Annotated in this window: 47 protein-coding genes and 2 tRNA genes (2 of these 49 cut by a window edge); 29 read left to right on the forward strand and 20 right to left on the reverse strand. The window is 32.6% G+C overall.

Going from position 1 to position 57,671, the window contains the following annotated elements:
• From AWE51_RS19610 to mutS, 4 genes are all read right to left on the reverse strand, one after another.
• Nucleotides 1-45 carry the beginning of a hypothetical protein gene (locus tag AWE51_RS19610; RefSeq protein WP_066317110.1) on the reverse strand. 243 nt of this gene lie to the left of the window's left edge, so 45 of the gene's 288 nt are visible here — the first part of the coding sequence; its start codon is at nt 43-45; the stop codon falls past the left edge of the window.
• A gap of 706 nt (nt 46-751) precedes the next feature.
• Nucleotides 752-836: transfer RNA gene (locus AWE51_RS19615), tRNA-Leu, on the reverse strand.
• A 19-nt stretch (nt 837-855) separates the two neighbouring features.
• Nucleotides 856-927: transfer RNA gene (locus tag AWE51_RS19620), tRNA-Gly, on the reverse strand.
• Nucleotides 928-1,022: 95 nt separating this feature from the next.
• Nucleotides 1,023-3,650 (reverse strand): DNA mismatch repair protein MutS, encoded by a 2,628-nt coding sequence (gene mutS / locus AWE51_RS19625; RefSeq protein ID WP_066317112.1) that lies wholly within the window; start codon nt 3,648-3,650, stop codon nt 1,023-1,025.
• Between the two features lie 134 nt (nt 3,651-3,784).
• Between mutS and AWE51_RS19630 the strand changes: the two genes are divergently transcribed.
• The 5 genes from AWE51_RS19630 (at nt 3,785) to AWE51_RS19650 (ending at nt 14,800) form a co-directional block, all read left to right on the forward strand.
• Nucleotides 3,785-4,318, forward strand: coding sequence for an RNA methyltransferase (locus AWE51_RS19630; RefSeq protein WP_066317115.1), 534 nt, complete (start codon nt 3,785-3,787; stop codon nt 4,316-4,318).
• Nucleotides 4,319-5,140: 822 nt separating this feature from the next.
• Nucleotides 5,141-11,104: a fibronectin type III domain-containing protein gene (locus AWE51_RS19635; RefSeq protein ID WP_066317118.1), complete on the forward strand. Its 5,964-nt coding sequence runs from the start codon at nt 5,141-5,143 to the stop codon at nt 11,102-11,104.
• Between the two features lie 199 nt (nt 11,105-11,303).
• The gene (locus AWE51_RS19640; protein ID WP_066317120.1) at nt 11,304-12,212 is read left to right on the forward strand and encodes a hypothetical protein; all 909 of its coding nucleotides are present in this window, start codon (nt 11,304-11,306) and stop codon (nt 12,210-12,212) included.
• Between the two features lie 83 nt (nt 12,213-12,295).
• Nucleotides 12,296-13,612 carry a dipeptidase gene (locus AWE51_RS19645; RefSeq protein ID WP_066317122.1) on the forward strand — a complete coding sequence of 439 codons (1,317 nt, stop codon included), beginning with the start codon at nt 12,296-12,298 and terminating at the stop codon, nt 13,610-13,612.
• A 141-nt stretch (nt 13,613-13,753) separates the two neighbouring features.
• Nucleotides 13,754-14,800: an alpha/beta hydrolase gene (locus AWE51_RS19650; protein WP_066317126.1), complete on the forward strand. Its 1,047-nt coding sequence runs from the start codon at nt 13,754-13,756 to the stop codon at nt 14,798-14,800.
• On the opposite strand, the gene folK is transcribed toward AWE51_RS19650, so the two are convergent.
• A complete protein-coding gene (gene folK / locus AWE51_RS19655) occupies nt 14,797-15,954 on the reverse strand; it encodes a 2-amino-4-hydroxy-6-hydroxymethyldihydropteridine diphosphokinase (RefSeq protein WP_262482907.1) in 1,158 nt (385 codons plus the stop codon). The genes AWE51_RS19650 and folK overlap by 4 nt on opposite strands.
• 83 nt (nt 15,955-16,037) lie before the next feature.
• On the opposite strand from folK, the gene AWE51_RS19660 reads away from it, so the two are divergent.
• The 9 genes from AWE51_RS19660 to AWE51_RS19700 all read left to right on the forward strand — a co-directional run bounded on the left by AWE51_RS19660 (nt 16,038) and on the right by AWE51_RS19700 (nt 26,385).
• A complete protein-coding gene (locus tag AWE51_RS19660) occupies nt 16,038-16,745 on the forward strand; it encodes a queuosine precursor transporter (RefSeq protein ID WP_066317128.1) in 708 nt (235 codons plus the stop codon).
• A gap of 92 nt (nt 16,746-16,837) precedes the next feature.
• Nucleotides 16,838-19,483 (forward strand): AsmA-like C-terminal region-containing protein, encoded by a 2,646-nt coding sequence (locus tag AWE51_RS19665; protein ID WP_066317130.1) that lies wholly within the window; start codon nt 16,838-16,840, stop codon nt 19,481-19,483.
• Nucleotides 19,484-19,647: 164 nt separating this feature from the next.
• Nucleotides 19,648-20,916: a hypothetical protein gene (locus AWE51_RS19670; RefSeq protein WP_066317136.1), complete on the forward strand. Its 1,269-nt coding sequence runs from the start codon at nt 19,648-19,650 to the stop codon at nt 20,914-20,916.
• Between the two features lie 37 nt (nt 20,917-20,953).
• On the forward strand, nt 20,954-21,391 hold the full coding sequence (locus AWE51_RS19675; RefSeq protein WP_066317138.1) for a hypothetical protein: 438 nt from the start codon (nt 20,954-20,956) through the stop codon (nt 21,389-21,391).
• A 241-nt stretch (nt 21,392-21,632) separates the two neighbouring features.
• Complete coding sequence (locus AWE51_RS19680) at nt 21,633-22,889, forward strand: hypothetical protein (RefSeq protein WP_066317140.1); 1,257 nt, start codon at nt 21,633-21,635, stop codon at nt 22,887-22,889.
• A gap of 36 nt (nt 22,890-22,925) precedes the next feature.
• The gene (locus tag AWE51_RS19685; protein WP_066317142.1) at nt 22,926-23,357 is read left to right on the forward strand and encodes a hypothetical protein; all 432 of its coding nucleotides are present in this window, start codon (nt 22,926-22,928) and stop codon (nt 23,355-23,357) included.
• 509 nt (nt 23,358-23,866) lie between these two features.
• The gene (locus AWE51_RS19690) at nt 23,867-25,144 is read left to right on the forward strand and encodes a hypothetical protein (RefSeq protein ID WP_066317144.1); all 1,278 of its coding nucleotides are present in this window, start codon (nt 23,867-23,869) and stop codon (nt 25,142-25,144) included.
• Between the two features lie 41 nt (nt 25,145-25,185).
• Nucleotides 25,186-25,626 carry a hypothetical protein gene (locus AWE51_RS19695; RefSeq protein WP_066317146.1) on the forward strand — a complete coding sequence of 147 codons (441 nt, stop codon included), beginning with the start codon at nt 25,186-25,188 and terminating at the stop codon, nt 25,624-25,626.
• A 126-nt stretch (nt 25,627-25,752) separates the two neighbouring features.
• On the forward strand, nt 25,753-26,385 hold the full coding sequence (locus tag AWE51_RS19700) for a LysE family transporter (RefSeq protein WP_066317150.1): 633 nt from the start codon (nt 25,753-25,755) through the stop codon (nt 26,383-26,385).
• A 5-nt stretch (nt 26,386-26,390) separates the two neighbouring features.
• Here AWE51_RS19700 and AWE51_RS19705 read toward each other — a convergent pair whose 3' ends face one another.
• Nucleotides 26,391-27,185: a DUF2797 domain-containing protein gene (locus AWE51_RS19705; RefSeq protein WP_066317152.1), complete on the reverse strand. Its 795-nt coding sequence runs from the start codon at nt 27,183-27,185 to the stop codon at nt 26,391-26,393.
• Nucleotides 27,186-27,297: 112 nt separating this feature from the next.
• Here AWE51_RS19705 and AWE51_RS19710 point away from each other — a divergent pair, with 112 nt between their 5' ends.
• Together AWE51_RS19710 and AWE51_RS19715 are read left to right on the forward strand one after the other, a co-directional pair.
• Entirely contained in the window at nt 27,298-28,830 is a 1,533-nt protein-coding gene (locus AWE51_RS19710) for a GH3 auxin-responsive promoter family protein (RefSeq protein ID WP_066317155.1), read from the forward strand.
• A gap of 248 nt (nt 28,831-29,078) precedes the next feature.
• Nucleotides 29,079-29,411, forward strand: coding sequence for a hypothetical protein (locus tag AWE51_RS19715; protein WP_066317156.1), 333 nt, complete (start codon nt 29,079-29,081; stop codon nt 29,409-29,411).
• A gap of 154 nt (nt 29,412-29,565) precedes the next feature.
• Here the strand turns inward: AWE51_RS19715 and clpX are convergent, their stop codons facing one another.
• The 12 genes from clpX to AWE51_RS19775 all read right to left on the reverse strand — a co-directional run bounded on the left by clpX (nt 29,566) and on the right by AWE51_RS19775 (nt 42,175).
• A complete protein-coding gene (clpX, locus tag AWE51_RS19720; protein ID WP_066317158.1) occupies nt 29,566-30,798 on the reverse strand; it encodes an ATP-dependent Clp protease ATP-binding subunit ClpX in 1,233 nt (410 codons plus the stop codon).
• Nucleotides 30,799-30,891: 93 nt separating this feature from the next.
• The gene (clpP, locus tag AWE51_RS19725) at nt 30,892-31,566 is read right to left on the reverse strand and encodes an ATP-dependent Clp endopeptidase proteolytic subunit ClpP (RefSeq protein ID WP_066317160.1); all 675 of its coding nucleotides are present in this window, start codon (nt 31,564-31,566) and stop codon (nt 30,892-30,894) included.
• 103 nt (nt 31,567-31,669) lie between these two features.
• Entirely contained in the window at nt 31,670-32,992 is a 1,323-nt protein-coding gene (tig, locus tag AWE51_RS19730) for a trigger factor (RefSeq protein WP_066317162.1), read from the reverse strand.
• Between the two features lie 97 nt (nt 32,993-33,089).
• The gene (locus tag AWE51_RS19735) at nt 33,090-33,437 is read right to left on the reverse strand and encodes a phage holin family protein (protein WP_066317171.1); all 348 of its coding nucleotides are present in this window, start codon (nt 33,435-33,437) and stop codon (nt 33,090-33,092) included.
• A 55-nt stretch (nt 33,438-33,492) separates the two neighbouring features.
• Nucleotides 33,493-34,995 carry a hypothetical protein gene (locus AWE51_RS19740; protein ID WP_262482908.1) on the reverse strand — a complete coding sequence of 501 codons (1,503 nt, stop codon included), beginning with the start codon at nt 34,993-34,995 and terminating at the stop codon, nt 33,493-33,495.
• Nucleotides 34,996-35,003: 8 nt separating this feature from the next.
• On the reverse strand, nt 35,004-35,771 hold the full coding sequence (locus tag AWE51_RS19745; protein WP_157766181.1) for a hypothetical protein: 768 nt from the start codon (nt 35,769-35,771) through the stop codon (nt 35,004-35,006).
• Nucleotides 35,772-35,793: 22 nt separating this feature from the next.
• On the reverse strand, nt 35,794-36,447 hold the full coding sequence (locus AWE51_RS19750; RefSeq protein WP_066317185.1) for a hypothetical protein: 654 nt from the start codon (nt 36,445-36,447) through the stop codon (nt 35,794-35,796).
• 266 nt (nt 36,448-36,713) lie between these two features.
• Complete coding sequence (locus AWE51_RS19755) at nt 36,714-37,571, reverse strand: hypothetical protein (RefSeq protein WP_232517416.1); 858 nt, start codon at nt 37,569-37,571, stop codon at nt 36,714-36,716.
• A gap of 148 nt (nt 37,572-37,719) precedes the next feature.
• The gene (locus tag AWE51_RS19760; RefSeq protein ID WP_066317187.1) at nt 37,720-39,294 is read right to left on the reverse strand and encodes an SGNH/GDSL hydrolase family protein; all 1,575 of its coding nucleotides are present in this window, start codon (nt 39,292-39,294) and stop codon (nt 37,720-37,722) included.
• Between the two features lie 21 nt (nt 39,295-39,315).
• Nucleotides 39,316-40,566: an OmpP1/FadL family transporter gene (locus AWE51_RS19765; protein ID WP_066317189.1), complete on the reverse strand. Its 1,251-nt coding sequence runs from the start codon at nt 40,564-40,566 to the stop codon at nt 39,316-39,318.
• Between the two features lie 120 nt (nt 40,567-40,686).
• Nucleotides 40,687-41,454, reverse strand: a complete 768-nt coding sequence (locus tag AWE51_RS19770; RefSeq protein WP_066317190.1) for an alpha/beta fold hydrolase — start codon at nt 41,452-41,454, stop codon at nt 40,687-40,689.
• Nucleotides 41,455-41,461: 7 nt separating this feature from the next.
• The gene (locus AWE51_RS19775) at nt 41,462-42,175 is read right to left on the reverse strand and encodes a pyridoxine 5'-phosphate synthase (protein WP_066317810.1); all 714 of its coding nucleotides are present in this window, start codon (nt 42,173-42,175) and stop codon (nt 41,462-41,464) included.
• 119 nt (nt 42,176-42,294) lie between these two features.
• On the opposite strand from AWE51_RS19775, the gene AWE51_RS19780 reads away from it, so the two are divergent.
• The 8 genes from AWE51_RS19780 (at nt 42,295) to murI (ending at nt 50,353) form a co-directional block, all read left to right on the forward strand.
• The gene (locus AWE51_RS19780) at nt 42,295-42,951 is read left to right on the forward strand and encodes a CBS domain-containing protein (protein WP_066317200.1); all 657 of its coding nucleotides are present in this window, start codon (nt 42,295-42,297) and stop codon (nt 42,949-42,951) included.
• 37 nt (nt 42,952-42,988) lie between these two features.
• Nucleotides 42,989-43,873, forward strand: a complete 885-nt coding sequence (locus tag AWE51_RS19785; protein WP_066317203.1) for an NAD kinase — start codon at nt 42,989-42,991, stop codon at nt 43,871-43,873.
• A gap of 100 nt (nt 43,874-43,973) precedes the next feature.
• Entirely contained in the window at nt 43,974-44,654 is a 681-nt protein-coding gene (porG, locus tag AWE51_RS19790; RefSeq protein WP_066317206.1) for a type IX secretion system protein PorG, read from the forward strand.
• Nucleotides 44,655-44,657: 3 nt separating this feature from the next.
• Complete coding sequence (locus AWE51_RS19795) at nt 44,658-45,395, forward strand: isoprenyl transferase (protein ID WP_066317207.1); 738 nt, start codon at nt 44,658-44,660, stop codon at nt 45,393-45,395.
• A 4-nt stretch (nt 45,396-45,399) separates the two neighbouring features.
• A complete protein-coding gene (locus AWE51_RS19800) occupies nt 45,400-48,024 on the forward strand; it encodes a BamA/OMP85 family outer membrane protein (RefSeq protein WP_082832521.1) in 2,625 nt (874 codons plus the stop codon).
• A 36-nt stretch (nt 48,025-48,060) separates the two neighbouring features.
• Complete coding sequence (locus AWE51_RS19805) at nt 48,061-48,915, forward strand: OmpH family outer membrane protein (protein WP_066317211.1); 855 nt, start codon at nt 48,061-48,063, stop codon at nt 48,913-48,915.
• 52 nt (nt 48,916-48,967) lie between these two features.
• Complete coding sequence (locus AWE51_RS19810; RefSeq protein ID WP_066317214.1) at nt 48,968-49,477, forward strand: OmpH family outer membrane protein; 510 nt, start codon at nt 48,968-48,970, stop codon at nt 49,475-49,477.
• Between the two features lie 84 nt (nt 49,478-49,561).
• A complete protein-coding gene (gene murI / locus AWE51_RS19815; RefSeq protein ID WP_066317217.1) occupies nt 49,562-50,353 on the forward strand; it encodes a glutamate racemase in 792 nt (263 codons plus the stop codon).
• 4 nt (nt 50,354-50,357) lie between these two features.
• Here murI and AWE51_RS19820 read toward each other — a convergent pair whose 3' ends face one another.
• A complete protein-coding gene (locus tag AWE51_RS19820) occupies nt 50,358-51,089 on the reverse strand; it encodes a LytR/AlgR family response regulator transcription factor (protein WP_066317220.1) in 732 nt (243 codons plus the stop codon).
• Nucleotides 51,090-51,110: 21 nt separating this feature from the next.
• Entirely contained in the window at nt 51,111-53,324 is a 2,214-nt protein-coding gene (locus tag AWE51_RS19825; protein ID WP_066317222.1) for a tetratricopeptide repeat-containing sensor histidine kinase, read from the reverse strand.
• Between the two features lie 220 nt (nt 53,325-53,544).
• Between AWE51_RS19825 and AWE51_RS19830 the strand changes: the two genes are divergently transcribed.
• From AWE51_RS19830 to AWE51_RS19850, 5 genes are all read left to right on the forward strand, one after another.
• Nucleotides 53,545-54,717 (forward strand): VWA domain-containing protein, encoded by a 1,173-nt coding sequence (locus AWE51_RS19830; protein WP_066317811.1) that lies wholly within the window; start codon nt 53,545-53,547, stop codon nt 54,715-54,717.
• Between the two features lie 201 nt (nt 54,718-54,918).
• On the forward strand, nt 54,919-56,139 hold the full coding sequence (locus AWE51_RS19835) for a hypothetical protein (RefSeq protein WP_066317225.1): 1,221 nt from the start codon (nt 54,919-54,921) through the stop codon (nt 56,137-56,139).
• A gap of 14 nt (nt 56,140-56,153) precedes the next feature.
• Nucleotides 56,154-56,942 carry an alpha-ketoglutarate-dependent dioxygenase AlkB gene (locus AWE51_RS19840; RefSeq protein ID WP_066317226.1) on the forward strand — a complete coding sequence of 263 codons (789 nt, stop codon included), beginning with the start codon at nt 56,154-56,156 and terminating at the stop codon, nt 56,940-56,942.
• Nucleotides 56,939-57,454, forward strand: a complete 516-nt coding sequence (locus AWE51_RS19845; RefSeq protein WP_066317228.1) for a hypothetical protein — start codon at nt 56,939-56,941, stop codon at nt 57,452-57,454. Before AWE51_RS19840 ends, AWE51_RS19845 begins: the two co-directional genes overlap by 4 nt.
• A gap of 131 nt (nt 57,455-57,585) precedes the next feature.
• Nucleotides 57,586-57,671 carry the start of a DinB family protein gene (locus tag AWE51_RS19850; RefSeq protein WP_066317231.1) on the forward strand. It continues 385 nt past the right edge of the window, so 86 of the gene's 471 nt are visible here — the first part of the coding sequence; it begins with the start codon at nt 57,586-57,588; its stop codon lies off the right edge, out of view.

Below are 57,671 nucleotides of genomic sequence, written 5' to 3' on the forward strand. Positions count from 1 at the left end.
AGGAAAATTAAACCAATGATTGTTTAAAAATTCTTCTTTTGTCATAATTAATCATTTAATAGCGCAATCGATCATGGAAATTTTATAGAACTACAATATCAGTAAATTATCAATGTGGAAATTGTGGTTTTCCATAATGATTGATTTAATAAACAACCCCATATTTGAAGAAATCTTTAGATACAGGGTTGTTTCGAAGTTAGTAAAAAATAAAAGATTACTTTTTTTCTCAATTTTTTGTAATCCATTTTTTGCACGCCAAATTCTGATAAGGATGTTAAAGTGAAAATATTCAAATAACACACTGGTTCATTTAAGTGTTAATTGATAAACTTAGGAATTGAACCGCTTTATTGAACTTGATAGTTTGTATTCCTCGGTTTCTATACAAAAGTTCAATAAAACCACCAATTAAACAAAGCCAGGTATTAAAAATGAAGTATAATAAAATTGTCAGTTCAATGAGCTTCGTTTTCTAATCTACTTTTGTAATTAATATTTAAAATACTGTATGATGATGAGTACAAAACAGTTATTTAGCTATAATTATAAATTTTCTACAACTCAAGTGTAGAATCCAAGTGAAAAAAACTTTTAGTGTCAAATACTATTTTAGGCAAAAAAATAAATATACAATATTAGAGTTTGTTGAAACCATGTTGAAACCGTAAGAAAAAGAAGGAGTTAAAATATCAACGAAGAAAAGTTCAAAAACAAAGAAACCTCTTGATAAATCAAGAGGTTTCGTATGTACTGAAGGCGGGACTTGAACCCGCACGGCCTTACAGGCCATTGGATTTTAAGTCCAACGTGTCTACCAATTCCACCACTTCAGCTTGGTATATATTATCTCAGAGCGAAAGACGGGATTTGAACCCGCGACCCTCACCTTGGCAAGGTGATGCTCTACCCCTGAGCTACTTTCGCAGTTTGTTTATGAACTTTGCAATCGTTATTGCGGATGCAAATTTAAAACAATTCTAGTAATACCAAAGTCTTTTTTAAAAAAAGAATAAAAAAATTTACACTTGTGATGCTTTCTTCCTGGTTAACATGCGTTTAATCTCATTAAGTTTCATTAAAGCTTCGACCGGAGTTAACGTATCAATATCAATATCTAAGATTTCGTCCTTGATTTCTTCTAATAATGGATCATCCAAATTAAAGAAACTTAATTGTAACTCATCATCTTCTTGAATTCCTTTTATTTTATCGGTAAGCTCTTCACTACTATGAGACTTTTCAAGCTTTTTAAGCATCTTATTAGCTCTATGCAATACTTGTTGAGGCATTCCTGCCATTTTAGCTACATGAATCCCAAAACTATGTTCACTACCACCAGGAACAAGCTTACGCAAAAATAGTACTGTATCTTTAAGTTCTTTTACCGAAACATTATAATTTTTGATTCTTCCAAAAGTTTCGCACATCTCATTCAATTCATGATAATGTGTTGCAAATAACGTTTTTGGTCTTGCCGGGTGTTCATGCAAAAATTCACTAATCGCCCAAGCAATAGAAATACCATCATAGGTGCTGGTACCTCGTCCAATTTCATCTAATAGCACTAAGCTTCGATCTGATATATTATTAAGAATACTGGCGGTCTCATTCATTTCTACCATAAATGTAGATTCTCCCATAGAGATATTATCACTTGCACCTACTCTTGTAAATATCTTATCAACTATACCTATTCTTGCTTCTTCTGCTGGTACAAAGCACCCCATCTGAGCAAGTAAAACAATCAAAGCGGTTTGACGTAAAATGGCAGATTTACCACTCATATTAGGTCCCGTGATCATAATAATTTGTTGTTGATCTCTGTCTAAAACCACATCATTAGCAATATAGGGTTCTCCCGGGGGCAATTGTTTTTCGATGACAGGGTGTCGACCATTTTTAATTTCTAAATCATACGATTCTTCCATCAAAGGGCGAACGTATTGATTTTCCTGAGCCAATTGAGCAAAAGAACACAAACAATCTAACTGACCTATTAATGTAGCATTTAACTGCACAGGTTTGATATATTCGTTCATCCAAATAACCAAATCATTAAATAGCTGCTGCTCTAGTCCTAGAATTTTTTCTTCGGCACCAAGAATTTTGGCTTCATACTCTTTTAACTCCTCTGTAATATATCGTTCTGCATTTACCAGAGTTTGTTTTCTAATCCAAGTATCCGGAACTTTATCCTTGTGTGTATTTCGAACTTCGATATAATATCCAAATACATTATTTGAAGCGATTTTAAGAGATGTAATACCCGTAGCCTCAGTTTCTCTCTCTAACATTTTATCCAGATAATCTTTTCCTGAGAATGCTATAGATCGCAATTCATCTAATTCGTCCAAATATCCATTGGCAATGGTGTTTCCTTTTAAAATATTAACAGGAGCCTCTTCATTTAATGTTTCTTTTATTTTTTCTCGCAACAACTCACAATCATGAAGTGTATCTCCTATAACTTTTAATGCTTCATTATCACTATTTGTAGCTTGTGCCTTTATAGGAACAATAGCTTCTAGGGAGTTCTTAAGGTGAATCACTTCTCTAGGAGTTACTTTTCCTGTAGCGACTTTAGATATTAATCGTTCAATATCTCCTATTTGCTTGATTTGATGCTGGTTTTTCTGAAGCAAAGTAGTATTATCCAAAAAGTATTGAACAACTTCATGACGTTTTTGTATTGCTGAACTATTATTGAGTGGAAGTGCCAACCATCTTTTTAAGGTACGACCTCCCATTGGAGAAATAGTTTTATCAATTACATCTAAAAGTGTAACTGCATTGGCAGCATTTGGGTTGTATAATTCTAAATTACGAATGGTAAAGCGATCCATCCAAATGTACTGATCCTCGGCAATACGATGAATAGCTGTGATATGTTTTAACTTATGGTGCTGCGTCTCTCTTAGATAATGCAAAATAGCAGCAGCTGCAATGATTCCTTCTTGCAAATGATCTACACCAAACCCTTTTAAAGAAGCGGTACCAAAATGATCATTTAATGTCTCATTAGCATAATCAGTTTTAAAAACCCAATCTTCTAAAAAGAAAGCATGAAAATCTTGACCAAAATCTTTATAAAAGGTTTGTTTTTTTGGCTTTGTCACTAACACTTCACTTGGGCTAAAATTTTGCATTAGCTTATCCATATGTGCAGTATCTCCTTGCGCCGTTAAAAACTCACCAGTAGAAACATCTAAAAAAGCAATACCTACAGCCTTTTTACCATAATGTAATGCGCATAAAAAATTATTTGTCTTACTCTGTAAAACTTCATCGTTTAATGCAACTCCAGGAGTTACTAGTTCAGTCACTCCTCTTTTGACAATGGTTTTGGTCTGCTTAGGGTCTTCTAGCTGATCGCAAATAGCAACACGTTCACCAGCTTTTACCAATTTTGGTAAATATGTGTTTAGTGAATGGTGTGGAAATCCTGCCAAGGCAGTTTCTTGCTCACTTCCATTTCCTCTCTTTGTGAGCACTATATTTAAAATAGCTGCCGCTTTAATAGCATCTTCTCCAAAAGTTTCATAAAAATCCCCTACTCTAAACAATAACATAGCATCAGGGTATTTCACCTTAATTGCATTATATTGTTTCATCAAAGGAGTTACCTTTTTAACATTTTTTCCTGCCATTCAACACATAATTTTATGAAAGAAGCTAAAATAACTATTATGCCCTTTTTTCTATAACCTCAACCTTATGAGTTATTCAATTTTATTCACAATCTTATTTCAACTCAAAAGGAATAAATGATATTTTTGTAGCGATGAAAAACAACAGGAAATTAAAAAACAGCGAGCTTGACCGTAAAACGGTAGAAGAATTCAAAGCTTCCAAAAAAACACCTTTACTAATCATTCTAGATAATATTAGAAGTTTAAATAATATTGGTTCAGTGTTTAGAACAGCAGATGCCTTTTTAATTGAAAAAATTTACCTCTGTGGTATTACAGCCGTTCCTCCTCATAAAGATATCCAGAAGACCGCATTAGGAGCTACAGCAACAGTAAATTGGGAGCATCATGAAGATACTCTAACCTTAATTCAAAAGCTAAAAACCGAAAGCATAAAAATCCTGTCTATTGAGCAAGCCGAAAACGCTATTATGCTCGACAAATTTCTACCACAACCTAATCAAACTTATGCCGTTATTTTTGGCAATGAAGTAAAAGGAGTCCAGCAAGATGTAGTTTCAGCAAGTGATGAAGTATTAGAAATTCCACAGTTTGGAAGTAAGCATTCACTAAATATTTCTGTAAGCGCGGGTATCGTTATATGGGATCTTTTCTCTAAAATTTAAATGCAGTTAATTAACAAAATCAATATAGCCGTCTTTTTTTCAGACTTAATCATACTTACCATATTTCTACAGATCACCTATAGCGTCTTCTCATATATTAGTCAAAACTTACTGCATAAAACACCGTTCAAATAATATCAATCTAACAGTGAATTTTGTAAGAAAGTTCTTAATTGAATAGCAACAATAAAAAAATTGATTTTTATCAATAAATTGGTTGATCAATATCATATACCTCTTTGATAAAAGTCGTAAAACAAATGACATTAAGTAACTAATTTTGAACCAAATATTAACGCAAACCACAAATCGACTCATGAAACCACAAACTTTATCAAACCGACTAGAACATTAAAGGCATTATTAGATATATTGATCTATTAAATCAGCGACCTTTATTGTTTTTCTAATTAGCTCCTACATATAAAAATTGATAGTTACGCCTACACCTTATACAGAAACAAAAGTGTTTAACTATCATACTATGCATGTAAAGCTCCAAAATCTTGTTGTAACAATTTAGTATTGCTTTTTTAGACACTCTTTATCTATAAAAACTACAAAAGCCTACAATCCGTAGGATCGTTAACATGCCGTAAATCAAACAAATCGTTGCTGATCTCAACATTGTAAAACCGAAATATTTCTTCACAAATAACATGTAGAACTCGCAAAAAACATGCACCCCAATAATCACTCTTAAAGTATCGCTTGTGAAATCAAAAACTACCGAATACCCTTTCTATTAATAAATCATGTAAAACATATTAATTAAAATAATACATCAATTACATAATCAATTTTAATTTAAACACACTGGTCATGAAACTAAAAAAGAGTACAACTTTACTCCTTGTCTTTTTCTTGTTTTCAATATTCATTAATGCACAAAGTAGTAGTGATAGAAATTACATCAAAAGACAAACCAATACCCAAGCATTACAAAAGATTATTACAGATGCTTCTTATTTAAACAAAACTATTAATGCAAAATCTTCAAGACAAAAAACACCATTAACAAAAATCAAAAAAGATGGTCGAATCGGCGTATTATATTCGTTTGATCAAAAAGGACAACCAGTCTATGCATATGATGATAACATAGAAGCTGCTATTAGTGGCCGTACAGATAAAATCTGGACAGGCGGTTCATCTGGTCTGAATCTTAATGGAGCAGGCATTGAAATAGGTGTGTGGGAACGAGGCAAGGCAAGAGCCAGTCATCAAGAATTTGAAGGACGCGCCTCTGCTGGAGACGACGCAAGTGTAACTAGTCACGGCACCCATACTGGCGGTACTTTAATTGCTGCCGGCATTGATCCCAAAGCGAGAGGGATGGCATCTGCGGCTCGCATAAAAAATTACAGCGCATCCGGAATGGTCGGTGAAGCTGCCGCTTTTGCCGCTGCTGGTGGTATCCTTGCTAACAATTCAAATACACCTAATGGGTCTGATGGTGTATATGATGCTAATGCACGTGATATGGATAATGTAACCTACAATGCCCCTTTCTATCTACATTGTAAATCTGCCGGAAATGAAGGGAACGGAAGTAAGTATGGAGTTATATTCACCAATCAACTAGCAAAAAACCTATTAGTTGTTGCTAACTCAGAGGATGTATCAAATTATACTGGTCCATCTTCAGTTACACTATCAAAGTCAAGTTCTTTTGGTCCTTCGAATGACTGGAGAATTAAACCTGATATAACAAATAATGGGCGCAAAGTATACTCTTCTGACTCGGGCAGTAATTCTGATTATGGAGTCAAAAGTGGTACTTCTATGTCTACACCTGCAACTGCTGGAACCATCGCGTTGTTACAACAACATTATAAAAACCTTAACGGAGTATACATGAGAGCGGCTACAGCAAAAGGTCTAATCATAGATGCTGTAGACGAAATAGGTGCAAATGATGGTCCTGACTTTTCTGGAGGATGGGGATTGGTGAATGCTGAAAGAGCTGCACAGATAATTTCAAACAATGGTAATACATCTATAATGGATGAATTAACCTTAAATAATGGAGATACATACACCAGAACTATTAATTCTGATGGCTCAACCCCGTTAGCATTAACCATTGTGTGGAATGACCCCGCGGGGCAAATTAGTTCTGGAACTAATCCCGTGTTAGTTAATGACCTTGATGTTCGCGTAACAGGCAATAACAAGACCTACTCACCATGGGTAATGGTTCCTAATTCGGCGTTTAACAATTATACAGCTCCAGCACAAAAAGGAGATAACTTTAGAGACAATGTAGAAAAAATAGATGCTGTACTATCTGCGGGCAGTTATACAGTTACAGTAACTCATAAAGGAACATTAACTAATGGTTCACAAGAATTCTCATTAATCGTTAATGGCGTAATTGTAAATTCTGATACAGAAACACCTAGTGTTCCTACTTCTATTACAGCTACTAACACAACTACCAACAGCACTGACTTATCATGGACAGCCTCTACCGATAATGTAGGAGTAACCGCTTATGAAATATTTCAAAATGGCTCTAGTATAGCAACAGTAGCTACTACGAATTTAAGTATAACAGGTCTTACTCCATCTACTAGTTATAGCTTTACTATCAAAGCCAAAGATGCAGCAGGTAATTCATCTGCAAGCAGCAGCCCTATATCTGTTACTACTTCTGCTCCTATTCCTGATAATGAAGCACCTTCTGCTCCCAATGGACTTTCTGCTTCAAATAGTACTCAAACCAGTACTGGTCTTTCATGGACAGCTTCAACCGATAACATAGGTGTGACCGAATATGAAGTATTTCAAAATGGTATGAGCGTAGGAACAACATCGACTACCAGTTTTAACATTACTGGCTTAGTTGCCAATACTACGTACAATTTTACCGTTAAAGCTAAAGATGCTGCAGGTAACGTATCCAATAGTAGTAATACTCTCAATGTTACAACATCACCTATACCATCCTGTACTGGAATAACTAATTTTCCTTATAATGAAAGTTTTGAAAGCAATCTTGGTTTATGGACCCAAGGATCTAATGACGATATCAATTGGACAATAGACAGCAATGGCACTCCTTCTTCAAGAACAGGACCTTCTAACGCTTCAGATGGTAATAATTATATTTATACCGAAGCTAGTGGAAATGGAAATGGATTCCCTAATAAAATTGCCATCTTAACTAGTCCATGCATTGACCTTTCTGGTCAATCAAACTCAGAACTTAGCTTTGATTATCACATGTATGGTTCGAATATGGGAACCTTAGAAATACTTGTATCAACAGACAATGGTGCTACATGGACAAACATCTGGACAAAGAGCGGTAATCAAGGAAATAACTGGAACTCACAATCAATTTCGCTATCAACTTATAGCAATTCTGTAATCCAATTACAATTAAAAGGAACTACTGGATCAGGTTTTAGAAGTGATATAGCTATTGATAATTTAAAAATAGCATCATTCATAATTGATACAGAGGCTCCTTCTGTTCCTTTGAGTTTGACTGCCTCAAATATAGGTTCAACTACACTTGACATATCTTGGACAGCAGCAAGTGACAATGTTGGTGTTCTAGAATACGAAGTATTTCGTAATGATGTTAGCATAGGTACAACCAACTCTACGAATTTTAATGTTACTGGTCTTACCGCAGAAACGACTTATAGTTTTACAATAAAAGCTAAGGATGCAGCGGGTAATGCCTCTGAAAATAGTACTACAATAAATGTTACTACAAACCAAATAGTGGTCGTTACCGAACAGACTCTTGTAGAAAATACTTCTGGTGGAGATAAAATAGAAGTAAACGATGGTCAAAGTGGTGCACAATCTTTTAAATATACTACTTCTGATTATTTCATTAATAAAGTAGTTGTATACTTATCCAAAGATAAGGATGCTCCTAATGCCGATCTAGAATTTAACGTTGGTACTGCAGTTAATAATGGATCCATATCAGGAAGTATTAAAAATATTAAAGCTTCAGAAATCAATAACACCTCAGAAGGAAGTAGTTTTACAAAATATGAAATCGCTTTTGCTTCACCAGTGGGGCCTTTAGTAGCGGGAACTACTTATTACCTGAATTTTGAAAATAATGGATCTAATGGTAACAAGTACTATTTAGAGTATTCTGGAGGTAATACCTATCCTGATGGCACATATTACAAATCAGGTGACAATGATGGTAAGGACATAAAATTTCAAATTATAGGATCAGAAATTGTTGTTCCAGATACAGAGGCACCTAGTGTTCCTGTGGATTTAATCGCTTCTAACACTACAGTAACAACAACAGATCTTTCCTGGACTGCAGCAACAGACAATGTTGGAGTAACTGGATATGAGGTTTTCCAAAATGGAACAAGTATCGGCACAAACACTACTCCAAACTTTAGTGTTACTGGACTTGTTGCTAATACCGTATACAATTTTACGATTACAGCAAAAGATGAGGCTGGAAATGTTTCTGCAGCTAGTAGTGCTTTATCGGTAACTACATTGCCACCCCCAGACACACAAGCACCAACTGCGCCAACAACATTAGTTGCTTCTAATGTAACCGATGTAAATCTGGACTTATCGTGGACAGCAGCTACAGACAATGTAGCAGTAACTGGATATGATATTTTTAGAGGCTCTACTAAAATTGGAACCAGTGCAACAACAGCTTATACTGTTAATGGACTTACTGCTGAGACTGTATACAACTTCACAGTAAAAGCCAAAGACGCTGCTGGAAATATTTCTGTAGATAGTAATATTGTTACAGTAACTACGGCAGCTCCTGCACCTGACACGCAAGTACCTACTACGCCAACCGGGCTTACTTCTTCTAACATCACACAAACCAGTCTCAAGTTGAGCTGGACTGCTGCCACAGATAATGCTGGTGTCACAGGGTATGATATTTTTCAAGAAGGTATACTTATTGATTCGGCAGTGAATACTAACTATACAGTAACTGGACTTACTGCAGAAACTAGATATAGTTTCACAGTTAAAGCTAAAGATGCAGCTGGAAATGTTTCTGGCAACAGTAATACTCTTAGCGTTACAACAAGTGCATTACGTTATACATTAACGACAAATACGATAGGTCAAGGATCTATAAGTGGTTCAGGAACATACGATTCAGGAGAAGTAGTTAATGTTCAGGCAATCGCTGCAACTGGTTGGGAATTTACAGGATGGACCGGAGATCTTTCTGGAAGTATTAACCCACAGTCTTTAACCATAAATACTAATAAAACCGTAACAGCAACTTTTACTGAAGTAATCCAGATAAGTACTTCGACAGAGAAATACCGATTAACCTGGAGAGAAGATCCATCAACTACTATGGTTATAGGTTGGAATCAAGTTAGAGGAACTAATCCTGTAGTACACTATGGACCAACTGATTTTGGAACGAGCTATAGCTCTTATCCTTCTATTAAGGTCGTAGACAGAAGTGTCTCAAGCAAAGGAATGAATAATCGATACGCAAGAATAACTGGATTACTTCCTGACACTGCATACTATTTTGTGATTAAAGATAGTGAAGGGGTATCTAAACGATACTGGTTTAAAACAGCTCCTAATAATCCTAATACCAGATTATCCATTGTAGCTGGAGGAGATTCAAGAAATAATCGTACTCCAAGGCAAAATGCAAATAAGCTAGTTGCCAAGATCAGACCTCATGCCGTGTTTTTTGGAGGAGATATGACGAGTTCTTCTTCTAGTTCTCAGTGGAAAAACTGGATGAATGACTGGCAATTAACTATTGGCACCGACGGAAGAATGATACCTGTAGTTGCTGCCCGAGGTAATCATGAAAGTTCAAATGACATTAGAGACTTATTTGATATCCCTACTGCAGCTGGAGGAGAATTCTATGCCTTAAGTTTTGGAGGTAATTTAATGCGAACATACACACTAAATACAGAGGTAACTCCAGGAGGAACACAAGGTACTTGGCTTGCTAATGATCTAGCGGCACAATCTGCCAATCACACTTGGGCTGTAGCACAGTACCATAGAGCAACAAGACCTCATCAATCTGGCAAATCAGAACAAAATGATCAATACGAAGCATGGTCTAAACCTTTTTATGCCAATGCCGTTCAATTAGTTATGGAAAGCGATTCACATGTTGTTAAACGTACATGGCCAATCAAACCATCTACCGGAAGCGGTAGTGATGAAGGGTTCACAAGAGCTGATACAGATCCTAAGCGAGCAATATATGTTGGTGAAGGTTGTTGGGGTGCACCATTAAGGAGTGCTAATGATAGTAAAAGTTGGACTAAAGCAGCGGGATCATTTAACCAATTTAAATGGTTATGGATTGATCAAAATAAGATCGAACTTAGAACTGTTAAAGTCGATAACGCAAATTCAGTAGGTCAATTAAGTGATGTAAATCAATTTACATTACCAACAAACATTGATATCTGGAACCCTACTGGGGGGAGTGTTGTTACCATTAATAATCCACATACGATAAGAACATCATTAACTCAAGCAAACAACATTGCATCAGCCAAAAATCAAACTATCACTGAAAAATCTCTGATAATCCATCCAAATCCAATAAAATATGGAGTATTGCATCTAACGTATCCAAATTACAACAAAGCACAAAAAGCAGAAGCTGTGATTAAAGATATGTCTGGACATATAGTGGATCGTATTATTTTCACAGCTGAAACCGCAGCATACAATGTTGATGAGCTAAGCTCGGGAATATATTTTATTGTAATCAAAACCGGTAAAGGAGAAATTACCGAAAAAATACTTAAAAAGTAAAACAAGTAATTTTTAGTCTTTTTTTTAAAACTGTCTGGAGAATATTTTCCAGGCAGTTTTCTAAATAAATAATCTTAAACAATTTTGACTATTGCAAGCCTAAGTGTTAAGCAATTGTTTTTTATTCAATAGCGCAATAGTCAACGCCAATTTTTTATTTATTTTTAGTATCTCTTAATCAACTTTAGTATAACACGTCATGAATAATTCAAATACTATTGATCCCAGACTCATTTCTATTTTAAGAATTTCGACTTTTCTAATTTTTTTAGGAAGAGCATATCAACATTTGGTATGGGATCCACCATACAGAACATTGTTATGGGATGAAGCTATCTTAAAAGGTATTGTAGAAAATGTTTTCAATACTTCTTGGCACGAATATGTCACTAGCCTAGCTGCAGATACCGGAATAGGTCTTTTTACAAAAACTGTAGGCGTATTGTATTTATTATGTGCTATAGTAGCATTATTTATAAAACCAAATATGAAAAGACTAGGAAAAGCATTTCTATTAGGTGGTAGTTTCGGACTCCTTATATTGGCTATTTTATATTGCAAGGAAAAATTTCTTCATGTAGGTCAATTTTTTGAATATATGATTCAATTTATGTCCCCTGTACTTTTTTATATGGTTTTATTTACAACCATAGAGTTTAAAAAAATACGCTTAATAGCTCTCATCGCAATTGCTCTAACCTTTAGTTGTCATGGGTTGTACGCTGTAGGATATTACCCAAGACCTGGAACGTTTATTGACATGACTTTAAACACATTACCAATTAGCGAACCAAGTGCACATGCTATGCTAAAAATAGCAGGAATTCTTGATTTTGTAATTGCAATAGCTATTTTTATTCCGCGAATTTCATATCCTGCATTAATCTACGCCTTTATTTGGGGTGGTTTAACAGCGATCGCGCGTTTAGTAGGACATTTTCATATTGAATTTTTATGGAATTCTTTTAATCAATGGACTTGGGAAGTACTTATTAGACTGCCACATGCATTGATACCTTTATTTGTAATGATTGTAGATAAACCTGAAGTTTCTTTTTTCAAACGAAAAATATCTAAAAATAATCCTCAAATAGAAACCTTGTCTTGAAAATTTAAGAGTCGCTCAGCATTTTGATTTAAGATTTGTTTTGTATGTTTAATGTGTACAACATTCACACAAGCTCAATTACTATGAAGAATATTTTCCTGTTTTTTACCTATTCTGTTATTTTTTTATTTTCATGTAAACAAGAAAGCAAAACTAAAATTCAACAAACAGTTTCTAAGGATCAGATCCTTATTGATAAAGGAAAAGCTATACATAACAAAGTGATTACACTAGACACGCATTGCGATATCAATATTAAAAACTTTACAGATTCGATTAATTATACTCAGGACCTAGGCACACAGATCACATTACCAAAAATGAAAAAAGGAGGTTTAGATGTTGCCTGGTTTATCGTTTATACCGGTCAAGATTCATTAACCACAAAAGGATTTGCTAAAGCACATGAAGTTGCTTTATCAAAATTTAATGCAATCCATAAGCTTGTAGAAGATATAGCTCCTAATGAAATAGAATTAGCCTTAACATCTGATGATGTAAAAAGAATTCATAGTAAAAACAAAAAAGTTGCTATGATTGGTATTGAAAATGGGTATCCTGTAGGTACCGATATTTCTAATGTGAAAAAATTTCATGAATTAGGTGCGAGATACATGTCCTTATCACATAATGGACATAGTCAACTTTGTGATTCAAATACGGGAGAAGCTGACGGGGTCTGGTTACATAACGGATTAAGCGAATTAGGTAAAGAGGTTATTGTTGAAATGAATAAATGGGGGATTATGATCGACGTATCCCACCCTTCAAAAGAATCTATGCGCCAGATGATTCAACTATCAAAAGCACCTATCATAGCTTCACATTCTTCTGCTCGAGCTTTATGTAATCATAGTAGAAATTTAGACGATGAACAATTACAATGGCTTAAAGAAAATGGAGGTGTGGTACAAACAGTTGCTTTTACCTCATATCTAAATACCGAGAAATTCGAAAAAAGAGTTGTAGAAGAAGTAGCTATTGCAAAACAAATAGCCGACTCTATGGGAGTCACTTGGTTGGAACGCGAAGAAATCATCAAACTTAATACAGAGCAAAAAGAAACGTATTATGATTTCTTAGGCAAAATGGCTGCTATTAGAAGAGAAAAGATAAAAAAAATGACCAATCTACCCCCAGCTGTAGATGTAGTAGACTTTGTTAATCATATTGATTATATGGTCACTAAAATTGGCATTGATCATGTAGGAATCAGTTCTGATTTTGATGGAGGTGGTGGTATTGAAGGTTGGAGTGATGCTTCCGAAACTTTTAATGTTACATTAGAGTTAGTAAAGCGCGGTTATACCGAAGAGCAAATTGAAAAACTATGGAGCGGTAATCTACTACGTGTGCTTGACAAAGTACAAGAAGTAGCCCAAGAACTCCAAAAAACATAAAACAGTAAGATGATACACGTTGATCTTTAATAGTATACTCATAAACTTATTGAAAATATTACATTAGGTATATCATCTATACAATTTAATTAATATTAACCTGTTTATAGTTACACCATTAATTATTACAAATTAGATATCATGCTTAAGAAGATCACCTTACTTTTACTTTGTTTAATTACGCTTTCATTTTGCTCTAATGATGAGTCTAATACACCTATTGATGGAGGTGACACTGGAAACACAGGTACAACCGGAAATACAGGAAGCACAGGAACTACTGGTACGACTGGGAATACAGGTAATACAGGAACAACCGGTACTACTGGTGATACAAATACTGATCCGGATCGTTACAATAAAGAGGTATTTACTGATTTTGAAGTTGCTACTGTAATTTATGGTAACAACACTACCCAAGGAGGAGTAACAAAAGATCTTGATATGGATATTTATACACCTAAAGGTGATACCGAAACAAAACGCCCTTTAGTTATTCTTGCGCATGGTGGTAGTTTTATAAACGGCTCTAAAGATCAATTTAAAAACCTGGGGTTAGCACAAATGTTGAGCAAATCGGGTTATGTCGTTGGACTAATTTCATATAGACTTATAGACATTAATGTAAACACAAATACCAGTACAGTAGGTACCATCCAAGCTATAAGTGATATGAGAGCAGCGGTTAGGTACTTCAGAAAAGACAATGCAGAAAACAATACCTATAAAATAGATGTAGACAATGTTTTTGTAGGAGGGTACTCTGCTGGGGCTATTACAGCATTACATGTTGGATACATAAACTCAAAAGAAGAAATACAAACTGTTAATCCTTTCCTTTCCCCATTATTTGATGCTAATGGTGGATTTGAAGGAGATAGCGGAAACCCTGGATTTTCATCAGAGGTTAAAGGTGTCATCAATATTTCTGGCGCTATTATAAGTACTGATTTTATACAAAAAGAAGACCCTATTGTCTATAGCATACATGGCACCAATGATGCCACAGTAGCTTTTGAAGGTACTGGTACTGGGTTAAAAGGTTCTGGACCAATTCATAGAAAAGCAGATGCAGAGAGTATTACAAATAAACTAAACGCTGTTCAAAGTGCAGGACATGATATCATATTTAGATGTCCTACTTGTAATACAGAAATTCGCGATTTTTTATTTAATAATCTAAATTAAGAAACCTTAGAAATTTCACTTAAAATTGAGATATAATCGGTACGATTAGCAATAAAGTCTAACGTTGATACATCTATAATCTTAACTTTGAGTTCTGATTGGGATTTTATAAACTGCAAGTATCCTTTGTTTATTTTGTCTAAGTATTCAGAGGGTATTTTTTGCTCATAGGCTCTTCCTCTTTTCTTAATGTTTTCGAGAAGACGTTCTGTATTTTGATATAAATACACGTATAGTCCTGGTTTTGGAAGATTAACATACATGAGATCAAAAACTTTTTTATACAATTTAAACTCTTCTTCTTGCAGTGTAACTTTAGCAAAAATTAATGATTTAAAAACATCGTAATCACTTACCACAAAATCTGTAAACAAGTCAAATTGTGCAATATCATCTTGCATTCTCTGATAACGATCTGCAAGAAAAGACATCTCTAAAGGAAATGCGTATCGCTCCATATCCTCATAAAATTTAGGTAAAAACGGATTATCTGCAAAGCGTTCCAAGACAAGTTTTGCATTAAATTCGCTTGCAATTAGTTTAGCTAAACTTGTTTTACCAGCACCTATATTACCTTCAACAGTAAGGTATTGAAATTGAGATAATCGATACGCCTCTTTAGGGTTCTTAATTTTTTCATTCAATCTTAAAATTTCAGAGGTATCAGATGTATCAAAAAGTAACTGTTTTATAGATTTTTTAAATACAGGATGTTCTTTGTCTTTTGCGATATCAACAAGAGGTTGTAAAACAAATTTTCGATCTTGCATTGAAGAATGAGGAACTATTAGATTTGGTGTATCAATACATCCTTCAGAAGAGAGAATAATATCAAGATCGATTGTTCTTGGTTCATACCCATCTATATTATTTCTATTTCTACCTAAAAAAGTTTCGATAGCCATAAGTTTATCTAAAACCTTTGTGGTTGTATAAAATGTCTCTACGCAAATACATGCATTATAAAAATCATCACTACTAAAACCCCATGCTGGTGTTTGATAAACATTAGAGATAGAAACTATATCCCCAATCGTATTATAAATTTCATTGGCTGCTTTCTGGATGAAATCTAAGCGATTTCCCATATTACTTCCTAATGAAATATGTATTTGATGTGCTATTTTCAAGGTTGGATATTTATATTCTGGCAAGAACTCCTTATTTTAGAAGCAAATTAAGCAAAACAAAATCACTTCACCTTATTTTTTTGTGAAGTATTATCAACTATTCTATTTTGAAAGAAACTTCACTTAATCTTAAGGACAAACAAGCAGCATATCGAATTTATCTTATTCTCGCTTCGCTTTTTATTTCATCATTAGTAGTTTCAAATCTAATTTTTCAAAAGTTTTTTCATTGGGATTTTTTTGGCATATATACTTTTGAAATTTCGGTAGGTATTCTTCCTTATCCTATAACTTTTTTAATTACTGATATTATTAGTGAAATTTTTGGAAAACGCAAAGCCAATCAAGTTGTCACCGCAGGGATATTTGCTTCTTTTTTTTCATTACTAATTGTATCAGTATCATCGGCTGTTCCTGCTACATCATGGTCACCTATAAATGACGAAATATTTGACAGTGTTTTTGGAGCCACTGTAATCGCTGTTTTTGCATCTATGATGGCGTATCTTTTTGCTCAATATATTGATATCCAAATCTTTCATTTTTGGAAACGAACTACTAAAGGCAAACATTTATGGATTCGTAATAATTTTTCTACATTTTCCTCTCAATTTATCGACACATTTACGGTATTACTATTACTATGTTTTGCAGGTATAATCGAATGGGATCGTTTTGGTTTTTTATTACTCAATGGTTTTCTATTTAAGGTCCTCGTAGCGGCTCTCGACACACCTATTTTATACCTATTTGTTCATTTGTTCAGAAAGCGCTTTAAGCTGAAAGAAGGAGGCGAGTTATCTTTAGAAATTTAAAATCTAACAAATAGTTAACGTATCTAAAGCAACATAGTATCTTTGTATGCAGTTTCTTTACATAAGAAGTCTTATTCTCATAAAATAAAGTCATGAAAAAAGCCCTCAAAATTCTTGGTATTGTTATACTGTTGTTAATCATCACAATTATTTCTATCCCTTTTCTATTTAAAGGGACCATTCAGGATAAAGTTCGGTATTTAGTAAATGAACATGTAAACGCAAAAGTTGATTTTGCAAATGTTGATATTAGTCTATTAAGAAGTTTCCCTAATGCATCTGTAGTAATTGACGAACTTTCTGTAATCAACTACGCTCCTTTCGAAGGAGACACGTTAGCATACTCAAAAAAAATAGCGTTAGACATGTCTATAAACGAGCTTTTCAAAGATGCTTCTGAAGCTATTAGTGTACAAAAAATTATTATAGATGAAGCTCTGATAGCTGTTAAGACAGATTCAATCGGAAATTCAAACATAGATATTACAAAATCAGATAACGTAACTCCAGAAGACCCAATAGAAACGGAAAATGAAGATGGTTTTACTTTTGCCTTAGAGCATTATGAAATAAACAATAGTAGAATTTTATATCAAGATGATGTAAGTAAAATGCTACTAGAAATGACTGGACTTAATCATACCGGTGATGGATCGGTATCTGGCGACAACGTTATTTTAAATACAAATACAATCACAGAAGCATCTTTTGGTCTTGATGGCACTAAATACCTCAACAAAAACAAACTACAACTTGATGCCGAAATAGAATTAGATCTAAAAAATCAACGATATACGTTTAGGGAAAACAAAGGACTGATTAATCGATTACCATTAGAGTTTACTGGTTTTGTTCAATTATTTGAAAAATATACTGAAGTCGATCTTAGTTTTAAGACTCCTACTTCAGATTTTAAAAATTTTCTAGCTGTAATCCCTGAAACTTATGCTAAAAATCTTGATGGAGTTCAGACAAGCGGGGATTTCTCAATTGCCGGCGTAGTAAAAGGGAAGTCTGATGACACGCATATTCCTACGATGGATATTAGTATCATCTCGCATAACGCATCTTTTAAATACCCTGACTTACCTAAAGCTGTTAAAAATATTAATATTGATACAAAAATTAAAAATGAAACAGGGTTAGTAGATGATACGTACGTAAATATTGGTAACCTAACCTTTAAAATAGATCAAGATTCATTTGCAGCAAAGGGGTATCTAAAAAACCTTACTAAAAATATGATTATAGATATGGCACTCAAAGGAACCTTAAACCTTGCCAATCTTAATCAAGCGTATCCTCTACAACTTGAAGAACAATTAAATGGTATTCTAAATGCCGACATCAAAACTCATTTTGATATGCTATCTCTAGAAAAAGAACAATACCAAAATGTTAAAAGCTCGGGAACAGCAAGTATTTCAAATTTTACATATGCCTCTGAGGAATTGCCCAATGAGATTAGCATTAATAAAGCTAACGTTAGTTTTAATCCGGGAACTATTTCATTAGATGAACTGCAGGCTACAACGGGTAAATCAGATTTAGCTGCAAAAGGAACTATTACTAATCTCATGGGGTTTTTGTTTGCAAAACAGGATCTAAAAGGAGATTTTGATGTTAACTCTAATGTCTTTGCTGTAAGTGACTTTATGGTTAGTGAGGAGGAATCAGAAGGGCAAACAACAGATACAGAAGCTACAAATGAAGAAGAAACTATGAAAATACCTTCTTTTCTGGATGCTACTTTAAATTTTGATAGTAAAAAAGTGCTATATGATAATTTGGTTTTGGAAAATGCTAAAGGAACAGTAAAAATAAAAGACGAGACTGCGTATCTTCAAAATGTGACGTCTAATATTTTTGACGGAGGCATCGCATTTAATGGAAATGTATCTACTAAATCTGAAACTCCAACTTTTGACATGGCCTTAGATTTAAGTAAGATAGACATTGTGAAGTCATTCGAGAATTTAGAACTTGTAAAAGGCCTAGCTCCTATTGCCAAGGCATTAACAGGTAATCTTACAACACAAATAAATCTTAATGGCAAACTAAATGATAACCTCACGCCTGTCCTTACTTCTTTAAAAGGGAAAGCGCTTGCAGAAATCCTAAACGCACAGGTAAGAACTGGAAAAACACCGCTACTTTCTAAATTAGACAATCAACTTAATTTTGTTGAACTCGACAAGTTGAATCTTAAAGATATTAAAACCAATTTAAGTTTTGACGATGGTAAAATCAATGTAAAACCTTTTAATTTTGATGTACAAGGTATTAAGATTACTGCCGGAGGTAGCCATAGTTTTGATCAAAGTATGGATTACAATCTTACTTTAGACGTTCCTGCCAAATATTTAGGGAGCGAAGTAGGTAGTTTAATGTCTCAACTTAACGAAAAAGAAGCTAACTCAGTTACTGTTGGCTTGCCTGTAGGTATTTCAGGAAATTTCACAAATCCTAAAATCAATTTAAATACTGGTCAAGCAGTAAAACAACTTACTCAACAAATAGTAAATAAGCAAAAAGCCAAAGTAAAAGACGAGTTAGTAGGCAAAGGTCAAAAAGCTATTACCGATTTATTAGGCGGGACTAAAAAGAAAAAAGATTCTACAAAAACAGATTCACCTAACAAGACCGAAGACGCCTTAAAGAATACGGCAAAAAGTATTTTAGGAGGTATTCTAGGTAGTAAGAAAAAGAAAAAAGATTCTACCAAATCTAAAAATTAACTAACACTTGCAATATTTTATGGTTTTTCAGCAGCTTAATTACACCAATAAAGTAGTTTCCTACAATTAAGTTAATTTTGTTAAAAACTATTATTTTTTAGTCGCAATATATTTACTAAAACTAGGTTAGGGATTTTACAAAGTCAAAATTAAATCCCCTGGCTATGAAATTAAATATTGTAAATTTTACAATCTTTTTGTTTACTATTTTGTCGTTCTCACAAACAAAATCTTATGACGATCAGATGAAATGGATGAAAGGTTGGACCAATTTTGATCCTAATCACGAAGACTATCCTGAAGCAGAAGAAAAACTCCCAAACATTATTAATACTGATTCTTATTTAAGCAATGATGTAGTTTACTTAATGTCTGGAAATGTATATATCATCGACAATGCTACCTTAACTATTCAAGAAGGAACTATTATTAGATGTGATACCGAAGATGCTTCTAGTCTTGTTGTAACCAAAGGCTCTAGATTAATTGCAAAAGGATCCAAAACCTTACCTATAGTTTTTACCTCTAACAACACTAAAAGATCTCGAAATCCTGGAGATTGGGGCGGTATAATAGTTATTGGATCTGGTAAAGTAAATGCCGCAACATCAAAAACAGTAGAAGGCAATTTTTTACCTCAATATGCTGAATATGGCGGTTCAAGAGAAGATGAAAACACCACAGAAATGTCCTATGTTAGGATTGAATATGCAGGAAAAAAAATCAATCAATCTAAAGAACTAAATGGTTTATCACTTTATGCTTTAGGAAAAAACTCAATACTTCATCATATAATGATAAGTTACTCTGCAGATGATTCTTTTGAGGTTTTTGGGGGTTCTGCAAATATGAATAACTTGATTTCATTTAAAGCCAAAGATGATGATTATGATTTCACACTAGGATATACTGGTATGTTAGACAACATTTTAGCTATTCGACACCCATATATAAGTGATAGTAGTGGGTCTTATGCTATAGAAGCCGATGGATATGATCCAAAAAGTGGATTGGATGCAACAAGAATATTATCCGAAATTCACATTAAAAATGCAACATTAATAAACTTATCAGATATAAGTAATTATAAATTCACTACTGCCGCCATTTCTTCTAAAAACATGGCAAAACTAAATGTAACACAATCAAGAATATCTGGTTTTGCTAATGTGGTTCTATTTGACACCTCATATACATCCTATACAGATTTAGAAAATAAATTCTTACTCGAAAACAGTATCTTTAATGTACATGGCCCTACAGTCATTGCTAAGTCTCAATTTGCTACTATAGGAAATATCGATCAGTTATTAAAATACAATATGTATACTAAGCATTTTCAAGCTGTGGATAATGTATTTGTAGATCCATTTCATCGAAAGCATCCTAAATTTACTATAAAGGATTCTGACACCTATACTGTCATGCAATAAATCAAGCAACACTATTTATTAATAAACAATTACAATAATGAAATTATTTGGCATCACGATTATTACTATACTATCATTAAATTTAAGCCATGGCCAATCAGTAAAAAATGTTTTTTTTGATCAAGAAAATTTAATTGGAAAATTTCACACCATAGATGAACTTGAAAATTTAAAGAAAGGAGAACTTATTTCACTATATACCAAACGAGTAAATGAAATAACAACCGTAATACCATATCTTGCTTTAACAAATGAATCTGGTGTTAAACTGGCAGATATCGGAATTAAAGAAGACTCTAATCACCTAAAAATTCTTGACAAACATCATGAGGTCTCTATAAAAGCTTCAGAAAGCAACACCGAACTGGTTTCTGAACTCATACCCTATGCCGATACCGAAAAAATTATTTGGGCGATTTTATATTTTGAAGATGTCATAAAAAAAATACGAATTGGTCCTAATGGAAACTTTTAAACAGAAACACAAAAGATCAGTAAAATTACTGATCTTTTGTGTTTTAAGTACCCATAGGTCTCCTTTTACTTTTATTAATTAACCAAAAAATATGTTAATAATTATCTGATTTTGTAATCTTAATCCTTAACGCTCGACTTAACAATAGACTTTAGCAATCAAACAAAAAGTTGAAATTGATTCTAACAATACTCTATTGACAAGTCAACTTTCTTAAAACCATCAATAAAAGGATTATATTATGAAAACAAGATACATAACTACCGTAATACTATTTTTGGCAATTGTATTCTCTGGATTAGCACAAAGCGATAGCTTTGATCCAAACATGAAATGGGTTAGAGGATGGACAAACTTTCAACCTAACAAAACTACATATCTAGATCACGATAAAACATTACCTAATATAATATCAGAAGACACGTATTTAAGAAATGACTTCGTTTATTTAATGTCTGGTGATATATACGTAACCAACAATGCTACTTTAACAATACAGGAAGGTACTGTTTTAAGAGGAGATGCTGAAAACCCAGCAAATCTTGTAGTTACGAGAGGTGCAAAACTAATTGCAAATGGCAGTAAAGCATATCCAATTGTTTTTACATCAAGTAAATCTGCATATTCAAGAAATAATGGAGATTGGGGTGGAATAACAATAATAGGTTCAGGAAATTCTAATTTAATAGAAGGAGAAGGAACTATAAAAGGGGATTTCGACCCAAAGTACACAGCATTTGGTGGAGAAAAAGAAGATGAAGAGACTACAATTTTAAGGTACATACGAATAGAGTACGCAGGAAAGTCTACCAATGGCCTTTCATTATACGCTTTAGGAAGTCAATCTATTATAGAAAATATAATGGTGAGCTATTCTGCCGATGATTCTTTTGAATGGCATTCAGGTAAATCACCAGCAAAAAACTTAATCTCTCTTAAATCTAACGATGATGATTTTGATTTCACTAAAGGGTATAAAGGAGAACTCGTCAACATTTTAGCCATTAAACATCCATATATTACAAGCAAAAATGGGTCTTTTGCCATCGAGATCGATGGTTATGATAGCAAAGTTGGTTTTAAAAATTCTCAAGAACTTACAAGTGTAGATATTACAGGAGCTACTTTAATAACGTTAACAGATCAAACAAACTATACACATTCTAGATCGGCAATATCGATTAGAAATCTTGCAGAACTTTACATAAACAACTCTAATATCTCAGGTTTTTCAGATGTGGTTCGATTGGATAAATCTTTTTCAACCTTAAAAATGATTGACAAAGGGTTTAAGATGGACAATAGCTTTTTTAACATCCATAGAGACGGTGTTATTACTGAAAACGGCATCACTAATAGCACTTTTAATCTACTCAAGTACAATCGTTTTACTAAAACTTTTAAAAATCCAGAAGAATTATTTAGTGATCCTTTAGATAAAAGTAATCCACAATTTTCGTTGAAAAATTCTATAAATAATTATATGGTTATTCAGTAATTTTGCAATTACACAACAACTTAATAAACCAATCTAATGAAAAAACTAATACTATTATTATTACTAATTTCGAGCCTTAGTACATTAACTGCTCAATCCAGAAAAAATCCAGCTATTCTTTATAAAGCTGACAAGCTCGTAAGTAGGTTTCACACAATCGATGAGCTACAAGATTTAAACAAAGGAGATCTTATAAAGTTATACCTAGAGAGAACTCGCGAAATATTTATTGTAATTCCTTATTTATCTTTGACAAATAAACCAGGAACAAGCTTACAAGATTTAGGAATTCAAGCAGATTCTGATCATGTTAAAGTGGTAGAAAAAAATATTGAAATTGCGGACAGAGCATTTGAATATACTGAAAACACTATTAAAAAGCTAGTACCATATTCTGATACAGACGATATTATCTGGTCCATCTTATACTTTGAAGAAGTGATCAAAAAAATGCGCTTAGGTCGATAGTTAAACATCAATTCAACTTTAAATAAAAAAACCGAATAACCCACACTTATCCCTATGGATATAGGTATGTTTTTTATCGACTTTTTTAAATATATTTAACTCACCTCTTAGTTATATTTTAATCACCAGATTTCATCAACAAATCATCTTTTATCCTTTTTTTTCTACTTACATAGAACATCCCATACTTCAAAAACGAGTAAAAAGACATAAAAATTAGGGGGAAATCCCCCTAATTTTACTCATTTCACGATTCAAAACACGTTTTGTTTAACTAGTTTGTAAAATAAATAAACAAAATATAAATTTTTGGCAATCAACTAGATAGAAACTAAATACGTAGGAATTTTACTCATAATGATTTACTAATTTCTGTTAATTAAACGACAAACGTACAAAATTTACGGTAAACACGTAACCACATTTCCTAAAACTCATATATCTTAGTAGTCCCAAAATTGGTAGAAAGAAATTTCCTCCAAAAAAAATTAACCCCAAAATAAATTATCATGAAAAAAAGATGTTTTCTACTTACAGCTTTTACATTACTACTAACTTCGTACACAAGTACAGCTCAAGACTTTAATGAAGACAGTGATAAATGGACTAAAGGTTGGACTAATTTTTCACCCAACAAAACCGATTATCCAGAAGCTGAAGAGAAATTACCAAACATCATTGCCAATCACACTTATCTTAGAAATGATATAGTTTACCTTATGTCTGGTGATGTTTATGTTACCAATGGTGTTACACTCACAATACAAGAAGGTACTATAATAAGATGTGATCACGAAAACCCTGCTAATCTAATAGTTACCAAAGGCTCTAAATTGATTGCGTTAGGATCTAAAGCTTATCCGATCGTATTTACATCTAACAAGAGTCCAAAATCAAGAAATAGTGGTGATTGGGGAGGAATTCTTATTGCTGGATCAGGAAAACTTAACACCACTTCTGGAAACGGAGTAATCGAAGGTAATTTTAATCCGCAGTTTTCTGTATACGGCGGAAATCAACAAGACGAAGAAACAACTATATTTAGTCACGTAAGAATCGAGTTTGCAGGAAATACGTCTAAAAGAAGAAAAGGTTCTAACGGATTATCATTATACGGTATTGGATCTTCATCTATTATTGACAATGTTATGGTAAGCTACTCTGGTCAAGATTCATTTAATTTCCGTGGAGGAAAAAATAACGTTCAAAACCTTATTTCATTAAAAGCACAGGAAGATGATTACCAGTTATCTGAAGGGTTTAAAGGAAACTTAGATAATATAATGGCTATACGTCACCCATACATCACAAGTCCCGAAGGCTCATATGCAATAGAGGTTGATGGATACAATAAAAATTTAGGTTATAACAGACCTAATCAAGTAACAGATATCACTATTACTAACGCTACACTAGTAAACTTATCAGACAAAACAAACTATCAACATACTAGTGCCGCTATATCTGCCTCTAATGCTGCGTTGACTTATATTCATAACTCTAAAATATCCGGATTTTCTGACGTGGTGCAATTTGACAAATCATACACATCTTTACCTTTAATCCAGAAATCATTCATGATGGATAATAGCTTCTTTAATATTCATGCCGAAGGTGTTAGTGTTACAAACCAATTACTAAAAAAAGAATCACTTGATATACTTAAATACAATAGATTCACAAAAGACTTTGTTAACGTAAAAGACTTGTTTGCGGATCCTCAAAATAATGTAGTACCAAAATTTAACCTAAAACAATCTATGAATACCTACATGGTAATGCAATAATAAAACATTCATCATTTTATATTTACTACTTAATACTAACTATGCATAAAATAACTATAAGCATCATTTTTATCTTAATTATAAATTCTGTTTTTGCACAAAGCGTAAATGATGCAGTATTTTTCACTCCTAGCAAGCAAATAAATAAATTTCATACCATTGGAGATTTAGAAGCTTTAAAAAAAGGTGAACTTATAGCCTTATACCAAGATCGAGTTGAAGAAATCATGACCATACTTCCTTTATTATCCCTTACTAACGAAGCTGGAGTACGATTAAAGGACATAGGTATTAAAGAGGATTCTCGTCATGTTAAGATACTTAAAAGCAACAAAGAAAGTACAACCAAAAACCTAGTAACTACAAAAAAAGCTATAGAAGAGTTGGTACCGTATGCCGATACAGGCAAAATCATTTGGACAATCCTTTATTATGAAGAAGTCATCAAAAAAATGAGAATTGGTAGCAACGGAAGTTTCTAGAAAATAAATTTAATAACGTGTTTAATTTTACTTAGGGATAACAGGAGTGGCAATTGCCACTCCTTTATTATTTATAAACACATAAATAATTTGTAAGATAATTACTCTTAACACTACTAAGAGAGTATGATACTGTTATATCTTTTATTAGGAACTCTAGTGGCTGTAATCGGGGCGATACCCCTTGGAGCAGTCAACATCGCTGTGATAAACACCTCTATCAAAGAGGATATTAAACATGCATCTTATATTGCACTTGCAGCTGGCATCGGCGAAGTAGTATTGGCGCTATTTGCATTACATTGTAGCGTACAAGTTTCAAACTTCTTTCAAGAAAATAAATGGATTCAGGTTACCTTTATTGCACTTTTCTTTTTAATAGGTATCTATTTTATGATTCGAGCAAACAAAACAGACAGCACAAAGAAACGTCCTAAAATCAAATTGACAAAATCAAAATTTCTTACAGGATTTTCTTTAGCAATATTGAATCCTCCTGTAATCATATATTGGATGTTAGCTATTTCGTTCACCAACAAATATCTTTTTGAACTTACAGCTCATAATCCAATACCATCTCTTTTTTTATTTTTTTCTGGTATTTATTTAGGAAAAATAGGCACGCTTTACTTTTATGGTAAATGGGGAAATAAAATGGCTGAGAAACAGGAAGGTTCAAAAACTAAACTACATAAAATCATTGGCATAGCATTAATTACCTTATCTGTTTTTCAAAGTATAAAATTTGCTATAGCCTAATACAATTAAACAATTGTTAGCTGCACAACGAGCCCTTCATTATTTCTTACATTAAATACTGTATTATCTTCAAAAATAAGATACTGACCTTTTATTCCTTTTAAAACTCCAGAAAATTCAGGTGTTTTTTCCAAGTTAAGACTTTTTAGTTTTTCTGGATATTGCAATACAGGGAACTTAATTTCTGTCTCTTTTTGATTTTCAACAAAATATTCCTTGACTTCATCAGGAATAAAACCTCTAAGCTTATTTTTAAACTCAATCAGATCTTCATCAACAATTTCGTTTTTAAGCATCGTTCTCCAATTAGTTTTATCAGCGACATGTTCTTTTAAGGCAACTTCTGTAATACCTGCTAGATATCGATTAGGAACTTCTACAATTTCGATAGCCTCATGCGCTCCTTGATCTATCCATCGCGTAGGAACTTGCGACTTTCTGGTTACCCCAACTTTTACATTGCTAGAGTTTGCCAAATAAACAATATGAGGTTGTAATTGTGCTTTTTTCTCAAATTCTAAATCTCTATCTTCTACACCCAGATGTGCAGTACTTAATTCTGGACGCATCACCCAGTCCCCTACTTGCGGCTGATTATAAAAATCATCATAGCAATATCCTTGTCTAAATATCTTTTTATTTTCACCACAAGCAAGACATTGATATTTCTCAAATGCAATAGTAACTTTTTTGTCCAATAGTTGGTTTACATGAATAAAATCATCCTCGAAAACTAGATAATATTGGATAGGGTTTTCATGTTCTGTTTGCATTTTAGTAAGGACTCCTTGATATTGCATAAATTTTTGATATATATTAATCGTATATAGAGAATGTAATTATTTTTATTATTTTAGTTGACAACAATCACAACAAATTAACCTTAATTACTGCCTAAAGATACATCAAAAAATGCCAATTCCATTAGTTAATTCTATTGCCACCTGGTTCTTAAAAAAGAGATTTCATCAAATGGAACTTTTTCTTAAATACCCGAATGAAGTTCAGCTCGAACTACTGCATACATTGCTAGAAAAGGCTAAAAACACAGAATTTGGCAAGACATATGATTTTGCTTCAATTAATAATTATAAAACATTTTCTGAAAGAATTCCTGTTCGGTCTTATGAAGATTATGAATCAATGATAGAAAGAAGTCGATTAGGCGAAAATAATGTTTTTTGGCCCACACCTATCAAGTGGTTTGCTAAATCTAGTGGTACAACCAGTGCTAAAAGTAAATTTATTCCGGTTAGTGATGAATCCCTTGAAGATTGTCATTTTGCAGCAGGTAAAGATTTATTATGCATGTACTTAAATAATAATGAAGATTCGCTACTATTTACAGGTAAAAGTCTTCGTTTAGGAGGTAGTAAAGAGTTGTATAAAGAAAACGGAACATCTTTTGGTGATCTATCTGCGATAATAATAGACAATATGCCTTTTTGGGCCGATTTTAGTTCTACGCCAAGTAGCGAAGTCTCATTAATGAGCGATTGGGAGTTTAAAATGAAAGCTATTGTGCAAGAAACGATTCAAGAAAATGTTACCAGTCTGGCAGGAGTTCCATCTTGGATGTTAGTTTTATTAAACCAAGTTCTGGAAACCACAGGAAACGAAAGTCTATTTGAAATATGGAATAACTTAGAAGTATATTTTCATGGAGGTGTAAATTTTGATCCTTACAGAGATCAATACAGCAAAATCCTTCCTGGAGATTCTTTTAAATATTATGAAATTTATAATGCTTCTGAAGGTTTTTTTGCTATTCAGGATCGTAATGACTCATCAGAACTATTATTAATGCTTGATTATGGGATTTTTTATGAATTTAGCCCAATGGACACCTACGGAAATGAAAATGAAAAAGTAATTCCTCTTAGTGAAGTAGAAATTGGCCAAAATTATGCCGTAATAATAACTACGAATGCAGGGTTATGGAGATATAAAATAGGAGACACTGTTCGTTTTACCTCGGTAAACCCTTATAGAATAAAGGTATCAGGAAGAACCAAACATCATATCAATGTATTTGGTGAAGAACTTATCATAGAAAATGCAGAAGAAGCTTTGCGAAAAACAGCAAAAACAACGAATTGTGAAATTGTAGAGTATACCGTTGCACCAATCTTCATGAAAGACAAAGAAAAAGGTGCTCATGAATGGATCATTGAATTTAAAAAGCAACCTGATAGTCTTAAGGAATTTACACACATTCTTGATCAAAATCTGCAACATGTTAATAGCGACTATGAAGCTAAACGTTACAATGACACTACATTAAATATTCTTCAAATTAGACTAGCAAGAAAAGGATTATTCTATGATTGGTTAAAAAAGAATAACAAACTTGGGGGGCAACATAAAATACCTAGATTATCCAACAAACGAACATATGTTGATGAACTACTCCAGTTAAATACAATAAAATCTTTTTCTTCATAAAAGAGATAACCCTAAGTCTCTAGTTTTCAAAATCTGACGTTTTTCGCTAAAAAAGCCATTCAAAAACAAAAATAATTACGGTTTTTCCGTAAAAATTGTATGTACGAATTGTAATTTTTAACAAAAAATCTGGTATTTCATCGTCCAAAAAAAGCGTTTAATCTAAAAAATTAAAAATCATTTTAAACCTTCTATTTTTCATATTAAATTTGTTCACAGATAGTTACAAACTCATTAAGCCCTAAGATATGAAAACTACTATACTATTATTTGCTTTATTATTTACGATTACAGCCGTTAGTGCTCAAGAAACCAACACTACTGTTAATACAGATGATAAAAGTAAACAAATTAGTACTTCACAAGTCGACAATAGTACAGAAACTCTAGAGGCCTCAGAATTAATATACAGCTTACAAAACATGACGTGTTACAGTGAAATTTCTAAAGTGACATTTTACGAAGCTTTAATACGACAAAACAATTTTGATATCGAGCTTAAGGATAGCGAAAAATTAGTTTTAAAAAATACAGAAGATATTATAAATAATAGAAAAGATAGAATTTCATATTCTGACTAAAAATATTTATCCTTCAACAAATGCCAACCAAAGACAACACCTTTATGAAATTACCATAAAGGTGTTGTCTTTTGTTAGAGCATAAGGTAAATATTCAAAAAAAGCTCTGAATCATATGATTCAGAGCTTTTCTAATTAATTTTTATATCTCAATTTAAGAAACCGCTTTAAGCTTCTTAATGGTCGACTTATTCAATTTCTTTTCTGCATAGTCTTTAGTTACTCTGAAATCGGTTTCTTCGCTTTCTGGTAGCTCGTACATAGCGTCAGTTAAGATAGCCTCACACAATGATCTAAGACCACGAGCACCTAACTTATACTCCATTGCTTTTTCAACGATATATTCTAACGCACCTTCTGTAATTGAGAATGCAATATTATCCATCTCAAACAACTTCTTGTATTGTTTTATTATTGCATTTTTAGGCGCTGTTAGTATAGATCTTAAGGTTTCTGCATCTAAAGGGTTCATATAAGAAAGTACAGGCAATCTACCAATGATTTCAGGTATTAACCCAAAATCTTTTAAATCACTAGGAATAATATATTGTAACAAATTATCCTTCTCTATATTATCTTCACTTTTAGAAGCACTATACCCTACGGCTTGCATGTTTAATCGTTTCTGAATCATTTTTTCGATCCCATCAAACGCCCCACCTGCTATAAAAAGAATATTTTCTGTATTTACTTCTATAAATTTTTGATCTGGATGTTTACGACCACCTTTTGGCGGAACGTTAACTACAGTACCTTCGAGTAATTTTAAAAGCGCCTGCTGCACGCCTTCTCCAGAAACATCTCTTGTAATACTAGGATTATCACTTTTACGAGCAATCTTATCTATCTCATCAATAAATACAATTCCTCTTTGTGCTTTTTCAAGATTATAATCTGCTGCTTGCAATAATCTAGTCAATATACTTTCTACATCTTCTCCAACATATCCTGCTTCGGTAAGCACAGTAGCATCTACAATAGCTAAAGGAACATTAAGCATTTTAGCAATTGTCTTTGCCATTAAGGTTTTACCTGTTCCCGTTTGCCCTACCATGATGATATTACTTTTTTGAATCTCAATATCATCTTCGGATTGGGGTTGCAGTAATCTCTTATAGTGATTATAAACTGCCACCGACATTATCTTCTTGGTAAATTCTTGTCCGATCACATATTCATCAAGAAACTTCTTAATAGCTTTAGGCTTTCGCAACATAAGTTCACTACTCAGCTCTCCAGTCTCTTCATCTTTTGCTTCTTCTACAACAATCCCATGAGCCTGAACAATACATCTATCGCAGATATGGGCATCTAATCCCGCTATTAACAGATTTGTTTCAGGTTTTTTTCTCCCACAAAAAGAGCATTCTAAATCTTCTTTGGCCATAGTTATTTAGTTTCTATTCCAATAAAATTTCATGTTTTATACTTATATAACAATTAGAGGCTCAAAACACCTCTACTTGCAACAAGAAATTTATCATTCTCTAGTTAAAATTTCGTCAATCATTCCATACTCAAGAGCTTTATCAGCTTTCATCCAATAATCTCTATCACTATCTTCGTATACTTTATCATAGGTTTGCCCAGAGTGCTTAGCGATGATATTGTATAATTCTTCTTTAAGGATTAAAATTTCACGCGCTGTGATTTCGATATCACTTGCTTGTCCCTGTGCTCCTCCTAACGGTTGGTGAATCATCACACGACTATGTGGCAATCCCGAACGCTTTCCTTTTTGACCTGCACATAATAAAACTGCTCCCATTGATGCAGCCATTCCGGTACATATTGTCGCGACATCAGGTTTTATAAATTGCATTGTATCATAAATTCCAAGACCTGCGTATACACTTCCTCCAGGAGAGTTAATATAAATCTGAATATCTTTTGTAGCATCTACACTTTCTAAGAACAAAAGTTGCGCCTGAACGATGTTAGCAACCTGATCATTAATTCCTGTTCCTAAAAATATAATACGATCCATCATTAGTCTTGAGAAGACATCAAAAATAGCAATATTCATTTGACGTTCTTCTATAATATTAGGAGTCATACCTGTTGGATACATACTGCTAATTATCTGACCATAGTAATTACTGTTAATACCATGCTCTTTTGTAGCGTATTTTTCGAATTCTTTTCCGTAATCCATATTTCTATTTCTGAAATTTTTATTGATAAAAAAGGGCGATAAACCAAGATCGGTTTAGCGCCCTAAATATAAGTATAAATTCCTTACTAAATAGCAAGATTTATTATTTGTAAACTTCTTTTATAAATTCATCAAAGGTCACCTCTTTGGTTTTCAATTTAGCGTTCTCTTTATAAAAATTAAGTAGTTTTTGACTCATCAATTGCTCAGACATTCTTTTCACTTCATCTTGATTCGATAAAATTCTTGCAGCAATATCTTCTAACTCTTTTTCTTCTGGAGAATTTTGTCCAAATTGAGCCATTTGACCTTTTATTAAATCTTTAGCAAAATCTTTTAATTCTTCAAAAGTAACTTGCAGGTTGTTATCATTTATAATCTTACCTTCTATAAGTTGATAACGTAATCCTTTTTCACTTTTTTCATACTCATCCTTAGCTTCATCTTCAGTTAAAGGTTGTTCACCTGTAGCACGAATCCATTTTTGCAAAAACTCTACTGGTAATTCAAAATTTGTATTCTCTAAAGTGTGTTCAGTAATAGCATTAAGCAATTGTTGATCAGATTGTTGCACAAATTGCTTTTCTGCATCCTCTTTAATCTTAGCTTTTAAATCCGTAACAGATGTAATAACTCCTGGTCCGTATAATTTATCAAACAACTCCTGATCTAAATCTGCAAGTTCTTGTGTATTAATTTCTGAAACAGTAAAAGAAACTTCAATATCTAAATCGTGAGCTTCATCCTGATTAATTTTTAAAGCATTAATCAAATTATGATCATCTGTAAAAAGACCTTTAGTCTTTAGCGTAATAGTATCACCAACTTTTGCTTTTAAGAATTTATCAAGATTCTTTTTACCTTTAATTTTCTCTAATTCGACAGTAGCTGTATTATTAATTTCTTTTTCTTCATTCACAAAAGTTCCTGCAACTAAATCTTCTTTTTCGGCAACATCTTTAGGAACTAGTTTCCCATACTGTTTTTGAATAGTTTTTAGCTGATTTTCGATCATCTCATCATTTGCAACAATCTTATAATGTGTTATTGCTTTCTTACCGCCAAGTTTTACTTCAAACTTAGGAGCTAACCCTAATTCGAATTCAAAAGAATAATTCTCTGTTTCCCAATCGAAATTTTCTTGCTCTTTTGGTAATGGATTTCCTAAAACATCTAACTTTTCTTCCGTAAGATATTTGTTTAGTGCATCTTGTAAAAGCTTATTAACCTCATCTACCAAAACGGCTTTTCCATACTGTTTTTTAACAAGCCCCATAGGAACGTGTCCTTTTCTAAAACCAGGAATGTTTGCGTTTTTACGGTAATCCATTAGGATTTTATCTACTTTCTCGCTATAATCTTCTTTAGCGATATCTACCGTTACCACAGCATTTAAATCGTCTACTTGCTCTTTTGAAATATTCATGATTTACTATCTTTACTACTAAAAATTGGGTTGCAAAAGTAATACTTTTTTACATCACAACAAATTTTTAACTCTCTGAAAAACAGTAAATATTAGATTAACTTTTATCTTTCTTTAAAATAGAATGCAGAATAGATTGAAATATAGACAATAGCACGCTAAAGATTAGTGCCCAAAGCCATCCATTAACTCTAAATCCATCTATAAAATAATCGGCCAATAAAATTATTGCTGCATTAATAACTAAAAGAAACAACCCTAATGTGATTATTGTAGCGGGCAAAGTTAAAAAAACCAATAATGGTTTTACTATAGCATTTAGAATCGCTAACACTACGGCTACAATCAAAGCACTTACATAACTATCAACTCCCACTCCTGGAAGTATTTTTGCCAATACAATTACGGCAACTGCACTTAAAATCAATTTTAAGATAAAATTCATGTCTATATATTTTGATATATTGAAGATAAAAAAAACCTGCCATAAAAAGCAGGTTTTAGTTTATATATTTAGAAACTTTTCTTTTAAACAAAACATATAAAAAAGGACTTACAATCACCAACAAAAATATGATTACCAGAAATGAGCGACACTTATCTACATACTTAGTATAACAGGTCCCCTTGGCAACACTTTGCTTCACAAAAAAAGAAGCAAACTCGACTCTATCTTTACCAATAACCTCCCCGAATTTATTTAAATGTAATGATTCTCCTTTAAAAGAAGCTTTCAAAAGCGGCAATCTTGTTTCGATTGCTCTTAATCTAAGAATATTATTATATTGTCTTTTTCCAAAATAAGATTCTTTAAAAAAACTCTCACTAGATATTAAATAAATGATGTTAGTTTTCCTTGCTTTATTAGCTACAAAAAAAGAAAAGAAACCTTCATAACATATCAAAGGCAGTACTTTCTTATTGTTTATTATTTCATCTTCTGAACCCTCAACAAAAGGATTATATATAATTTTTTCTAAAAATGCTGCTATTTTTTTTGGTAAATACTCTGAATAAGGAACAAGTTTTTTCTTTACTTTTAAATAAGGATCATCACTTGAACTTAAAAACACTCCTCCATTTACCAAACTTCTACTACCCTTATCAAAACCGGTAGCTCCATAAAAAATGTGTTCAATCTCATTTTCTATTAATGAATTATTAAGGTACTTAAAAGTCAAACCTTTATTTAGAACATCCAGTTTAATACCGCGAAAAGTAGTTTCCGGAATTAATACAGCGTGTACAGTATCTATTTTTGCTAATTTTTTCTTCAAATAAAAAGCTAATTCTTGTTTATTCCTCAATAATTCATGAGGAGAGTACTCTGGATTATAAAGTATGTATTTTTTAACTCCTCCTTTATGCTCTAAAGAATTTGAACCCCTTACCAGCAACGATAATAGAATAGGCAAACCTAGAACCAACAAAAACAAGAGAAGATTTTTATACGAAAAATGTTTATTCAAATAAAACAATAGATAAGAAACAACAAGTAACCACAAACTTCCACCTTCAACTCCAATGAACTCATACCATTGAACAAAATAAATTTGATTTGAAAAAACATTCCCCAAAATAACCCACGGAAATGAAATTAAAGATACATTCTCAAAATATTCGAATAACAACCATATTGGAATAAAAAAAATAGGTCTAAAAAAAGTACTTCTATTTTTCAAAACAAGAAAGACTACAAATGGAACCAAGTGAAGCAACAGATTATTTAAAAACCCAAAGAAACCTTGGTCAATCCCAAACATCCAAGATAATGCACCAAAATGCCATGAAGCAACTATTAAAAAAAATCTAAAAAAACTTCTTCTAAAAGAAATATTATCCGTGTCATCTAATAGCTTAAAAACCTCGAACCAAAATAACACAAATAATATCCCAAAATAATTCCAGGATATAAAAGACAAAAAAGATAATATCGCGAAACGAATTATATAACCAATAAAAGGCAGCTTTAAGCTACCTTTTAAATCTATATCCAAAATCACAAGCTATATTATCTAATGATTTGTAAATTCGAAAATGCAGATGTAACTGCAGACACATAAGATGCACCTCCATTTTTAGGAGGAATACCCGCTGCTCTTAATACACTTACAGAAACATAAGCATTAGCTGGAAATCTTTCTAAATCACTAGCTTTCACTAAATAACTACTCTGATTATCCGGCAATACAAATGATTTTATTAACGTTTCTGGATGATTAAAAGCCAATCCAACATTATTTTGATTGATTGGATCATATTTTAAAATCACGGCCACTCCGTTTCTATTATTAGGATCCACATTCCAGGTAATTTTTGTACCCGCTTTTATTTTATCACCAGAAAAATTAACTGTTATTAAATTAGGAATATAAACTGAGGATTTAAATGTTTTTTGCCCTTTGGTTTCTACATAATAAGAAAGTTCTTTGCCAAAAAAATCGTTATCTAAATTTATCGTTTCTTCGACTGCCTTATTTTTACCAAAAATCTTATTGTTATCCAAACCTACAAATCTAATTTTTGTGTCATTTTCTTTGTTCGGAACTCTTGATTTTTGTTCTGAGACCCTTATGTTTTTTCTTAAATCTTGAGTCTCCATACTCACAGCACTTTGAATTAAAACGGAACCGTCTCCTTTTTTTGCAGTTAAAAATTCTGAGAAAAACTTTTCTTCTTCTGTCATCTCTGTTTTATTTGACACTTCTGTAGATTCCTCTTCACAAGAAACAAATAACATAGTAGCAACTACTATTAAACTATAAAAATATATTTTCATTTTACTATTTTTTATGTTTTTTTTATAAACCATTATCAATAAAATCATTTACGGAACTAAAATCATCTGGAATTGCAGATTTATTAGGAGTAAGATCAGTATTACTCTTTTTCTGAAATGAAGGAACCATATCAACTGGTTGAGGCCTTCTCGGATCCCAACCATTAAAATATGTTACTTTATGCTTATAAACAACTCTAGTATTATTAACATTACCAAGTGACTTATTGAAATTTTGAGCTCCAAGCCCATCAATTCTTTCATGATAGGTCACTTCTAAAACGGTATCAAAACCATCCGGAGCTATTTTAATATTTATCAAACCGTTACTATTACCATTTGACGCATCAAACACCCTCTTATATTCCCAATTTGGGCATCTGGGAGTAGTCACTACGATAGTACAGTAATAATTTTGATCCTCTAATATAGTTCCCGCTCCAGGGAAATCTCCGTTTCTTAAATCAGGGGTAGGTACAAAAAATTCAAAACCACTATTCCTGAACGGGTTTTCACCTCCTGGAAAATACAATTGTATTTGCGCATTATCTCCCTCTAGATTTGCACATTGATTGCTTGATAAATTTGGTTCAGATTTACTAGACAAACTGAACATTAAAGCGCAAAGGACAAAAACCCCTAATGCACCAGAAAAAATTTTAATAATTTTTTTCATTGTGTGTAATTTAAATTAAAGTTTTAATAATTAATTACACATTAATGTCATGAAAAAACAAAATGTTACCCCTACATTTTTATTTTTTTTACTGGAGCAGTTAACTTCTCCTGAAATAAAACAATGTGTTTCACTAAAAGCCCCATAAAACAAATTTCTAAAGTCAAGAAAACGACAAGTAGAGACATCTTTCAACGAGTTAACTAACAATTGATTAATTAGAATAGTTTTCACTTTAAAAAGAGATCCTCAACTTTCAGATAAAATTACTTACATAGTAAAATCCTTGAAGAAAATAAATTTGCCTCGGACTCAAAAAAATTATCAAAATAACAACCACCCGGGTTTTCTTCTAACAAATAAAGCCCCCTAAGAAGTGGTCCTTGCAAATCGAAATACATGATATTATTTAATTTACTGAAAAATGTAGAGTGTTCAGATAAATCTGCTAGAGGCTTATTTAAAGCTGAATTAAAAGGGTTATAATCATAATATTGATAAATATGAATAATTTCATGAGCAAACAAATCATATTCGTTTACATAATTCTCATCAACTAAAACAACATTACCATATGTTATACCACGACTATTAATCAGGTCATTAGTAGAAAACACAAATTCTCCAGTTTGCAAAGATCTCTTAAACTCAAATTTATTACCAAACGCCAATGATAATGTTAACCCCAAAGAAACAGGCATTATTTTATATTTTATTTTGAATTTTTCTTTAGCATAAAACTCTACTCTATTAAAACCAATATTAAAATGCCATTGCTCCCAAAAATTTTTATTTAAAGAAGCATTTTCCACTACTGATGTACCTGCAGAGTTTACTATTTTAGCATACCAACTATATTCCCATTTCTCTTTGAGGTAAATCTCTCTGACAAGATTTTTACTCCCATATATTAAAGCCCCACCAATAGCTCCTTGCCAAAAACCTTTTGCAAATACCTTACCTACTTTTTCATTGTCCTTTTTATTAATTATAGCCCCAACTCCTGCAAACACAGAACTGATTCCAACATTATAAAGGATCGCTTCATTTTGATTTAAATGTTGCGCAACTGTGTTTTGCAAGAAAAACAAACAAGAAAAAAGTAATATGACACGTAACTTCATTTGATACATTAGAAATCAAATATAGTATTTTCTAAATGACGTTTAACACTTCTCATATATTATAATTTTACAAAAACAATATCACCAAAAACAAAAAAAACCTGCCATAAAAAGCAGGTTTTAGTTTATATTTAATATGAAGTAATTTCTAGTTTACCTCATTACTTAGTGTAATAGTTCCAAAGTCTGAAGGATCAACAGCAGGCAGATTAACACCATACGTTTCCTTAATTGCTTCTAAAATACCATTTGTTACAATAGCGTGACCTCTTGGTGATGGATGCACTCCATCTAACGAGAATCCTCCTCCTGTAACGAACTGAGAAGTAACCACACCTCCATTAATTGCAATACCACCATCAGCAACTTGAGCTAAATCACTAGCTGCATCATAAAGTGCAAGATTATTTGCTGCTGCCAATCCAGCTATTGTAGCATTAAACGAAGTACGTGCTGTTGAAATAGCATCAAGTTCTCCAGAATCCAAAGCATCTTTATCATCAATAGCACTAATTGCAGCAATTACCATTGCACCCTGTGCTGCGGTTGGCGTTCCTCCTGCTTGTAATATTCCTAAAACTTGCAAAACCTCTGGAGTCAACATAACTGACCCATAACCTTGCGCTAGTGCTCCTCTATCTATAGTAAGCAATAATAATTCTTGCTCGGTCATTTGTCTAAAACCTAATGGATTTGTAGGAGTAACTTCTGTTTTAATTAAAAAACGATTTGCACCAGCACTAAATGTAATAGCATATTGAGATGCAAGTGCCTGTGCTTGTGCAAGGGGCACTCCAGTACCTGCAACTTGTGCAGTAACTATACCTGTAACTGCTTGAAAAAAGCCAGTCAAACTAGCAGCTGTAGCCGCATCAAGAACTAAAGCATTATTAGGTACAGTAGTAAAAAATGGTATTGAAGTAACATCAGGCAAATTTAACAGTACCCCTTTTGTTCCACCAGCAGCAAGTTTAGTTACTAGTTCATTATAAGCACCAGCAAACACCATATTATTTGTAATATCATCCCCCGAATATGTTCCGGCCATAAGATTACCTGTTACATTATGATCCTTACCAATTCCTCCAGAAGTAGCATATCCTAAAATATCATTATTACCAATCCATAAACTAAAAAAAGTAGGGTTTTGTGCTACGGCGTCATCTATAATAGCCGCAGTTGGTGAAGAAGCAAATCGAACAAAATACGGATTTGCCTGACCTGTTGCCAAACCGGCAATATTTCCATATCCTGCAGCTGCAGAGACCAAATGATACACTCGCGCACCAGGAACCCCCATATTATTAAAAGGACCGGTTAAAACATTAGCAACACTCGTTGTCGGTGCTGCACCCGCAAATGGTTTAGGCCCAGGGTTACCCATTGCATCAAATGCTAATACTAATCTATTTGATAAAGGATCTGTACCAGGAATCAAAAGACCACCAGTATTATCATCCATTAATGGCTGTGTAAAATCACCCCCACCAGCAAAAGCAAATTGTTTTGATAAGATATTTGGGTATGAATTCTCTTGCCCCGTTATATATAATGCCCCATCTGCAAAACCAGCAGTAAGTGAATTACCAAGTGCTACATAAGTACTAAAATCAGCCTCGCCGCTTGAATACGTTCCTGCATCTTCGATTGGATTATCAAACTCTGGCTCACAAGCAACTAGACCTAATGCTAAAATTGCTAAATATTTTATATTGTTTTTCATCATCTTCAATGTTTTGTTGTATTATAATTTATACGTTAGACCAAGTCCTGGAGCAAATGCGCCAGATTTGTATGTTCCTCCAAAAGATTCTGTACCACCTGTAGAGTTCGTTCCAAAATCATATGAAGCATCAATTTCTTCAAATCTTAAATAAAAGAAAGAAGCATCGATTGCTAACTTGGATGTTACAGCAAAGCTTAAACCACCAGAGAATCCATCAGAACTATTTCGAGGAGTTTCTGGAGCAAAGAATCCTGGTTGCACAGGTGTCTCATCTCTATAATACCCTGCTCTAAGTGCGATTTTTTCTGTTGCTTGATACTGTAATCCAAAACGGTATACTGAAGAATTTTTATAGTTACGTGGGTTTATTGACGGAGGTGCTCCGTTTTCAAAAGTAAGATCTAAAGATTCATAAACACCCCAGAATTGTCTGTTATAATCAAATGCGAATAACCATTTCTCATATTCATAAGATAATCCAACGGTTAATTCTGCAGGCAATGGCAATTCTGCTTTAAATCCTGTAGCTCCATTTGGTGGAACACCAGGTGAATTTGGGAAGTTTGCAAAAATAGCTTCACCATCTTCAGATTCTATAGTAATCTCACTTCGATAGTTGAACCCAAGTCTTAAATTGTCATTAAAATTAAACATTGCTCCTACTGTCCATCCCCAATTAGATACTCCAGAATCATCAACAGTAATGTTTGAACGATTACCATCTAAGTCTGTTGTAGTCCTATTGGCATTTCTATTAAAGTTAACAGAACCAGAAGCATAAATTGGACCACCACCAATACTTAAGAATTCTGAAAGCTTAAATGAAACTGTAGGCTGAATAAAAATTGCAGATAAATCTATATTATTTACCAAGTGAGACCCTGCCCAATCAGTTGGCCAAGTTACTTCACTACCATAAGGCGTATACACCCCTAAACCAACAGACATCCAGTCATTAAGTTTATAAGAGACATATAAATTAATAGGTGTTCCTACAGAATTATCAGTTTCGGCAGAAGCTCCAAGTTCTTCATTTTGAAAGATAACATCAGAAAAAATTGCACTCGCTCCAACACTAACATTCAATTTGTTTTCTAAATATACTAGACCTGCAGGGTTAAAGAATACAAGTTCTGCACTATTTACTACAGCTACTCCTGTGTGCCCCATGGCCATAGCCCTCTGTCCTTGCACACTAACTCTATATCCACCGGCATAGGTAACCGCAGTCACCGAAACGAATAGAACTAACAATAAAAGTTTTCTCATAATTTAGTAGAATTGTTTTTGTTTTTTAGGATTTTGAAAAATTGATTTTCCAAATTTAACAGAAAATACCAATTATCCAACGAAATCATCAAAATATTATGCATACATAGTATTTTTTATCTATTTTTTGATAAATTCTAATACTTGTACTAAAAAATCTGTTGGATTTTCTGCATGCAACCAATGACCCGCAGCAGAAATTTCCTTAAATATGGCATTCGGAAATTGTTGTTTGATTCTTTCTTTATCGTTTTCAAGGATATAATTAGATTTTTCTCCTTTTAAAAAAAGAACTTCTCTAAGATACGAGAATTTTTCTGGAAGTTCAACACCTATTTGGGATGCATTTTCAATTAATGACTTTAAATTTATACGTAATCCCAATTGCCCCTTATCTTTCCAATATAAATTCTTCAATAAAAACATTCTAACTCCAATATCTTTTACATAAAGACTTAACTCTTGATCTACTTTTTGTCTGGTATTCAAGATTTCGAAATCTAAAGAGCTTAGTCCATCTAAAATATCTTGATGATGTAGCGGATAATATTTAGGTCCGATATCAGCTACAATAAGTTTAGCTACAAGGTGGGCATTTTGCGCAGCAAACAACATGGCAGTCTTCCCTCCCATAGAGTGCCCCAGAAGTACAATATTTTCTAAATTATTATCATTGCAATACGCCAATACATCTTCTGCCATATATGCATAACTAAAATCACTACTGTGTGGACTTCTGCCATGGTTACGCTGATCTACTAAATGCACCTGAAACCCTTGCTCTGAAATTTTTTTTCCTAGTGTTTTCCAGTTATCACCCATCCCTAAAAAACCATGAAGAATAACAAAAGGTTGTCCTTCACCAAAAACATTAGCATATAACTTCATGTATACTTTATTTAAGTCTATGTAAATACATATTTACCACATTCTCTAACCCCAAATAAATAGATTCACTAATTAAAGCGTGCCCTATTGAAACTTCAAGAAGTCCTGAGATATTATCTCTAAAAAATTTAATATTATCCAATGATAAGTCATGTCCCGCATTAACACCTAACCCAAGATCTATTGCTAATTGAGCACTATCTGAATAAGGGATAATTGCCTTTTCATTACCTTTTGTATATTCTGAAGCAAATTCTTCAGTATACAACTCAATCCTATCCGCATTTGTTTCTGCAGCTCCTTCAATCATATCTTTTACCGGATCAATAAAAATAGAAGTTCGAATTCCATTTTGCTTAAATTCGGAAATTACTTCTTGTAAAAAACTTTTATGTTTTTTTGTATCCCAACCTGCATTACTAGTGATCGCATCCTCAGCATCGGGCACCAAAGTTACTTGAGTTGGTTTTACTGCCAACACTAAGTCTACAAATTTAGGCACTGGATTTCCCTCAATATTATATTCTGTATATACTACTGGTTTTAAATCATACGCATCTTGATACCTTATATGTCTTTCATCAGGTCTAGGATGTATCGTAATTCCTTCTCCTCCAAAACTCTGAATATCCTTGGCCACTTGCAGCAAATTAGGAGTATTTCCTCCTCTTGAATTTCGCAGCGTTGCAATTTTATTTACGTTAACACTTAACTTTGTCATGGTTTTTGATGTCTTTAATAATGACCTTGTTTTTTTAATAAAAAGCAAAAATACGAACTTGAGAATGCCTTGTTTGTATAATTTTTGATTATTTTGCATAATATAGCCCCTATAAAAATATGAAGACGAATTTGTACATTGTTAACGAAATAAAACCATTAGACATCACCGTCAAAGTTACTGATGCCCAACTCATGTTTAATGAACTTACCTATACGCATTTTCCAGTTATAAAAGATAAAATATATCTTGGTTGTATATCTGAAACAGACATAAGATGTTTTGAGACCAACAAGTCATTACAATCGTATCAATATGCTCTTGAAGGTTTTTTTGTAAGAAAAAACAGCAATTGGCTTGATATACTTGAAGCTTTTGCTCAAAATAATTCTAACATTATGCCTGTCCTAGACGATAATAATCAGTATTTAGGTTTTTGTGAGCTTGGAGACATTATGAACCTATTTAATGAAACTCCTTTTCTAAGTGAGCCTGGAAATATTTTGATTGTTGAAAAAGGTATTTTAGACTATTCTTTTAGTGAAATTGCTCAAATTGTCGAATCTAATAATGCAAAAGTATTAGGGCTATTTATTTCAAACATGGAAAACGATGTAGCACAAATTACAATGAAAATTAGTGATAGTGACATCAATAATATAGTACAGACTTTTAGAAGATATAGTTATAATATTGTTTCAAAACATCATGAAGATAGCTTTTTAACGAATCTTAAAGAAAGATCTCAGTATCTTGAAAAATACTTAAATATTTAAGTTATTTACAAAACTAACTAACACAAATCAAACACATATGAAGATCGGTATATACGGCCAGTTCTATCATAAAAATTCTGGAGTATACATCCAGCAACTTCTAGAAACTTTAGACGAAAACAATGTTGAAGTAGTTATTGAAAAGAATTTTTTGGAACTTATCAATCTTCACGATGATATTGACAAAAGTTATTCTCACTTTAGCACTTTTGAAGAATTAGACACATCTTATGATTTATTTTTTAGTATTGGCGGAGACGGAACAATATTAAAAACAATTACTTATGTAAGAGACTTAGGCATACCCATTGCCGGAATAAATACAGGAAGACTTGGTTTTTTAGCAACAATTCAAAAAGAGGAAATAAATGACAGTATAGAATTAATACTGAATAAAAAGTTTTACACCTCTCCTCGTAGTTTGGTTACTATTGAAACCTTACCAATCAATGAAGAATTTGGAGTATTGAATTTTGCCATGAATGAAATCGCAGTAAGCAGAAGAAATACTACATCCATGATAACAGTACACACTAGTCTTAACAATGAATTTTTAAATTCATATTGGGCAGATGGATTGATTGTTTCTACACCCACTGGCTCTACAGGTTACTCTTTAAGTTGTGGTGGCCCAGTAATGATGCCCGATGCAGAATGTATGGTTCTTACCCCAATAGCGCCACATAATCTTAATGCACGCCCTTTAGTTATACCAGATAACCAAGAGATAAAATTACAAATTTCGGGAAGAGAAGACACATATTTGGTATCGCTAGATTCAAGAATTCATACACTTCCAAATGAAACTACAGTAATTATAAAAAAAGCTCCATTCAAAATTAATATGGTGGTTTTAGAAGACAATAGTTTCCTAAAAACTTTACGTAAAAAGATGCTTTGGGGAGAAGATAAACGCAATTAAACAATAAAATCATATAAAAAGTGTTTTTTAGTTCATACTATTTTACTCAAATTCTTGTGTACTAAAGTTAATTGTTATATTTGCAAACTTTTGAAAATCTATGAGATACTTAACATCATTTATATTTGTTCTGTTTTTTATACAAACTATGACATCGCAAACCTACGAAGTAGGCTTGATGGTTGGAGGAGCTAATTACATAGGCGATGTTGGATCTACCTACTATATCGCACCTAGCGATATCGCTTTTGGCGCCATTGGAAAATGGAATAGAAGTAAGCGTCATGCATTTAGAGCTTCTTTTTTATATGCCAAAATTAGTGGTGATGACAGTAAGGGAGATGACAGAAGGAAACAAAGAGGACTCAGTTTTGATAATTCTGTAAAAGAATTATCAGTGGGTATGGAATTTAATTTCTGGGATTGGTTTCTTTATGATGGCCAACCCCAAATTACTCCGTATCTTTATACTGGTATTACTGCTTTTAACTATAACTCTTTAGCTTTAGACACTAATAATCAAATTAATGCCGTAAGTGACAAATGGAGTTTTGCAATTCCGATGGTTTTAGGAATCAAAAAAACTTTAGGAAGAGACTTAGTCATTGGAGCAGAAATAGGAGCAAGATATACGTTTACGGATAATCTTGACGGTAGTGATCCTAGTGACAGTAGATTTGGAGATGGATTTGGTAACTTAAATAACAATGACTGGTATATGTTTACCGGGTTTACACTATCGTATACCTGGGGGAGAATACCCTGTTATTGTTCTTTCTAAAAAATGGTAGATAAAAAACAATTAAACTCTAATATCCCAGAGCACGTTGCCATAATTATGGATGGTAACGGACGATGGGCCAAAAAGAAAGGCTTTTTTAGAGCTGTTGGCCATGAAAATGGAACCAAAGCTGTAAGAGAAGCAGTAGAAAGTAGTGCAGAAATAGGTGTAAAATACCTGACATTGTATGCATTTTCTACCGAGAATTGGAATAGACCAAAACTCGAAGTAGAAACGCTCATGAAACTTCTAGTGAGCTCGCTTAAAAAAGAAATTAAAACTCTTCAGAAAAATAATATTAGGCTAAACGCAATAGGAAACTTACAATCTTTGCCCGAAAAAGCCCGAATTGAACTCCTTGAAGTCATAGAAAAAACCAAATCTAACGACCAAATGACGCTTACTCTTGCATTAAGTTATGGAAGTCGAGAGGAGCTAATAAAAACTATTGAAGAAATAAGTATTAAAGTTAAAAATGGTGTAATTTCGCCACATCTCATAAATGAATCAGTCATTAATGAGCATTTGTACACTAAAAACCTTCCAGATGTGGATTTATTAATACGTACAAGTGGAGAACAACGTATTAGTAATTTCCTATTATGGCAGATTGCTTATGCAGAATTATATTTTACAGAAATTTTATGGCCGGATTTTAAAAGAGCAGATTTATTCGAAGCCGTATTAAATTATCAAAAAAGAGAAAGAAGATTTGGAAAAACTAGTGAGCAGCTCAGTTAAAGAAATGATAAAAAAATTACCTATTACGTATATTACGTTACTCGCCTTATTAATAATTTCACCCTCAGTTTTAGCACAAAATGTACCAAGTGCCAATGGGAAAGAATATATTATCGGAGAAATAAAAGTTACAGGAATAACCAGTTATAATGAAAAAACTGTTATCACCTTTACCGGCTTAAGAAAAGGCGAACGTATTTTTTTACCAGGAGATAAAATAAGTAAAGTCATCAAGAAACTTTGGGATCTTGAGTTATTTAGTGACATCAATTTTTATATTTCAAATATTGAAGGAGAAGTAGCCGACTTAGAAATCAATATCAAAGAAGTTCCTGAATTAAAAGAAGCCCGAGTTGAAGGAATAAAAAAATCTAAGGCAGCAGAGTTAATTAAAGACAATGGACTTACTAAAGGTGCCAAAGTCACCGAAAACTTACTTACTACTACACGTAATTTTATTACCAACAAGTACAGAAAAGAAGGTTTTCTTAACACAAAAGTAGTCATCAATACTACCGCTGTAAAAGATACCGTTGCTAGCAATAAAGTGAACATGCTTGTTAGAATAGACCGCGGAGATCGAGTAAAAGTCGATCATATTAATATTGAAGGAAACGAAAAGCTATCCGACAATGCAGTACGAGGTGCTATGAAAAATACGAAACAAAAAAAATGGTACCGTTTCTGGAAAAGATCTAAATACATAAAAACTGATTATCAAGAAGATAAAGATAATATCGTTTCAAAATATAAAGAAAAAGGGTATCGAGATGCCCGTGTTACTTCAGACTCTTTAATAGTCGAGGACGATAGCAGCATTACTCTTAACATTAACGTAGAAGAAGGTAATCGTTACTATTTCGGAGATATAAATTTCTTAGGAAACAGCGTTTATACAGACAGACAATTAGCTAGACAATTAGTAATTAAAAAAGGAGATGTATACAATGGTGTCTTACTTGAAAAACAGATAGCAGATAACACAAAACCTGATGCAAATGATCTAACTAACTTATATCAAAATAATGGTTATTTATTTTCTAGTATCGATGCTGTAGAAACAAGAGTTTATAACGATACTATTGATTTTGAAGTAAGAATACGTGAAGGAAAACTAACTCACTTTGATCATATTACCATTACTGGAAATGATAAAACAAATGATCATGTAGTTTATAGAATTTTAAGAACAAAACCTGGTCAGGTATACAGTAAAGATCTTGTTGTAAGAACAGTTCGTGAAATCGGACAATTAGGATTTTTTGATCCTGAACAATTAGAACCACAATTTAAAAATGCGAATCCGCAAGCAGGAACTATTGACATAGAATTTCCTGTTGTAGAAAAAGGATCAAGTCAAATAGAACTTCAAGGTGGTTTTGGAGGCGGTGGCTTTATAGGTACGTTAGGTCTGGCTTTTAACAATTTCTCTATAAAAAACCTATTAAATAGAAAAGCATACACTCCCCTACCTATGGGAGATGGTCAAACTATGAGATTAAGAGCTCAAGCAAGTCGATTTTTTCAGACTTATAGTCTTTCTTTTATAGAGCCTTGGTTAGGAGGAAAAAGACCATATCAACTTTCTACTTCATTCTCACATACCATCCAGTTTCTATTTGATCAAAGAAATAGAGATGTTAATAGAGATAGTAAATTTTTAATTACAGGAGGATCTATTGGTATTGCAAAAAGATTAAACTGGCCTGATAACTATTTCACATTATCACAATCCTTAAGTATTAGACATTATAATTTAAAAAACTATAATACTCGTTTATTTACTTTTGGTAACGGATCTTCAAATGATATTGCTTATACAATAGGGCTAAGTAGAAATAACACTACCGTTAACCCTATTTTCCCTGTAGGTGGATCTCAATTTAATATTGTGGCTAAACTATCATTACCTTATTCTCTTTTTGACGGAAAGGATTATGGAGAATTAGCCGACCGTAGAGCAACCCTAGAAGACGAAATAAACGATCCTAGCACAAATCCTATTATACGTCAGGAAAAAAGTGCAGAAATAGGTGAAATTGATCAGGAACGTTTCAAATGGTTAGAGTACTACAAACTTAAGTTTGACGCCGCGTGGTATACTAGTTTGGTTAATATTGGAAACAAACCATTGGTATTAAAAAGTAGTGCTGAGTATGGTTTCTTAGGAGCATATAACAACGAGAGAGGTAATATTCCATTCGAAAGATTTTTCTTAGGAGGAGACGGATTAGGAGCGACTAGTCTAGATGGAAGAGAAGTAATCGCACTTAGAGGATATGAAAATCAATCCCTTATACCATTAAGTAGACCAAATAATCAAGAATTTGATGGAGATGGTGCAACAATTTATAATAAATATTCGTTAGAACTTCGTTATCCTATTACACTAAAACCTGCTGCATCAATTTATATGCTAGGGTTTTTAGAAGGTGGTGCTTCTTATGATAGTTTTAAAGGCTTTAATCCTTTTCAATTAAATCGTTCTGCTGGAGCAGGAATACGTATCTTTATGCCTGCTTTTGGACTATTAGGTATAGATTTCGGTTATGGGTTTGATCCAATTCCTGGAAGGGGCAATAGCCCTAATGGTTGGGAGACTCACTTTATTATAGGACAACAGTTTTAAGTTTTGGCACGATTATTTCTATAAACACACAAAGTTATGAAAACAAAGGTTCTTTTACTATTAGCAACTTTCGGTTGGTTATCGCTTACGCAATCATTAAATGCTCAGAAAGGAATTAGAATTGGCTACATCGATATGGATTATATTCTTGAAAATGTAGCAGATTACAATGAAGCTTCATCTGATCTCGAAACAAAAGTCCAAAAATGGAAGGTGGAGATTGAAGCAGAATTAAAAAATGTAGAAGAAATGCGAAAGGACCTAAATAATGAAAGGGTCTTATTAACAAAAGAATTAATTGAAGAAAGAGAAGAAGATATTTTTTTTAAAGAAAAAGAGATTTTAGAATATCAACAAAAAAGATTCGGACCTAATGGAGATCTGTTTATTCAGAAAAAAAGATTAGTTCAACCTGTACAAGATCAAGTTTTTGTTGCTATACAAGAAATTGCAAAGAACAAAAAATACGATTTTGTTTTTGATAAATCATCAGATCTTGTAATGCTATACTCTGCTGATCGATATGATATCAGTGATCAGGTTTTATTAAGATTAAATAGAGCTTCTAAAAGAAAGCAACTTAATACCAAAAAAGAAAAGAAAAATCTTGAGAGAGCAGAAGAAAGAAATGTCGAACAAGAAAAAGAAGTAAGCGATAGAGAACGAGCAATAAAACAAAAGCAATCGCAAAGAGAAGAACTTTTAGCAAAACGTAAAGCCGAAAGAGATTCTTTAAGAGCGGCTAAGAAAAAAGAATTTGAGGCTAGAAGAGCACAGTTATTAGAATTGCAGAAAAGAAAAAAAGATTCTATTAATGCACTAAAAAATGAAAAGAATAAATTAAAAGAAGATGAGGCTCCATCAGGTTCTGAGGATGGAGGAAACGAATAACAAGTCAGAACATTAATTTTTAAATTTAAACACCTTTAATATTTACTTACAAATGAAACAATTTAAGACATTATTAATAGCTTTTACATTAATCATAGGGACATCAGGTTTTGTAAACGCTCAATCTAAAGTAGCTCACATTGCATCACAAGCACTTGTAGAATCTATGCCTGCTTTTAAAGCTGCTAAGAGTGAAATTGAAAAACTAAACAAAACTTATGATGCTGAAATCAGAAATATGGTTTTAGAGTTGCAAAACACTATTAAAAAATACTCTGCAGAAGCTGAAACTAAAACTGACGAAGAAAATCTAAAAAGACAGCAAGAAATTCAGGCTACAGAAAAAAGCATCAACGATTACAGACAAAATGCACTTAAAGATCTTCAGAAAAAAGAGATTGAGTTAATGAAACCAATCTATGAAAAAGCACGTACTTCTATTCAAAAAGTAGCACGAGCACAAGGATTTCAATATGTATTAGATTCTACTACAGGAACTGGAGTAATCATGGCCGATGGTAAAGACCTAACGGCTGATGTAAAAAAGGATTTAGGTATCTAAAACCTTTACTTTCAACAAAAAATAAAAAAACAGTAAGACGCTTCTTACTGTTTTTTTATTTTTGGCACAAACTATATTTCAATCATGCAAAATCACCCTATCGGCATATTCGATTCTGGAGTTGGAGGCACCTCTATTTGGACAGAAATTACAAGAGTGTTGCCTAATGAAAATACCATATATCTGGCTGATAGTAAATACGCTCCTTATGGTAGACGAAGTAAAGATGAAATTATTAAATTAAGTATTAAAAACACAGAAAAGTTACTATCACTTAATTGTAAAATTATTGTTGTTGCCTGCAATACGGCTACTACAAATGCTATAAAAGAACTTCGATCCACATATCAGATTCCGTTTATTGGCATAGAACCAGCCATAAAACCTGCCGCGTTAAATTCTAAAACAAAAAAAATAGGAGTACTCGCCACAAAAGGAACATTATCAAGTGAATTATTTGCTAAAACATCTGATTTGTATACTCAAAATATAGAAGTAATCGATGTCATTGGAACAGGATTGGTAGAGTTAATAGAAGAAGGAAAAATTAAAACCAAAGAAATGTATACGTTACTATATTCGTATATCAAACCAATGATCGATAAAAATATTGATTATTTGGTTCTAGGTTGTAGTCATTACCCTTATCTTATTCCTATTCTAAAACAAATGCTACCTCAACAAGTTAAGATTATTGATTCTGGAGAAGCTGTTGCCAAGCAGACTAAAAGTATTCTACAATCAAATAATTTATTAACGTTAAATACAGATCCAGGAGCTCATATCCTGCATACAAATGGCAGTATTGAGACGCTAAAAAGTATAGTGCAAACTAATCCTGAAATAAACTATGACATTAGCACTTTAGTATTCTAAATTACTATTTAAAGTAATCTAAGAGCACCCCTTTTTTAGAAGAAGACACTGCTAATTCTTTTCCTGAAGAAAGGACAATACTCCCCCCCTTTCCTTTTCTATACCTTGTAATTTTACTAACATTAACCAGAAAGCTTTTGTGCGTTCGAACAAAACCTTCAGTGCTTAAAGAATCTTCAAAATACTTTAATGTTTTACTCACTAATTTTTGCCCTTGATCAAGATAGATTTTAGTATAATTATCATCTGCCTGACAATATAAAATATCAGAGATTTTTAACACCTCAAATCCGTCTTGTTGTGGTATCGTAATCTTGCCCTCTGCCGTAGTTACTTTTGGTATCAAAACTGCATCTTGAAGTTCTTTTTCTCTTTGTCTTATATGACTTACATGGTCCACAGCCTTAATTAGATTATCTATTGCAATGGGTTTCAACAAATAATAAGTGGCCTGTGCATTTAATGCATCTACTGCATAATGATCATAGGCCGTTACAAAAACGATTTCAAAAGAACGATCTGGTACTTGCTCTAATAAATCAAATGCATTTCCGTATGGCATCTCAACATCAAGAAATAACACATCTGGTGTATGTTGCGCGAGTAATGTAATAGTCTCCTGTACACTCGCTGCCTCGCCAAGAACAGTTACTGATGGACAATATTTTCCTAAATAGTTTCGAATAATAGCTCTGCTATTTGCTTCATCATCTACTACGATTGCTGTTAAGTTCATGAATATATATTTTCAATATTTTTAAATTTCTTTTTTGAGAATTAACTTCACTTGCGTTCCTTCTGCATTGTTTTCTGGGTCTGACACAAGAACGTCAACCTTGTCTTTATACATTTTATTAAGGATAGCGATTCGCTTTTTGATATTCCCCATTCCTTTAGATTTTTGTCTTTTTTGATTTGATGTTTTCAATTCTTTAGATTTTTTACGTCCAATTCCATCATCGACAATAGTAATTTCGATACTGTCCGAGTTTATTTCTTGAAATTTTATAGATAACATGCCCTTCTCTGTTTTATAACGTAACCCATGCCATACAGCATTTTCTACATAGGGTTGTAGTAACATCGGCGGAATCATATACTGATCTATATTAATCTCAGGATCTACATCAATTGTATAATCGAACTTATCTTGAAATCTAAAGTGTTCTAACTGCACGTATACTTGCAGCAGTTCTATTTCTTTTTCTAAGGGTATAAAATCTTCTTCACTATTTTCTAATACTGATCGCATCAAAATTGAGAAATCGGTTAAATATCGATTAGCTGTTCTTTCATCACTTGTTGCTATAAATGTATTTACAGAATTTAACGCATTAAAAATGAAATGTGGATTCATTTGAGAACGCAATGACTTAAGTGCTAAAAGATTATTTGCATATCGTTGCTGTTTCATATTGCGATACATCAAATATGCCGCAAGTAATAGTAAAACAGTCAAACCAATCAAAAAATAAATAATGATTTGCTGTCTTAGGCTTTGTTGATTTACCAACTCCTGAGAAGCAAATGCCAATTTATATCTTGTTTCATTTAATTCTCTATCCTTCTCTAACGTTGTGATTCTATTTGCGCGTTGGGCTAATTCTCTACTAAAACGAGCTGCTTGTGAGATTTGTTGGTCTTTTTGAACATACAGCTTATCGATAATCACTTCGTATTCTTTAAAAGCGTCAGAAGCCTTTTCTAATTCTCCTTTTTCTCTATACACCTCTCCTAACTTTCGAGTTGCATCTTTTTGAACAATTAAATCATTTTTAGAAGCTGCTTCTTTTATACTCTCATCAAGATACGTGATTGCTTCATCATACTTCTCTTGAGCAGCAAAAGCATTTGCTATTTTATAATTTTGTACCTGTGGGGTTAATGCATTATCATCATCTAATGGTTGCACAGAATCTTTTACAACTTTAATATCTTTTATATCTTCTAGTGCTTCTTTTCGTAATTGTATTTCTTTATCATAGCTACTACTTTTATTATAAAAATCTGCTGCGACACTACGTTGTCGTGCCGATGTTTTTTTATCTTTTTGTTGTGCAAGCTGCACAGAATTATCTAAATATTCTTCGGCATCTATAATATTTCCTTGTTGTTGTAATAAGCCCGCAAGCTTAGAGTTTAACCCTATGACTTTAGTATCATTTTTTTTACGCTGACTTAATGCTAGTGCTTTATTATAACTTGTGATAGCTTCTATAGTATTTTGTAAACCAACATAGCTATCTCCTATCCCTTCATACACTAAAATTTTCTGGTTACTCGAAAGTCGTGATTTCAATAATTCTTTAAAAGTATTTAGAGCCGCCTGGTAATTTTTACTTTCAAGTTGCGCGCTTGCCAATTTAATTTTTACATCAGTATTATATTTATTTTTTAAACTAATTAGATAATTACTCTCAGCAAGATCTGGTTGTTTCCAAAAATTATAGATATCTGCAAGAGTTTCAAAAAGTTCTGCTTTTTTACTTGCTCCAGCGGGGTCATCATCTCTTATAGTTTCTAATGCATTTGTGATATACCCAATACTGGTTGATGCATCTTTTTTTAGCTCTTTTTTTGCGGCATTTAAATTGTCTCTATAGGTTACTTCTCTTTTTTGCTTAGAGATTGATTTTGATTTTGATTGTATAGGATTATCTTTTACCTCGATATCTATTCGTTGCCCATCTTTAATAGTATATCGTACAGTAGCAAAATCATCATGACTTATAACTAGTTCATCTCCAACTTTTGCTTCTATTCTAAAATCACCAAAAACATCTGTTTTAACAGTTCCTTTTCCTAGTATTGTGACCTCAACATCTTTAATTCCTTTTCGAGTACTTTGTTCTTTTACAGAACCCTTAATACTCATTGACTTTGATGTTGTCCTACTTCGTGTATCTTCTTGCCCTAAAACCAATGCAGGTAGTAGCCAAAGACAAATCATCATCAAGCTTATCTTCTTCATCCTATTCTTATTTGAATAGGATAAACTTAATCCATTTAAATGGGATAATAAAATCCTTATCCTACGGTTTAACTGATTTTCAGGACATTTTGTTCTTAAAAAAGGGTTTTTACTAATTAGAAATACGTGTTCACTCATTTATCATCGTCAATCCCTCATTATAGGTTTTATATCAAAAAAGATGCATCTAGTTTTACTTCAAATTAAAAAAAGGGAAACAATGAAGACATTTTATATTTGGAGTATTGCTAGTATACTATTTAGCATTTCTTGTACAGCGAATAATAAAAGTAATGCTAAGCTTTTATTTAACAACAATGACAATCATCTTATACAAACGATAAAAACAGACCCTAATACGCGTAATATACAGGTAGCATTATTATTAGATACCAGTAACAGTATGGATGGTCTTATCGATCAAGCTAAAGCACAATTATGGGAGATTGTGAATGAGCTTTCTTATGCCAAATGCGGGCACCATAGTATACAATTAGAAATTGCGTTATACGAGTACGGAAATGATGGTTTACCATCTCAAGAAGGTTTTATACGACAGGTACTCCCATTTTCTAATGATTTAGATGAAATTTCAAAAGAACTTTTTGCCTTAACCACAAATGGCGGAAATGAATATTGTGGTAAGGTAATCAACACATCGATTAATCAATTAAATTGGAAAAAGAGTAATGACCATCTTAAGTTAATATTTATAGCCGGAAATGAACCTTTTACACAAGGCCCAGTAAATTATAAGGACGCAGCTACTGATGCTGTAGAAAAAGATATTTCTATCAACACTATTTTTTGTGGCAACTTTAGACAAGGTGTCGATACCCGTTGGAAAGATGGAGCTGATATGACTAGAGGTGAATATACAGCCATTGATCACAATAGAGCTACAGTACATATTGCTACACCATATGATGATATTATCTTAGATCTTAATCATAAATTAAACGACACTTATATCTACTATGGTAGCAATGGCGCTCAAAAAAGAAGCACACAAGTCGCACAAGACAGCAATGCTCGCGCCTATAGTGAAGCCAATGCCGTAAGCAGAGCAGTAAGTAAAAGCTCTGGGTTTTATAAAAATAAAAGTTGGGACCTTATTGATGCCGCAGAAGACGAATCTTTTGAAGTAGAAGAAGTCGCTAAAGACAATCTACCTAAAGAACTTAAAGAAAAATCTAAAACAGAATTAAAACAATATATCGCAAAGAAAAGCAAAGACAGAAAAGAGATTCAGCAGAAAATACAAGAACTCAATAAAAAGCGTATTACCTATCTTAAAAATAATCGCAAGAAAAATGACTCGAACTTAGAAACCGCATTATTAAATGCAATAAAAAAACAAGGCAAAGAAAAGTCTTTTAGTTGGGAGGAATAATTCATATTCATTAATTGGAAAAAACACCACTAGAAATGTTACTATTTTTAGTGGTGTTTCTTTTTAGGTATATCTAAATACCAATCTCGATAATAGTTATACTTTAATAGGGACCAATGCATACAAACGAAAATATATGTACTTTTATATATATACAATTGTAACCCACAATAAAAAAAACATAGCGTAATCTTACATATGATGACCGAACTAAACACTGAAAATCAAATCTCGAAAAACAGAAACTTCTTAATAGACTTATCAGATCAAAATGATGATTCTCTAGATTTGAAATATTTAATACACAATTTTTGTGGTACAGTAGTAAAAGGCATTTCGGAAATTCAAAAGACATCTAATAAAATTAGAGTGTATGCCATTGGGCATATTGAACAGTTACAACACGAAACTGACACTGTTCTTATAATCAAAGAACTATCCTTTAATTATGAGAACATAGTTAAAAAGAATTTTAAAATTACAAGTCTTGGTAAAGCCCCAATTAATATGCATAATGCAGGTGTTTTTTATAGAGATTTTTTTGATAACATTGATTACTTCAATAAAATTAAATCTGAACATGAATTTCAAAATTTGACAGAATCAAATAAGGAATCAATGGCGTTAAGAAAAGGAATTTATTTAACTAAAGTCATCAAAGACAAAAAGGAAGCATTACATTTTAGGCTTTTAAGGTGCTCTAGTAACTTAACTGGACCAACTGATAATTTCCGAGAAACTGACGATCAAATTGTAAATTCACTAAATAATATAATACAATTTGATTTTGAAAAAAACACCAAATTGAATCATGTTTTAGCGCAAATTTATCTGAACAAGAAAAAAGATGAAAATACCTCCAAAGAAATAAAAGCAAAAATAAAAGCACATTCAGATAAAACCAAAGATATGCCCAAAGAAGGATTGATTGCTTTTTGTACTTTTTATGACAGCACTAATTTCGAAAAACTAACCCCCTCTAAAACAGATAAGTTTGATTGGTGTTACAAAAAATCTAGTGGATTAACGAAACTTCTATTTAAACTGAAAAACACAGTAAATGATGATTCTTTAGAAAGAGAGTTTAGTATAACCTTATATCCTAATTCTGTATTTTTAATTCCACTATCTACAAATAGATTATATACGCATGAAATTAAACCTTCTGTTTTAAATATTGACAAAATTCATGTCAGAATGGGCTACATCATACGTTGTTCTAACTTAGAAGCTACCTTTACAAATAATCAAACATACATAAAAGAAAATGGCGATTTGATAAAGCTCGAGCAGATGAATAGTAAAACAATGAATAATTTGCGAGACTCTTATTACAAAGAAAATAAATCTGAAAAAGTTGTTGACTACGGAAAAATTCATTTTAGTATGAATTCAGGAGACTACCAAAAACCGATATATTAATAATTTTAGATATAATGACTAAAATTGGATTTCATAAAATAGTACTTCCATTAGAGCAAAATTTATTTAATAAGTTTTCAAATTCAATTCAGTTTGAAGTAACCGGAAAAGGAAGGGTTGGTAATCATTTAGTAGGCCAAGATGATAAAGGAATTCCATTAGTTAGAACCACTACAAATTACAATATCCCAGCCTATATATTTTCTTCAAAACATAGAATAATCATTGATAGTATTAAATCAGGTGTTGATGATATTGAACTATCTTCATTAGATTTTAACAATGCCTTAATCGAAATATATGAGCAGAATTACACAAAAATGAAATATCATTCTGATCAATGTCTTGATGTAGACAAGGACTCTTATATTGCGCTTTTCTCTTGTTATGAAAGACCTGATGAGCTTTCAGAACAATCTATTAGAAAACTCAAAATCAAAGACAAAGAAACAAATGAAGAGTCAGAAATTTTATTAACTCATAATTCTGTGATATTGTTTTCTGTATCAACAAACTCAAAATATCTTCACAAGATTGTCTTAGAACAAGTAAAAGGCATGAAACCGTTAGCTTCTGATAATAGATGGTTAGGAATAACTTTTCGCAAGTCAAATACATTTATTCAATTCAAAGATGACATTCCATATTTTCCTAACAGAGAGGTTCTAAAATTGGCTAACGAAAATCAAAGAAAAGAATTTTTTAAATTAAGAGGAGAAGAAAACAAAAACATGAATTTTATCTATCCACAACTTAATTACACTCTGAGTTTGGCAGATACCTTACCACCAAAAAAAACATGAACATTACAATTAAAGTAATATGCTTCGTTTTTCTTTTATCCACTTTTGGTCTAACAAAGAATAAAGATGCGCAACCTTTTTCTAACAAATCACTACTTAAATCTGATTTTTTAGCTTCTGGGTTTTATGTATTAAATGATTCTTTAGGTACTAAGCGAATTCTTCAAGGAACTAATGAATATTACTTTATAGAATCAAAATCTAAAATTCCTATTCATGCTCTGGAGAAAGTAAAAATTTCATTTGTAAAAAATAAAATTTTTGGTAAGGTCGAAAAACGTTTCGGTTTACTATTCAAATTAGATCCAAAAGGAGAAAATGAAATAAAAAACATGTCAAAAATTGCTCTGAAAAAAAGAGCTAAAATAGGTCTGATAATTAAAAATAAATTAATAATCGCATCTTATATGGGCTCTGAAATAACCAACACTCCCTTTTTTATAGAAACAAATACTTCTAAAGAAGATTTAAAAAACTTAGAAAAAATCATTAAAAAAGAACTAAAAAACTAAACAATAAAGTCTTTCATATAGTAGTATCCTATCAAATTTCAAAACCACAGTACATTCAAGAATGAACTATTGCATAAAATCATCATTTATTTTTATACCCGAATAAATAACGATATTTTTAAAAGTAGCATATGAACTCAATTGAAATTATACTATTAAATTTTTCAGAAACAAGACGAAGAAGTATAAAGTTATGGAAGGGTATCCCTGATGAATT

This window comes from Aquimarina aggregata, assembly GCF_001632745.1.
Taxonomy (GTDB): domain Bacteria; phylum Bacteroidota; class Bacteroidia; order Flavobacteriales; family Flavobacteriaceae; genus Aquimarina; species Aquimarina aggregata.

Coding starts and splice junctions, on each gene's coding strand:
- AWE51_RS19845 (WP_066317228.1), top strand. CDS start 56,939: ATGAACATTACAATTAAAGTAATATGCTTCGTTTTTCTTTTATCCACT.
- AWE51_RS19750 (WP_066317185.1), bottom strand. CDS start 36,447: ATGAAAAAAATTATTAAAATTTTTTCTGGTGCATTAGGGGTTTTTGTC.
- AWE51_RS19735 (WP_066317171.1), bottom strand. CDS start 33,437: ATGAATTTTATCTTAAAATTGATTTTAAGTGCAGTTGCCGTAATTGTA.
- AWE51_RS19760 (WP_066317187.1), bottom strand. CDS start 39,294: ATGAAAAACAATATAAAATATTTAGCAATTTTAGCATTAGGTCTAGTT.
- AWE51_RS19825 (WP_066317222.1), bottom strand. CDS start 53,324: ATGAAGAAGATAAGCTTGATGATGATTTGTCTTTGGCTACTACCTGCA.
- AWE51_RS19645 (WP_066317122.1), top strand. CDS start 12,296: ATGAAGAATATTTTCCTGTTTTTTACCTATTCTGTTATTTTTTTATTT.
- AWE51_RS19635 (WP_066317118.1), top strand. CDS start 5,141: ATGAAACTAAAAAAGAGTACAACTTTACTCCTTGTCTTTTTCTTGTTT.
- AWE51_RS19800 (WP_082832521.1), top strand. CDS start 45,400: ATGATAAAAAAATTACCTATTACGTATATTACGTTACTCGCCTTATTA.
- AWE51_RS19640 (WP_066317120.1), top strand. CDS start 11,304: ATGAATAATTCAAATACTATTGATCCCAGACTCATTTCTATTTTAAGA.
- AWE51_RS19805 (WP_066317211.1), top strand. CDS start 48,061: ATGAAAACAAAGGTTCTTTTACTATTAGCAACTTTCGGTTGGTTATCG.
- murI (WP_066317217.1), top strand. CDS start 49,562: ATGCAAAATCACCCTATCGGCATATTCGATTCTGGAGTTGGAGGCACC.
- AWE51_RS19840 (WP_066317226.1), top strand. CDS start 56,154: ATGACTAAAATTGGATTTCATAAAATAGTACTTCCATTAGAGCAAAAT.
- AWE51_RS19670 (WP_066317136.1), top strand. CDS start 19,648: ATGAAATTAAATATTGTAAATTTTACAATCTTTTTGTTTACTATTTTG.
- tig (WP_066317162.1), bottom strand. CDS start 32,992: ATGAATATTTCAAAAGAGCAAGTAGACGATTTAAATGCTGTGGTAACG.
- AWE51_RS19765 (WP_066317189.1), bottom strand. CDS start 40,566: ATGAGAAAACTTTTATTGTTAGTTCTATTCGTTTCGGTGACTGCGGTT.
- AWE51_RS19665 (WP_066317130.1), top strand. CDS start 16,838: ATGAAAAAAGCCCTCAAAATTCTTGGTATTGTTATACTGTTGTTAATC.
- porG (WP_066317206.1), top strand. CDS start 43,974: ATGAGATACTTAACATCATTTATATTTGTTCTGTTTTTTATACAAACT.
- AWE51_RS19745 (WP_157766181.1), bottom strand. CDS start 35,771: ATGAAAATATATTTTTATAGTTTAATAGTAGTTGCTACTATGTTATTT.
- clpX (WP_066317158.1), bottom strand. CDS start 30,798: ATGGCCAAAGAAGATTTAGAATGCTCTTTTTGTGGGAGAAAAAAACCT.
- AWE51_RS19650 (WP_066317126.1), top strand. CDS start 13,754: ATGCTTAAGAAGATCACCTTACTTTTACTTTGTTTAATTACGCTTTCA.
- AWE51_RS19705 (WP_066317152.1), bottom strand. CDS start 27,185: ATGCAATATCAAGGAGTCCTTACTAAAATGCAAACAGAACATGAAAAC.
- AWE51_RS19710 (WP_066317155.1), top strand. CDS start 27,298: ATGCCAATTCCATTAGTTAATTCTATTGCCACCTGGTTCTTAAAAAAG.
- AWE51_RS19630 (WP_066317115.1), top strand. CDS start 3,785: ATGAAAAACAACAGGAAATTAAAAAACAGCGAGCTTGACCGTAAAACG.
- AWE51_RS19775 (WP_066317810.1), bottom strand. CDS start 42,175: ATGACAAAGTTAAGTGTTAACGTAAATAAAATTGCAACGCTGCGAAAT.
- AWE51_RS19755 (WP_232517416.1), bottom strand. CDS start 37,571: ATGAAGTTACGTGTCATATTACTTTTTTCTTGTTTGTTTTTCTTGCAA.
- AWE51_RS19675 (WP_066317138.1), top strand. CDS start 20,954: ATGAAATTATTTGGCATCACGATTATTACTATACTATCATTAAATTTA.
- AWE51_RS19780 (WP_066317200.1), top strand. CDS start 42,295: ATGAAGACGAATTTGTACATTGTTAACGAAATAAAACCATTAGACATC.
- AWE51_RS19690 (WP_066317144.1), top strand. CDS start 23,867: ATGAAAAAAAGATGTTTTCTACTTACAGCTTTTACATTACTACTAACT.
- AWE51_RS19770 (WP_066317190.1), bottom strand. CDS start 41,454: ATGAAGTTATATGCTAATGTTTTTGGTGAAGGACAACCTTTTGTTATT.
- AWE51_RS19835 (WP_066317225.1), top strand. CDS start 54,919: ATGACCGAACTAAACACTGAAAATCAAATCTCGAAAAACAGAAACTTC.
- AWE51_RS19700 (WP_066317150.1), top strand. CDS start 25,753: ATGATACTGTTATATCTTTTATTAGGAACTCTAGTGGCTGTAATCGGG.
- AWE51_RS19810 (WP_066317214.1), top strand. CDS start 48,968: ATGAAACAATTTAAGACATTATTAATAGCTTTTACATTAATCATAGGG.
- AWE51_RS19830 (WP_066317811.1), top strand. CDS start 53,545: ATGAAGACATTTTATATTTGGAGTATTGCTAGTATACTATTTAGCATT.
- AWE51_RS19820 (WP_066317220.1), bottom strand. CDS start 51,089: ATGAACTTAACAGCAATCGTAGTAGATGATGAAGCAAATAGCAGAGCT.
- AWE51_RS19680 (WP_066317140.1), top strand. CDS start 21,633: ATGAAAACAAGATACATAACTACCGTAATACTATTTTTGGCAATTGTA.
- AWE51_RS19695 (WP_066317146.1), top strand. CDS start 25,186: ATGCATAAAATAACTATAAGCATCATTTTTATCTTAATTATAAATTCT.
- clpP (WP_066317160.1), bottom strand. CDS start 31,566: ATGGATTACGGAAAAGAATTCGAAAAATACGCTACAAAAGAGCATGGT.
- AWE51_RS19685 (WP_066317142.1), top strand. CDS start 22,926: ATGAAAAAACTAATACTATTATTATTACTAATTTCGAGCCTTAGTACA.
- AWE51_RS19795 (WP_066317207.1), top strand. CDS start 44,658: ATGGTAGATAAAAAACAATTAAACTCTAATATCCCAGAGCACGTTGCC.
- AWE51_RS19785 (WP_066317203.1), top strand. CDS start 42,989: ATGAAGATCGGTATATACGGCCAGTTCTATCATAAAAATTCTGGAGTA.
- mutS (WP_066317112.1), bottom strand. CDS start 3,650: ATGGCAGGAAAAAATGTTAAAAAGGTAACTCCTTTGATGAAACAATAT.
- AWE51_RS19715 (WP_066317156.1), top strand. CDS start 29,079: ATGAAAACTACTATACTATTATTTGCTTTATTATTTACGATTACAGCC.